At 48.7% G+C, this 57,671-nt stretch carries 54 protein-coding genes (2 of these 54 only partly in view); 31 read left to right on the top strand and 23 right to left on the bottom strand.

The genetic code is table 11. The features are described from left to right. Positions 1 to 1,072: the start of a TonB-dependent receptor gene (locus DS731_RS10430; RefSeq protein ID WP_119501267.1), read on the bottom strand. 1,844 nt of this gene lie to the left of the window's left edge; only the first 1,072 of its 2,916 coding nucleotides appear in the window; its start codon is at positions 1,070 to 1,072; the stop codon falls past the left edge of the window. 403 nt (positions 1,073 to 1,475) lie between these two features. Between DS731_RS10430 and DS731_RS10435 the strand changes: the two genes are divergently transcribed. Genes DS731_RS10435 through DS731_RS10445 form a run of 3 tightly spaced genes read left to right on the top strand, consistent with a single transcriptional unit; the run spans position 1,476 to position 6,500 of the window. Beyond that, positions 1,476 to 3,326, top strand: a complete 1,851-nt coding sequence (locus DS731_RS10435; protein ID WP_119501268.1) for a glycoside hydrolase family 13 protein — start codon at positions 1,476 to 1,478, stop codon at positions 3,324 to 3,326. Between the two features lie 16 nt (positions 3,327 to 3,342). Further along, positions 3,343 to 4,809, top strand: a complete 1,467-nt coding sequence (locus DS731_RS10440; RefSeq protein ID WP_119501269.1) for an MFS transporter — start codon at positions 3,343 to 3,345, stop codon at positions 4,807 to 4,809. Continuing rightward, the gene (locus DS731_RS10445) at positions 4,806 to 6,500 is read left to right on the top strand and encodes an alpha-amylase family glycosyl hydrolase (protein ID WP_119501270.1); all 1,695 of its coding nucleotides are present in this window, start codon (positions 4,806 to 4,808) and stop codon (positions 6,498 to 6,500) included. Before DS731_RS10440 ends, DS731_RS10445 begins: the two co-directional genes overlap by 4 nt. A 42-nt stretch (positions 6,501 to 6,542) precedes the next feature. On the opposite strand, the gene DS731_RS10450 is transcribed toward DS731_RS10445, so the two are convergent. After that, positions 6,543 to 7,574, bottom strand: coding sequence for a LacI family DNA-binding transcriptional regulator (locus DS731_RS10450; protein WP_119501271.1), 1,032 nt, complete (start codon positions 7,572 to 7,574; stop codon positions 6,543 to 6,545). 208 nt (positions 7,575 to 7,782) lie between these two features. Between DS731_RS10450 and glnS the strand changes: the two genes are divergently transcribed. Together glnS and DS731_RS10460 are read left to right on the top strand one after the other, a co-directional pair. Further along, positions 7,783 to 9,447 (top strand): glutamine--tRNA ligase, encoded by a 1,665-nt coding sequence (gene glnS, locus DS731_RS10455; RefSeq protein ID WP_119501272.1) that lies wholly within the window; start codon positions 7,783 to 7,785, stop codon positions 9,445 to 9,447. A gap of 121 nt (positions 9,448 to 9,568) precedes the next feature. Beyond that, positions 9,569 to 10,477: a sialate O-acetylesterase gene (locus DS731_RS10460; RefSeq protein ID WP_119501273.1), complete on the top strand. Its 909-nt coding sequence runs from the start codon at positions 9,569 to 9,571 to the stop codon at positions 10,475 to 10,477. 68 nt (positions 10,478 to 10,545) lie between these two features. Here the strand turns inward: DS731_RS10460 and DS731_RS10465 are convergent, their stop codons facing one another. Next, a complete protein-coding gene (locus DS731_RS10465; RefSeq protein ID WP_119501274.1) occupies positions 10,546 to 11,292 on the bottom strand; it encodes a YciK family oxidoreductase in 747 nt (248 codons plus the stop codon). A 304-nt stretch (positions 11,293 to 11,596) separates the two neighbouring features. Between DS731_RS10465 and DS731_RS10470 the strand changes: the two genes are divergently transcribed. Beyond that, complete coding sequence (locus DS731_RS10470; protein ID WP_119501275.1) at positions 11,597 to 14,194, top strand: VolA/Pla-1 family phospholipase; 2,598 nt, start codon at positions 11,597 to 11,599, stop codon at positions 14,192 to 14,194. A 97-nt stretch (positions 14,195 to 14,291) separates the two neighbouring features. Here DS731_RS10470 and DS731_RS10475 read toward each other — a convergent pair whose 3' ends face one another. The 3 genes from DS731_RS10475 to DS731_RS10485 form a co-directional block, all read right to left on the bottom strand. Next, positions 14,292 to 15,416, bottom strand: a complete 1,125-nt coding sequence (locus DS731_RS10475; protein ID WP_161599145.1) for a DUF3419 family protein — start codon at positions 15,414 to 15,416, stop codon at positions 14,292 to 14,294. A 202-nt stretch (positions 15,417 to 15,618) separates the two neighbouring features. Beyond that, a complete protein-coding gene (locus tag DS731_RS10480; protein WP_119501277.1) occupies positions 15,619 to 15,873 on the bottom strand; it encodes a hypothetical protein in 255 nt (84 codons plus the stop codon). Further along, positions 15,854 to 16,084, bottom strand: a complete 231-nt coding sequence (locus DS731_RS10485) for a bacteriocin, lactobin A family protein (protein WP_119501278.1) — start codon at positions 16,082 to 16,084, stop codon at positions 15,854 to 15,856. The genes DS731_RS10480 and DS731_RS10485 overlap by 20 nt, the downstream gene beginning before the upstream one ends. A 325-nt stretch (positions 16,085 to 16,409) precedes the next feature. On the opposite strand from DS731_RS10485, the gene sohB reads away from it, so the two are divergent. The 4 genes from sohB to DS731_RS10505 are packed head-to-tail and all read left to right on the top strand — an operon-like array spanning position 16,410 to position 19,651. Further along, positions 16,410 to 17,438 (top strand): protease SohB, encoded by a 1,029-nt coding sequence (gene sohB / locus DS731_RS10490; RefSeq protein WP_119503385.1) that lies wholly within the window; start codon positions 16,410 to 16,412, stop codon positions 17,436 to 17,438. A 14-nt stretch (positions 17,439 to 17,452) separates the two neighbouring features. Further along, the gene (locus DS731_RS10495; RefSeq protein WP_119501279.1) at positions 17,453 to 18,082 is read left to right on the top strand and encodes a TetR/AcrR family transcriptional regulator; all 630 of its coding nucleotides are present in this window, start codon (positions 17,453 to 17,455) and stop codon (positions 18,080 to 18,082) included. Between the two features lie 28 nt (positions 18,083 to 18,110). Then, positions 18,111 to 18,872: a Nif3-like dinuclear metal center hexameric protein gene (locus tag DS731_RS10500; protein ID WP_119501280.1), complete on the top strand. Its 762-nt coding sequence runs from the start codon at positions 18,111 to 18,113 to the stop codon at positions 18,870 to 18,872. Between the two features lie 23 nt (positions 18,873 to 18,895). Further along, positions 18,896 to 19,651, top strand: coding sequence for a methyltransferase domain-containing protein (locus DS731_RS10505; protein ID WP_119501281.1), 756 nt, complete (start codon positions 18,896 to 18,898; stop codon positions 19,649 to 19,651). On the opposite strand, the gene DS731_RS10510 is transcribed toward DS731_RS10505, so the two are convergent. Both DS731_RS10510 and DS731_RS10515 read right to left on the bottom strand, forming a co-directional pair. Beyond that, on the bottom strand, positions 19,635 to 20,642 hold the full coding sequence (locus tag DS731_RS10510; protein WP_119501282.1) for a 2-hydroxyacid dehydrogenase: 1,008 nt from the start codon (positions 20,640 to 20,642) through the stop codon (positions 19,635 to 19,637). The two genes, DS731_RS10505 and DS731_RS10510, sit on opposite strands and share 17 nt — an antisense overlap. Before the next feature lie 16 nt (positions 20,643 to 20,658). Beyond that, entirely contained in the window at positions 20,659 to 21,144 is a 486-nt protein-coding gene (locus DS731_RS10515) for a glutathione peroxidase (RefSeq protein WP_119501283.1), read from the bottom strand. Between the two features lie 178 nt (positions 21,145 to 21,322). Here DS731_RS10515 and DS731_RS10520 point away from each other — a divergent pair, with 178 nt between their 5' ends. Continuing rightward, positions 21,323 to 22,150, top strand: coding sequence for an NAD(P)-dependent oxidoreductase (locus DS731_RS10520; RefSeq protein WP_232373556.1), 828 nt, complete (start codon positions 21,323 to 21,325; stop codon positions 22,148 to 22,150). Between the two features lie 3 nt (positions 22,151 to 22,153). Here DS731_RS10520 and DS731_RS10525 read toward each other — a convergent pair whose 3' ends face one another. Beyond that, a complete protein-coding gene (locus DS731_RS10525; protein WP_119503386.1) occupies positions 22,154 to 23,812 on the bottom strand; it encodes a response regulator in 1,659 nt (552 codons plus the stop codon). A 273-nt stretch (positions 23,813 to 24,085) separates the two neighbouring features. Between DS731_RS10525 and DS731_RS10530 the strand changes: the two genes are divergently transcribed. From DS731_RS10530 to DS731_RS10550, 5 genes are all read left to right on the top strand, one after another. After that, entirely contained in the window at positions 24,086 to 25,576 is a 1,491-nt protein-coding gene (locus tag DS731_RS10530; protein WP_119501285.1) for a CoA-acylating methylmalonate-semialdehyde dehydrogenase, read from the top strand. A gap of 11 nt (positions 25,577 to 25,587) precedes the next feature. After that, on the top strand, positions 25,588 to 26,742 hold the full coding sequence (locus DS731_RS10535) for an acyl-CoA dehydrogenase family protein (protein ID WP_119501286.1): 1,155 nt from the start codon (positions 25,588 to 25,590) through the stop codon (positions 26,740 to 26,742). Between the two features lie 40 nt (positions 26,743 to 26,782). Further along, complete coding sequence (locus DS731_RS10540) at positions 26,783 to 27,928, top strand: enoyl-CoA hydratase/isomerase family protein (RefSeq protein WP_119501287.1); 1,146 nt, start codon at positions 26,783 to 26,785, stop codon at positions 27,926 to 27,928. After that, positions 27,925 to 28,818 carry a 3-hydroxyisobutyrate dehydrogenase gene (gene mmsB / locus DS731_RS10545; RefSeq protein WP_119501288.1) on the top strand — a complete coding sequence of 298 codons (894 nt, stop codon included), beginning with the start codon at positions 27,925 to 27,927 and terminating at the stop codon, positions 28,816 to 28,818. The genes DS731_RS10540 and mmsB overlap by 4 nt, the downstream gene beginning before the upstream one ends. A 157-nt stretch (positions 28,819 to 28,975) precedes the next feature. Beyond that, on the top strand, positions 28,976 to 29,803 hold the full coding sequence (locus DS731_RS10550; protein ID WP_119501289.1) for a putative RNA methyltransferase: 828 nt from the start codon (positions 28,976 to 28,978) through the stop codon (positions 29,801 to 29,803). Positions 29,804 to 29,895: 92 nt separating this feature from the next. Here the strand turns inward: DS731_RS10550 and DS731_RS10555 are convergent, their stop codons facing one another. After that, on the bottom strand, positions 29,896 to 31,413 hold the full coding sequence (locus DS731_RS10555) for a DUF3413 domain-containing protein (RefSeq protein WP_119501290.1): 1,518 nt from the start codon (positions 31,411 to 31,413) through the stop codon (positions 29,896 to 29,898). A 12-nt stretch (positions 31,414 to 31,425) separates the two neighbouring features. Next, positions 31,426 to 31,638, bottom strand: coding sequence for a DUF1414 domain-containing protein (locus DS731_RS10560; RefSeq protein WP_119501291.1), 213 nt, complete (start codon positions 31,636 to 31,638; stop codon positions 31,426 to 31,428). Positions 31,639 to 31,790: 152 nt separating this feature from the next. Between DS731_RS10560 and yejK the strand changes: the two genes are divergently transcribed. The 3 genes from yejK to DS731_RS10575 all read left to right on the top strand — a co-directional run bounded on the left by yejK (position 31,791) and on the right by DS731_RS10575 (position 34,690). Then, entirely contained in the window at positions 31,791 to 32,846 is a 1,056-nt protein-coding gene (gene yejK / locus DS731_RS10565) for a nucleoid-associated protein YejK (RefSeq protein WP_119501292.1), read from the top strand. Between the two features lie 135 nt (positions 32,847 to 32,981). Next, positions 32,982 to 33,857: a 6-carboxytetrahydropterin synthase gene (locus DS731_RS10570; protein WP_119501293.1), complete on the top strand. Its 876-nt coding sequence runs from the start codon at positions 32,982 to 32,984 to the stop codon at positions 33,855 to 33,857. A 23-nt stretch (positions 33,858 to 33,880) separates the two neighbouring features. Further along, positions 33,881 to 34,690, top strand: a complete 810-nt coding sequence (locus tag DS731_RS10575; protein ID WP_119503387.1) for a M23 family metallopeptidase — start codon at positions 33,881 to 33,883, stop codon at positions 34,688 to 34,690. Between the two features lie 59 nt (positions 34,691 to 34,749). On the opposite strand, the gene DS731_RS10580 is transcribed toward DS731_RS10575, so the two are convergent. Next, the gene (locus DS731_RS10580; RefSeq protein WP_119501294.1) at positions 34,750 to 36,525 is read right to left on the bottom strand and encodes a M61 family metallopeptidase; all 1,776 of its coding nucleotides are present in this window, start codon (positions 36,523 to 36,525) and stop codon (positions 34,750 to 34,752) included. A gap of 117 nt (positions 36,526 to 36,642) precedes the next feature. On the opposite strand from DS731_RS10580, the gene DS731_RS10585 reads away from it, so the two are divergent. From DS731_RS10585 to DS731_RS10600, 4 genes are all read left to right on the top strand, one after another. Beyond that, positions 36,643 to 37,320, top strand: a complete 678-nt coding sequence (locus DS731_RS10585) for a flagellar brake protein (RefSeq protein WP_119501295.1) — start codon at positions 36,643 to 36,645, stop codon at positions 37,318 to 37,320. 59 nt (positions 37,321 to 37,379) lie between these two features. Next, complete coding sequence (locus tag DS731_RS10590) at positions 37,380 to 37,841, top strand: Mpo1 family 2-hydroxy fatty acid dioxygenase (protein WP_119501296.1); 462 nt, start codon at positions 37,380 to 37,382, stop codon at positions 37,839 to 37,841. A gap of 105 nt (positions 37,842 to 37,946) precedes the next feature. Next, positions 37,947 to 39,011: a sensor histidine kinase gene (locus DS731_RS10595; protein ID WP_119501297.1), complete on the top strand. Its 1,065-nt coding sequence runs from the start codon at positions 37,947 to 37,949 to the stop codon at positions 39,009 to 39,011. Between the two features lie 10 nt (positions 39,012 to 39,021). Further along, complete coding sequence (locus tag DS731_RS10600) at positions 39,022 to 39,849, top strand: LytR/AlgR family response regulator transcription factor (RefSeq protein WP_119501298.1); 828 nt, start codon at positions 39,022 to 39,024, stop codon at positions 39,847 to 39,849. A 50-nt stretch (positions 39,850 to 39,899) separates the two neighbouring features. Here the strand turns inward: DS731_RS10600 and DS731_RS10605 are convergent, their stop codons facing one another. Then, the gene (locus DS731_RS10605; protein ID WP_119501299.1) at positions 39,900 to 40,898 is read right to left on the bottom strand and encodes a 6-phosphofructokinase; all 999 of its coding nucleotides are present in this window, start codon (positions 40,896 to 40,898) and stop codon (positions 39,900 to 39,902) included. Between the two features lie 212 nt (positions 40,899 to 41,110). Between DS731_RS10605 and DS731_RS10610 the strand changes: the two genes are divergently transcribed. Then, the gene (locus DS731_RS10610) at positions 41,111 to 41,956 is read left to right on the top strand and encodes a DUF6279 family lipoprotein (RefSeq protein WP_119501300.1); all 846 of its coding nucleotides are present in this window, start codon (positions 41,111 to 41,113) and stop codon (positions 41,954 to 41,956) included. Positions 41,957 to 41,960: 4 nt separating this feature from the next. Continuing rightward, entirely contained in the window at positions 41,961 to 42,914 is a 954-nt protein-coding gene (locus DS731_RS10615) for a DMT family transporter (protein WP_119501301.1), read from the top strand. On the opposite strand, the gene DS731_RS10620 is transcribed toward DS731_RS10615, so the two are convergent. Beyond that, positions 42,888 to 44,528 carry a response regulator gene (locus DS731_RS10620; protein ID WP_119501302.1) on the bottom strand — a complete coding sequence of 547 codons (1,641 nt, stop codon included), beginning with the start codon at positions 44,526 to 44,528 and terminating at the stop codon, positions 42,888 to 42,890. The genes DS731_RS10615 and DS731_RS10620 overlap by 27 nt on opposite strands. 121 nt (positions 44,529 to 44,649) lie before the next feature. On the opposite strand from DS731_RS10620, the gene DS731_RS10625 reads away from it, so the two are divergent. From DS731_RS10625 to DS731_RS10635, 3 genes are all read left to right on the top strand, one after another. Next, positions 44,650 to 45,156: a VC2046/SO_2500 family protein gene (locus tag DS731_RS10625; RefSeq protein WP_119501303.1), complete on the top strand. Its 507-nt coding sequence runs from the start codon at positions 44,650 to 44,652 to the stop codon at positions 45,154 to 45,156. Positions 45,157 to 45,273: 117 nt separating this feature from the next. Continuing rightward, positions 45,274 to 46,272, top strand: a complete 999-nt coding sequence (gene trhO / locus DS731_RS10630; protein ID WP_119501304.1) for an oxygen-dependent tRNA uridine(34) hydroxylase TrhO — start codon at positions 45,274 to 45,276, stop codon at positions 46,270 to 46,272. A gap of 59 nt (positions 46,273 to 46,331) precedes the next feature. Beyond that, the gene (locus DS731_RS10635; protein ID WP_119501305.1) at positions 46,332 to 46,574 is read left to right on the top strand and encodes an EF-hand domain-containing protein; all 243 of its coding nucleotides are present in this window, start codon (positions 46,332 to 46,334) and stop codon (positions 46,572 to 46,574) included. Positions 46,575 to 46,623: 49 nt separating this feature from the next. Here the strand turns inward: DS731_RS10635 and DS731_RS10640 are convergent, their stop codons facing one another. The 3 genes from DS731_RS10640 to DS731_RS10650 form a co-directional block, all read right to left on the bottom strand. Further along, a complete protein-coding gene (locus DS731_RS10640; protein WP_119503388.1) occupies positions 46,624 to 47,958 on the bottom strand; it encodes a DEAD/DEAH box helicase in 1,335 nt (444 codons plus the stop codon). 122 nt (positions 47,959 to 48,080) lie between these two features. Continuing rightward, entirely contained in the window at positions 48,081 to 48,737 is a 657-nt protein-coding gene (locus DS731_RS10645) for a CoA transferase subunit B (RefSeq protein ID WP_119501306.1), read from the bottom strand. A gap of 2 nt (positions 48,738 to 48,739) precedes the next feature. Beyond that, positions 48,740 to 49,447, bottom strand: coding sequence for a CoA transferase subunit A (locus DS731_RS10650; RefSeq protein ID WP_119501307.1), 708 nt, complete (start codon positions 49,445 to 49,447; stop codon positions 48,740 to 48,742). Between the two features lie 104 nt (positions 49,448 to 49,551). Here DS731_RS10650 and DS731_RS10655 point away from each other — a divergent pair, with 104 nt between their 5' ends. Further along, positions 49,552 to 50,457 (top strand): LysR family transcriptional regulator, encoded by a 906-nt coding sequence (locus DS731_RS10655; RefSeq protein ID WP_119501308.1) that lies wholly within the window; start codon positions 49,552 to 49,554, stop codon positions 50,455 to 50,457. Positions 50,458 to 50,470: 13 nt separating this feature from the next. Here DS731_RS10655 and DS731_RS10660 read toward each other — a convergent pair whose 3' ends face one another. The 3 genes from DS731_RS10660 to DS731_RS10670 all read right to left on the bottom strand — a co-directional run bounded on the left by DS731_RS10660 (position 50,471) and on the right by DS731_RS10670 (position 52,459). Further along, positions 50,471 to 50,893: a DUF4124 domain-containing protein gene (locus tag DS731_RS10660; protein ID WP_119501309.1), complete on the bottom strand. Its 423-nt coding sequence runs from the start codon at positions 50,891 to 50,893 to the stop codon at positions 50,471 to 50,473. Between the two features lie 24 nt (positions 50,894 to 50,917). Next, complete coding sequence (locus DS731_RS10665) at positions 50,918 to 51,682, bottom strand: hypothetical protein (RefSeq protein WP_119501310.1); 765 nt, start codon at positions 51,680 to 51,682, stop codon at positions 50,918 to 50,920. Positions 51,683 to 51,760: 78 nt separating this feature from the next. Then, positions 51,761 to 52,459, bottom strand: coding sequence for a sensor histidine kinase (locus DS731_RS10670; RefSeq protein WP_119501311.1), 699 nt, complete (start codon positions 52,457 to 52,459; stop codon positions 51,761 to 51,763). 267 nt (positions 52,460 to 52,726) lie between these two features. On the opposite strand from DS731_RS10670, the gene cysB reads away from it, so the two are divergent. After that, positions 52,727 to 53,701, top strand: a complete 975-nt coding sequence (gene cysB, locus DS731_RS10675) for an HTH-type transcriptional regulator CysB (RefSeq protein ID WP_119501312.1) — start codon at positions 52,727 to 52,729, stop codon at positions 53,699 to 53,701. Positions 53,702 to 53,748: 47 nt separating this feature from the next. On the opposite strand, the gene DS731_RS10680 is transcribed toward cysB, so the two are convergent. The 3 genes from DS731_RS10680 to pabB form a co-directional block, all read right to left on the bottom strand. Continuing rightward, positions 53,749 to 55,122 carry an L-serine ammonia-lyase gene (locus tag DS731_RS10680; RefSeq protein WP_119501313.1) on the bottom strand — a complete coding sequence of 458 codons (1,374 nt, stop codon included), beginning with the start codon at positions 55,120 to 55,122 and terminating at the stop codon, positions 53,749 to 53,751. A gap of 127 nt (positions 55,123 to 55,249) precedes the next feature. Then, complete coding sequence (locus tag DS731_RS10685) at positions 55,250 to 55,825, bottom strand: CoA pyrophosphatase (RefSeq protein ID WP_119501314.1); 576 nt, start codon at positions 55,823 to 55,825, stop codon at positions 55,250 to 55,252. Further along, positions 55,812 to 57,239, bottom strand: coding sequence for an aminodeoxychorismate synthase component I (gene pabB / locus DS731_RS10690; RefSeq protein ID WP_119501315.1), 1,428 nt, complete (start codon positions 57,237 to 57,239; stop codon positions 55,812 to 55,814). The genes DS731_RS10685 and pabB overlap by 14 nt, the downstream gene beginning before the upstream one ends. 150 nt (positions 57,240 to 57,389) lie before the next feature. On the opposite strand from pabB, the gene DS731_RS10695 reads away from it, so the two are divergent. Next, on the top strand, positions 57,390 to 57,671 hold the 5' portion of the coding sequence (locus tag DS731_RS10695) for a fumarate hydratase (protein WP_119501316.1). The gene runs 1,248 nt beyond the window's last position; 282 of the gene's 1,530 nt are visible here — the first part of the coding sequence; its start codon is at positions 57,390 to 57,392; its stop codon lies beyond the right edge, outside the window.

The raw sequence follows: 57,671 nt of genomic DNA on the forward strand, positions 1-57,671 counted from the left end.
CAGCCACATCCAGTTTCACCGACCATTCATCATTCAACTGATAATCGATGTTCAGGCCCACTGTCGTCAGTTCACCGTCTTTCTGTGCAGGGTCAGTACGCAAAACCGGATTCGCGTTTGTCTGGGTACCGGTAGAATTTGCACCACTGCCGTTTAAAGAGCTGGCATCCAGTTCGAAGGGTTCGATGAAACCGCGGATCACACCGGAGTCAGAGTAATCGATACTAAGTACGTCTACCACAATGTCCAGATTGTCTGTGGGGCGCCACTGGAAGATTGCAGAAACGGTATCACGTTCCAGCACGCGGCTGATTGCCTGACTGTCAAGACCGAAGGGCAGGGAAGCACCGTTGTTATCTCCGTAACCCCATACGCCGTATTTTCTCTCGTTACGGGGAGACTCCGTGGTGGCCAGAGCGACAGCGATACCGACCGTGTCATCGGCAAATTTTTCTACAAAAGACAAGGCATAGCGTTTGCCCGTATTGTCGAATTCAGGGTTATCAGAGTCATTGCCACCCATTTCATATACACCGGTGAAGGTGAGTGTTTCCTGTGCGGCCAGCGGTCTGACTGTTTGTAAATCAACAGTACCACCAATACCCTGAACCAGAAGGGATGCATCGGTGGTTTTATAAATGGTGGCACCGGTCATGATTTCAGAAGGGTATAAATCGTATTCCACACCACGGTTGTCACCGATACCAATTAACTCGCGGCCATTTAGCGACGTACCGACGAAATCTTCTTTAAAGCCCCGTACGGAAATACCGGACGTACGGCCACCTACACGCTCACCGGCCATACCGGGTAACCTTGCCAACGATTCAGCAATGGATGAATCCGGCAGCTTACCAATGTCTTCAGCAGAAATAGCTTCCACAATAGACGAGTTGTCCATTTTGATGGCCTGCGCCCGCATCAGAGAGCCGCGAATACCTTTTACCGCGATAACCTCAACATCCTTAGCTTCTTCGTTATCTGTTTGTTGTGCCTGGATGACACCGGGGAAAAGTGCAGAGCTGACTGCGAGGGTCAGAAGTGCAGGTTTAAATAACTGTTTTTTGGTCATTTTTGTGTGCCCTTTCTCATTAACATGAATGTGCGTATGTGCAACATTAAATTAACAATAGTTTGGTTTTTACAGAACATCAAGTGAAAAACACAAAAATACTTAATCAATTAAGATTAGTGGGGCTTAAGAAATATCTGCAATCCTGTCCGGAAGTTAAAACCCGCTTAATTGATTCAGCGAAGCGCCGGATGCTGATATCTCAACCATGTCGCTGCCTGCAAGCACAACACAGCGTTCTGACATTCTGAAAGTTAGCAGCACTTTAAAAAGCATAGACGCTTTTTGGTGAAATGCGCTGAATACGTATGCAGAACATTGGCGCAGTCCGGGCATCCGGTTACTATCCCGAAAAGTTTAACGAAACATTAACAGCGCTTGTTAAAAAGCCGGAAGTATTACAATGAAAAAAGCAGCAACGGTGTACGGAGCCGTACTGGCAACAAACTTACTCTGTGTACCTGCTTACGGTGTATCAGTGTCACCACCGGACTGGTGGGTGAACATGGCCGACTCCCGTTTACAACTGATGATCCGGGATAAAGATCTGGGCAAAGCAAATGTAAAAACCAGTTACCCGGGCGTTCACGTCGATGGCGTCCACCGGCCTTCAAATGCAGATTATATTTTTGTCGATCTCACGTTGTCAGAAAACGTAAAACCGGGCGTCATTCCGTTTGAAATCACCAAAGAAAACGGCGGGCGTGTGTCTTTCTCCTATGTGTTGCATGAACGTAAAAAAGGTTCAGCACAACGACAGGGCTATTCCGGAAAAGACACGATTTATCTGCTCACTCCTGACCGGTTCGCTAACGGCGACGAATCCAATGATTCTCTTGAAAACTACACAGATAAACTAAACCGTGAAGAAGCCGGTGGCAGGCACGGTGGAGATATTCAGGGGATCATTGACCACCTCGATTATCTGTCAGATATGGGGTTTACGCAGATATGGAGTATGCCATTGCTGGAAAATGCCATGGACAGTTATTCTTATCATGGCTATGCCATCACTGACTACTATCAGATTGATCCGCGATACGGTTCAAATGACCTTTATAAGACACTGAGCGAACGTGCAGCAGAGCAGGGGATCGGTGTGATCATGGATATGGTGTTGAATCATATCGGCAGCGGGCACCCATGGACAACCTCGCCCCCTGATAAAGACTGGATCCACCACGACGGCAATTTTTCTGCCACCACGCATATCCGTGAAACTCTGCATGATCCTCACGGTGCAGAAGCCGACAAACTGGCATTCAGTGACGGCTGGTTCGTTCCGTCAATGCCGGACTTAAATCAGCAGAATCCCTTTCTCGCCAATTATCTGATTCAAAATGCTGTCTGGTGGGTGGAGTATGCCGGTTTAAGCGGTATTCGCGTGGACACTTATTCCTATTCCGATAAGGACTTCCTGTCTGCATGGACAGCGAGGCTCATGAAGGAATATCCGTCACTGAATATTGTCGGGGAAGAATGGTCGGTGAATCCGGTAATTACTTCTTACTGGCAGTCCGGCACCCTGAGACAGGACGGTTATGAATCTTCGCTACCGTCAGTGATGGATTTTCCTCTGCAACACACCCTTGTCTCTGCCCTGAAAGAAGAAGAGTCGTGGGGAAGCGGGCTCAAAAAACTGTACGAGTTACTCGCCGGGGATTTCATCTACGGTGATGCCGGTAACCTGGTGGTATTTGCAGATAACCACGATATGAGCCGGATCTACACGCAACTGGATCAGGATATGGCGCTGTGGAAAATGGCCATGACAGTGGTGCTGACAACGCGGGGTATTCCGCAGGTATTCTACGGCACTGAAATTCTGATGGATAATGCGGGCACCGAAGACCATGGCATTATTCGCAGTGATTTCCCGGGCGGCTGGCCGGGAGATGAGTCAGCGGCATTTTCTTATGAAAGCGACAGTGCCCGCTCTGTGGAAGCACAGCAATTTATCCGTCAGCTTTTACACATCAGAAAACAGTATCCGTTACTTTTCGAAGGACAGCTCACGCAGTACGTACCGGAAGACGGCACTTACGTTTATTTCCGGCATAACAGGAAAACGGATACGCAAATTATGGTGGTAATTAACAAAAACGGTAAAAAGGACGTAAACTTACAGCGTTTCAGTGAGCGCATGGCTGGTGTAAAAACGTTACAGCAGGCCGGTGACGATGAAATAATGGCAGCCGGAAACTCCTTGTCAGTGCCTGAGCACAGTGCAACGGTGTGGATCCTGAATCAATAATAATAACGGACAGAATATGAATAACAAACAGCCTGTATTACCGTTCTGGCAAGTCTGGAATGTCAGCTTTGGCTTTCTCGGCGTACAGTTTGGTTTCGCTTTGCAAAATGCCAACGTCAGCCGCATTTTATCTGATCTCGGTGCAGACCTTCATTCGCTGGCATTGTTCTGGCTGGTGGCGCCGGTGATGGGGTTGATCATTCAGCCCGTGGTCGGCAGTGCGTCTGACCGCACATGGAATCGCCTTGGCCGCCGCCGTCCATATATTCTCGCCGGTGCCTTTGCCGCCGGCCTGGGTATGATCCTGATGCCGAATGCTCCCTTATTTGTCACCATCATGGCGCCCATGTTGTTCGGTGCATTGATGCTGGCATTGATGGATGCCTCCTTTAATGTTTGCTTTCAGCCATTCCGTTCTCTGGTATCGGATATGGTGCCGGCCAGCCAGCGCAACCTGGGTTATTCGGTGCAGTCATTACTGATCAACATTGGCGCAGTTATCGGCTCAATTCTTCCTTTTGTTCTGACTAATGTAGCGGGTCTCAATAATACCGCATCGCCCGGACAGGTGGCTCCGTCGGTAATTTGGGCATTCTATATTGGTGCTACCGTATTGCTTGGCTCAGTACTCTGGACGGTGTTTCGCACTAAAGAATACGCGCCGTCAGATTACGCCCGTTATAAAGGATTGCAGACAGATTCTGAAGACAAAACAGAAAAAACCGGATTCTTCAAACTTGTGGCAACCATGCCCGCCACGATGAAACAACTTGCAGTGGTGCAGTTTTTCTCCTGGTTTGCGTTGTACATCATGTGGGTTTACACCATGCCGGCTATCACCCAGCACATCTGGGGAGTGGATAAACAGTGGTTTGATCCTGCATTTATTGCTGCTGCGGGTAGTGTGCCTGCTGATGTGATTGCAGCGAAAGGTGCTGCCGGTGACTGGGTAGGTATTCTTTTTGCCGCATACAGTGTGTTTGCCGCCGTATTTTCCGTGTTTCTTGCCCGCCTGGCAGATACATTTGGCCGCAAAACCGTTTATGCCTCTTCACTGGTATTAGGGGGACTGGGTTATATCAGTTTCCTGATATCCGGAGACATCAGTCCGGTACACGTGAATTTATTTATTACAGACGTCACGGTACCACAGGGCGCTGTCAATCTGGTGTTTCCCATGATCGGAGTAGGAATCGCCTGGGCTGCTATTCTGGCTATGCCTTATGCCATGCTGGCCGGCGCACTTCCTGCAGATAAAACCGGTGTGTATATGGGCATATTTAACTTCACAGTAGCCATTCCGCAGATCGTTGCAGGACTCACTGCAGGCTGGATACTGAGCAGGGTATTTGAAAACACCGCCATCAATATCATTGTGGTGGCCGGTGTTTCCATGCTTTGCGCAGCAGTGGCGGTATTTTTTGTTAAAGAAAAAGAAATCCATGCCGTCGCCTCACAGAATACGGCAGGAGAATTACAATGAGAATAAGTCACACAATGTATGCGATTGCCAGCGTATTAACCCTGAGCGGGTGTGAAAATACGCCAGACTCTTCCCTGTCAGAAGGGATGCCGGAAAGTACAAACACATCCTTTATAAGAGGTACTGCAGAGCCTTTCAGTGCTGAAGCCGTTTACTTCATTATGACTGACCGCTTTGTCGACGGCGATAAACAAAACAATTACGAAACTCAGGGCGGTGATCACCCCAGCTGGAATTTGCCTCTTAATGGTCCCGACGGCGCAACAGCTAACGTAGGCTACATGGGCGGTGACTTGCAGGGTGTGGTCAACAATATTGATTTCATCAAAGATATGGGCTTTACCGCGGTGTGGTTAACACCGGTAGTCGATAACCCTGATCAGGCATTTACCGGCAGTGAACCTATTACGTTTGGCGGCCAGTTTAAAGATGGGGGTAAAACCGGTTACCACGGTTATTGGGCGACAAATTTCTATCAGCCCGACGAACATCTGATCAGTGCCAGCTTGTCGGTCAAAGACTATACCACTGCCATGCATGATGCCGGCCTCAAAACCGTGTTTGATATTGTCGCCAATCACGGCTCTCCCAGTTTTTCAATGCCGCAGGATCAACCGGGTTTCGGTGAAATTTATGATGCACAGGGAAAGCTGGTTGCCGATCATAGTAATACGCTGCCTTCTGAACTGGATACCACTCAGCCTTTGCAGGCATTTTTCCACGACTACCCGGACCTGGTGGAGCTGTCTAATCTCGATGAGTCAAATCCGGACGTTCAGGATTACCTGATTAATTCTTATCTTTACTGGATAGAGCAGGGCGCTGATGCATTCCGGATCGATACTATCCGGCATGTGCCTCATCATTTCTGGCGCACGATGTCTGACCGTATACGTGCAGAACATCCCGGTTTCTTTATGTTCGGGGAGAGTTTTCAGTATGATGCGAACTTTATTGCCCAGCATACGCTGCCTAAAAACGGCAATATCAGCGTGTTGGATTTCCCTATGCAAAAGGCCATGGTCAGTGTGTTCGGGACTGAAAATGCAGGATTCGAAACGTTAAGCAGTGCACTGCATCTTACCCACGGGCCTTATCATAATCCCTATGATCTGACCACTTTTTACGATAATCACGATATGCCCCGGATGAATGCTACGGATGACGGCTTTATCGATGCCCATAACTGGCTGTTCACTTCACGGGGTATACCGGTGGTTTATCAGGGCTCAGAGACCGGCTTTATGCGCGGCACAGCAGAGCACAGCGGAAACCGTAACTATTACGGACAAGATAATGTGGATAAGGCGCCGCAGCACCGTATCTATCAGTCTCTGTCTGCTATTGCTCATGTTCGAAAAGCCACACCGGCATTACAGCGTGGCTTACAAACCATGCTCGAACTGAATGGTGAAAAAGCCGCCTTCTACCGTGTTGTAATGGATGACAGCGCACAACAGACAGCCCTTGTATTGTTGAATAAAGGTGATACACCAGTTTCTTTTGAGATAGCAGAGTACATGCAAAACGGACGCTGGAGCGAACAATTGAGTGGCAGTGAAAAGGAAGTGAACAACCGCGTTTTAACCAGTGAAGTCAGCCCTCATAGCGTACAGGTCTGGTTGCGTGACGGTCCGCTTAGTGATGACCATTTTATTCAGCATCTGCATGAGCAGATAGCGAATCTGTAATGACACAGGGGTTGCAAAAGCAACCCCTTTTCTTTTTGATTTTCAGTATTTTTTTCCGCCACAGGACTCGCGTATGATGAGCTCTGCAGACATCAGAAAATCACTGACGATTTGTTTATTAATTGCCTTAAGCAGGCTGGTAACCAGCAATTCGCCGGCCAGCCGGGTATCCTGTTGCACGGTGGTCAGGGCCGGCGTAGTAAAAGCGGAGATACTGATGTTGTCGTAGCCGGTGACGGCGATGTCCTGTGGTACCCGGTATGGCGTTTCTTTCAACGCCTGTAACACACCGGTGGCAATCAGGTCAGATGCACACACCACGGCTTCAGGCTTTTGTTCAGAATGAAGAATTTTACGGATAGCCTGCGCTCCGGCCTCTTCAGTAGAATTCGCATCAATACGGATAAAGTCACCGGCATCAATGCCTGCGTCTTTTAATGCCTGTGTGTAACCCTGATAGCGGGCCAGAAATTCCGGCGCATGCCCGCCGGCATCACCGATAAACGCAAACCGCCGGTGTCCATTTTTCACCAGGTGGGTGGTGAGATCATAACCGCCCTGAAAGTTATCACAGCCGATGCTGATACCGGGATGATCTGCATCTTTAGCCCCCCAGCGCACAAAATGGGTGCCCTGATTTTCCAGTTGGGCCAGTTTGTCCCGCCAGGCGGTGTAGTCTCCGTAACCGAGCAGAATGATACCGTCAGCTTTTTTAGAGTCTTCAAACTCAGCGTGCCAGTCATCGTCCAGATTCTGAAAAGACACCAGCAAATCGTAACCGGCGGCTGAACTCGCCCTGGTTATGCTTCCCAGCATGTTAAGGAAAAACGGGTTTATCATTGAGTCGTCGGACGTGGGATCTTCAAACAGCAGTAAAGCAATAGTATTGCTTTTCTGTTTTCGCAGGTTACTGGCGTTTTTGTCTACTTTGTAGTTCAGTTCTTTGGCAATACGCTGCACCCGCTCGCGGGTTTCTTTATTTACCAGCGGGCTGTTACTGAGCGCCCTTGAGACCGTGGACTGCGATACGCCGGCCAGGTGAGCAATATCAAAAGACGTGGCTTTTTCTTTCATGCCTGTTACTGAAAGGGTTTAAAGTGGCTTATGTTACCATACTTAACGCTGATAAGTGTCTGAGTTAATTGCCCGGACAGCGGTTTTCGTTGTAAATTTAGCCGTTCGGGCAGGGCGATTTCAATTAATCATAGTGACCCGCCGGGCAACCGGTTATACTCGGCGATTATTATGTCAGAACAGATTTTCATTTAAGGGGAAAGGGCGAATGGCGGAAACGGAACATCATCCGACCAATTTTATCCGGCAGATTATTGAAAAAGATCTTGCTGCAGGTGTTCATGATTCTATAAAAACACGTTTCCCACCGGAACCGAACGGTTTTTTACACATTGGACATGCGAAGTCTATTTGTCTGAATTTTGGTGTAGCCAGTGATTACAACGGTACATGTAATCTGCGCTTTGATGACACCAACCCTGCTAAAGAAGATATCGCTTACGTCAATTCCATCAAGGAGGACGTAAACTGGTTGGGTTTCCAGTGGAATGGTGATGCCCGTTATTCTTCGGATTACTTCGATTTGCTGCATGGCTATGCGACGGAGCTTATTGATAAAGGTCTGGCTTATGTGGATTTCTCCAGCCAGGAAACCATGCGTGAACTGCGCGGGACACTGACAGAACCCGGTAAAAACAGTCCTTACCGTGATACCGATCCTGCGACCAACCGTGCAGAATTTGAGAAAATGACTGCCGGAGAGTATGCGGAAGGTCAGTGTTCACTACGTGCAAAAATTGATATGACATCGCCGTTCATGTGTATGCGGGATCCGGTGATCTACCGGGTGAAATTCGCCCACCATCACCAGACAGGTGAGAAATGGTGCGTTTATCCTATGTACGATTTCACCCACTGTATTTCAGACGCCATCGAGGGGATCACCCACTCTCTGTGTACACTGGAATTCCAGGATAACCGCAGACTCTATGACTGGGTGATTGAGAATATCTCAATCGAATGCACACCCCGTCAGTATGAATTCTCCCGGTTGAACCTGGAATACACGGTGTTGAGTAAACGCCGTCTTATTCAACTGGTTGAAGAAAATCACGTGAGCGGCTGGGATGATCCCAGAATGCCTACCATCGCCGGTTTGCGCCGCAGAGGCTATACGCCTGCGTCTGTGCGTGAATTTTGTAAGCGTATCGGCGTAACCAAAATGGATAACATGGTGGAAATGGGCATGCTGGAAGCCTGTATCCGCGATGATCTGAACGTTAACGCTCCCCGTGCAATGGCCGTTCTTGACCCGGTTAAACTGGTTATTGAAAATTACCCTGAGGGTGAGTCTGAATCATTGCAGGCACCTAATCATCCCAATGATGAATCCATGGGCAGCCGTACAATTCCTTTCAGCCGCGAAGTGTGGATTGAAGCGGAAGACTTCCGTGAAGAGGCGAATAAGAAGTTTAAGCGTCTGGTACTCGGCAAAGAAGTCCGTTTACGTAATGCTTATGTGGTAAAAGCTGAACGGGTCGAAAAAGATGCTGAGGGTAATATCACTACCATTTTCTGCACTTATGACGATGAAACCCTGGGTAAAGATCCTGCTGATGGCCGCAAGGTGAAGGGGGTAATCCACTGGGTTGATGCCAATGCAGGTGTGAAAGCAGAATTCCGCTTGTACGACCGTCTGTTTAACGTACCGAATCCGGCAGCGGAAGAGAATTTTACGGATGCCATAAATCCTGCTTCTCTAGAAGTGAAATCCGGTTTCGTTGAACCGGGATTAACGGAAAATCCGGTAGCCGGAGGCTGGCAGTTTGAGCGCACCGGTTACTTCTGTCTGGATAAAGATTCATCTGATAGCCTCAGTGTGTTTAACCGCACAGTGGGACTGCGGGATTCCTGGGCAAAGATTGCTGACTAGTCCTGTAAAAGTTTCTTATTTAAAACCGCAGTTTATCTGCGGTTTTTTTATGCGTATTTCTCATTGATGCTGGCCGTAGTGTTGCGTAATCTGTAAAAAACAGTTCATAACAGGGATCATCATGAAACGGGGAATTCTGGCACTCACTTCACTTTTGTCTTTCTCAGCCATGCCGGCAACCTTTCCGGTGTACTTTCTCGGCGGACAATCCAATATGCAGGGATACGGCGTCAGTAAAGATCTTGAACCTCTTTACAGTAAACCTGCTGACAATATTTATATGTTTGCCGGCAATGCGGTTTCAGATGATGATCTTACCGGTGGTAAAGGTGTATGGGCACCACTGCAGCCCGGTACGGGTAAGGGTTTTAAATCTAATGGCCGGGTGAGCCTGTACAGTGACAAGTTTGGTCCGGAAGTTTCATTTGGTCATCAACTCTATTCACTGAACAATAACCAGCCCTTTGCCATTATAAAGTACGCCAAAGGAGGCTCGGCGATTGCTGAAGGGATTGGCCACGGCAGCTGGTATCCTTTTTATCGGGAGAACACCGGTGTTAATCAATTCGACCACTTCCTCACGACTATCCGCAATGCATTTTTTCCTGTTGATATCGATCTTGACGGTGAAATCGACAACCTTGTGCCGGCTGGTATTGTGTGGATGCAGGGTGAGTCTGATGCGGCAGAAACGAAAGAGATTGCATTGGCGTATCAGGCAAATTTAAAAGAGCTGATGGCATTGATAAGAGCGGCCTTACGGGATGATGATTTACCTGTCGTGATTGGAAAAATTACCGATTCGGGGTTGGATGACGAAGACGGCATGCGCATGAATTATCATAAAATTGTTCAGCAGGGACAGAAGGCTTTTGTGGAAAATGATGTGTGTGCGGCGTATGTGACAACTCTGGATAACGAGACGCATCTGGATGACGGGTGGCACTATCAAAGTGAAGGATATGTGCATCTGGGCGAAGAATTTGCTGCTGCCATGCTTAAATTGCAGCAAACCTGTGGTCAGCGGTGAGCGATGAATGGCGCATGGAAAACGGGGAGCGTAACGCTCCCCCGTTTTGTATTTATAAGCAATAAACCTTATTTCGGCTGACAGTCAATTGACTGGCCATTCACATTCAGACTGTCATCACCCATCAGATACAGATACGCCGGCATCAAATCAGCCGGTGTTTTTAATGTGTCGGGATTTTCTGCTGGGTAAGCACTGGCGCGCATGGCAGTGCGGGTAGCGCCCGGGTTAATGCAATTAAATCGCAGACCACGGTTTTCAAATTCGGATGCCAGCACCTGCATCATACCTTCGGTGGCAAATTTAGAGACGGCATAGGTGCCCCAGAACGCCCGGCCTTTTTTCCCCACGCCTGAGCTGGTAAAAATAACCGAAGCAGAAGGCGCTTTACGCAGTACGGGGATCAGCGCCTGCGTCATCAGTGCAGCACTGTTTACATTAACCTGCATAACATCCATCCATTCCTGCTCAGGAATATCGCCGAAGGCACTTAAGTGGCCAAGCATTGATGCATTGTGCAGTACACCATCAAGTTTTCCGAACTGGTCAGTAATAGTTTGCGCCATGTCCTGATAATTTTTCAGTGTTGCACCCTTCAAATCAAGGGGGACAATGGCGGGCTGTGGTCCGCCATTTTCTACTATTCGGTCATAGACCTGTTCCAGCTTTGGGACGGTTTTACCTAATAAAATACAGGTAGCCCCGTAAGCCGCAAACGTCGTGGCAGCTTCTGCACCAATTCCGGCGCCGGCACCGGTGATGAGGATGGTTTTTTCTTCGAGAAGTCCGGCAGGTGCCTGGTAGAGATTCGGCATAGGGTCTAACCTTGATCTGTTAACTATGGGCAAAGAGAGGCTTGATGATACTCAGCTCCCGGTGGTTGTAAATATCTAGCCCTATAATTCTCAACAGATTTTAGTGGCGTAAAATTAATTTACGAAAAGTTAACAAACCTTTGCAAAATTCGGGTAATGACAATAATATTAAGCTACAACCAACTGGTCATACTTGTTTGAAATGTGTGTTACCACTTGTCATCAGGTGGATTGAAACAAGCATTTACATTGCCTTGACTGTAAAACAGACAATAACAACAAAGCCTTTTATTAGGGAGAAAAAATGAGAAAACTCTTTATCAGTACCAGTGTTGCTCTGGCACTGGGTTTAACGGGTTGCGGTGGCTCCAACGAAACGCTGGAGGACATTGAGTCCGGAACGCCCGTTCAGAAGCCTTTCTCTCGTGTCGTTTTTGATCCGTCTAACGGCGTGCTTAACATACCTAACGATCTGCTCATGCTGCCGGGTGATGACGGCTTCTTCGACTACACACTGAATATTCCGGTAGATGACCCGACAGATTTTACTGATCCGCAAAACGCACTCAACGTGCTGGACGGCTGGTCAACCCAACATCCTTTTGTTATCGACGTGACAACACCGTCGGGGGTTACACTGGATGAGTCAACATTATCTGCCGGTGTTATGCTGTACGAAGCGACGCTGGGACTTGACCAGAGTGATCCTGATTGTGCGGCGGCCGCAATACCATCCTCCGGTTGTAAAGTCGGTAACCAGTTACAGTACGGCACTGACTTTGTGCTTTCGCTGGTGGACGGCGATACCATTTCCGTTGTTCCCCTGAAGCCACTGAAACCGGCACACGGCTACATGCTGGTGATGACTACAGATTTGAAAGACAGTGAGGGGAACGGCGTAATGGGTTCCACATCATGGGAACTGGTTCGTCAGGACATCAATACATTACCGCTTTCTTCCGACGCTCAGTTGCAGTTGCAAACGCTGGTCAACTCGCTGGTCGATCCTCTGATTGATATGGGCTATGACCGGGAAGACATTTCCTATGTCTCTGCCTTCACAACCCAGAGCACAGACATCGCCCTGCAATCATTGAAAAAAGTGATGGTGGCTGAATTTGCTGCCCGTTTTGCCGCAGGTGATCCTACAGCGGCTACCGCGCTGCCGGTTATCACTGTAAACGACCCTGAAGGTGCCACCAATGCGATGGAAGCCTTGGATCTGGTCGATGATGCAACTCTTGCCGGTGCCGTTCAGCTGGGCATCAATGCCTTACCGGAGTCCGCCGCAGCATTCATTCCAACTATTGAAGCAACTTTGGATGCCGGAGGTTTCGCACCGTTACAAACCTGCGCCGGATTGCTGGGGACTGTGTCAGGTCAGCTGTCTGCTACCTGGGGCGGATTAAATGATTTCGCCGTAGGTGTCTCTACCGGCATTCTTGCTCAGGCAGGCCCGTTCTGCGCCGCGTCTCATTATGAAGGCTCTGTGTCATTGCCGTATTATCTGCCTGTGCCTTCGGCCGAAAACCCGCTGGCACCGACTACCGGTTTCTGGGAAGCGGCCTGTGACAGCGGTATAGTTCTGGCGGGTGCACCTGATGAGGTACTTGCTTCGGCTACGCCCGGTCCGAACTTCACGTTGTGTGATCAGCTAGGCCTTGCTGATTTACGCATCGGTGATGCGATGCTGGACTCAGCCCGCAACATCACAAAATTCAACCCTGTACCGCAAACTCAGGCCGTTCCTTCACTGGATGTGCAGGTAACCGTGCCCAATGCTACCGTAGCGGGAGCGTTAGGTTTCCCCATCGCTCAGCCTGAAGCCGGCTGGCCTGTGGCTATTCTGATGCACGGTATCACCAGTAAAAAAGAAGATATGCTGGCGATTACCGGGGCACTGTCACTGGCAGGGATAGCCACCGTCGCCATTGACCACCCGCTACACGGTAGTCGTGGTTTTGACGTGAATGGTGACGGTACCGACGACATCAACGCGACTACGGTCAGCGCGACTCATTACATGAACCTGCAGTCACTGCCAACTGCACGGGATAACGTCCGTCAGAGTGTTTCTGATATGCTGGGATTACGTCTTGGTCTGAACGCAGTGAACGATCAGACAACCGGCGGCGCAGCATCGTTTGACTTAAGCCGTGTTTACTTCATGGGTGTGTCTTTAGGTGCGATTACCGGGGCTGAGTTTGCCGCGGTAACTAACAGCACAATGGGTGACGAACTGGCAGCGCTGGACGGCATGTATAGCGTGCAGGCAGCATCTCTGGAGTCTCCGGGAGGCGGTCTGGCTCAGTTCCTGATTGAGTCGCCAACCTTTGGTCCTCTTATCCAGGGGCTGCTGTTATCTCAGTCTTCCGAAGAGTTTCAGGCGTTGTTAGTGCAATTGTACGAAACAACTGATGTCACTCAGGTGCAGCTTGTTGCCGCGGTGGATGTGTTCCTTGCGAACCTCACTGATGCACAGATGGCGGAAGTGCAGTCTGTACTGAATCAATTCGCGTTCGCCGCGCAGACGGTTCTGGATGCAGGTGATGCAAACAACTATGCCGCTACACTGGCGTCAAACACGCCGGTGCATATGATGACTGTGGTGGGTGACGGTGCGGATAATTTACCGGATCAGGTGATTCCGGTATCCACAGCGCTGCCACTGGCTGGCCAGCTGCCATTCTCAGCATTAGCCGGACTGGAGCAGATCAGCAGCACTGCCACCGGCGATCCGGTAAGCGGTATTGTACTGTTCACAGAAGGTGCTCATGCATCCAGCCTGAGCCCGGAAGCCAGTGCTGCGGCTACCACTGAAATGCAAAAAGAAGTGGCGGGTTACATGTCTACGGGTGCAACAGTGCTGCCCGTTACCGATACTTCAGTGGTGCAAAACTAACTTCACAGCGACGTAATAGTCGGCTGTCAGCAAAGACCCCCTGCGGACGAAGTTTCCTCAGGGGGGCTTTTATAATCAGAGTCAAAGATAAATGACTTTAAGCATATTCAGGTATCAGGGGTTGGTTCAGTAATTTGTTTTTAACGTCTTTCGGGCCTGTCTTGCGATAAATGTAGATGTCATAGAAGGGGGTTGAGTCACGCCTGATCACCGGAGCAAATTCTTCTGAAACGCTGATAAGTCTGCGAAGGGCGGAGTTGGACTGAGAGGTAATACTTCTGCGATAAACCAGAATCCCGTTCTCTGTGAGCGATTTTTCCAGACTTTTCATGAAATCCGGGCTGTCACTTTTTTTCAGATAATCCGGCACATTAGATAATGAGATAAAGTTATATTTGTTATGTGCTATCTCACAATGCTCAATGATATCGGACTTTATGTATGTAATTCTGCAAGCTTTCGCTGCCTTCTTACAAAGATTAAAATATTTACCGTCAATTTCAGCAGTAGGCGCGTGGTTGCTTTTGTAAGAACCTGTTAAAAGTGCGCTGTAGTAGAAATTGTTTTTGATCAGAAAGTTCTCAAAAGCATGACTTATTGACCGGGTAAAAAAGCGGTAAAAATGCCCGGGTGAGGACCATGAAAGATGAGTTCTTCTCAGCATGAGTTTCTTTAACAGCACCGTTAAAGTAACTGATAGGGTCAGAAAAAAAGCCATGAGTTTTAGTTTTCGTCTCAATGACAAATAGAGAAGCTTCTGGCTTTCAAGGGAGTCACAGTTAATCAGTTTTTTACTTAAGTCTGGACAACTGAGGCGGAACAAACGTGCAGAGTTTGCCAGTTTTAATTCCCAGACGCCTGAGAACAACAAACTTTGCCATCCTGTTCTGCGGAAAAATTCGCTTAAGCTTTTTTCTGTCTGAGTGGTAAGTGATAATTTCCCAAAAAGCTGTTTTCGTTCATCGGGCTGCGCATACTGATATCCCAAAAGCTTACAAAATTCAACGTATTCAAGTGATCTCAGGGCTTCTATCCTCAACTCAGTTAAGGCAAGCTGCTGTTGAGATGAATCTATGCAGGTAAGTTTTTCAGGCATTTTTGCGAACAATGGTATGACCCTTGAACCACTGCCGGCAATAGCTAATACGTGCTCAGATTGTTTGGGTAACAAACTTTGTTCAGTGTAACTATCTTCATTCGCAAAGGTATATTCAAACTTCACGGTTTTCTCCTGAAGAGACAGGGGCAGAGAAGCCCCCGTTTGTTTTATTCCTCTTTCTCCGGTTTGATTAATAACAAGGCTATTAACGACGCGCAGACGATAATTCCTTTAAGTGCCAATGGTATTGGCAATAACCCTGAAATCGCTGCAATGGCTCCGACGGCGCAAACCTGGAAAAAAGACTTATGAGTTTTCATATTCATCACATGGAAAGAACAAAAGCGGAGTAAGTTCCGGTAATTGTGCCTAACATGCCACCTATCAAACCACCTATGAGAATACCGGGGGGCCCGCCAACAGCACCAACAGTAGCACCTAACGACATTCCTCCTCCGAAACCGCTAAGACCACCAACGACTGCTGTTTCAGTGAGGCTCATTTCTCCACCGCCAACTAAATTAATTTCCCTTTGATTTAATTCGTTCATTGTTTTCTCCTCAAGCTGATAAATAGCCATATCCGGCACCAATTACTGCACCGGCAGCCAGTCCGATAAATCCGCCCCATCTCCCCCAACTCGCTCCTGTCAAAGCACCATTCATGACTGCTGCAAGAGTACCGGCACCTGAACCAATACCTGTACCTGCAGTTGCTCCGGTGATTGACCATGCAAGTGTATCGCTGCCTCCATTAACCAGTTGTAAATCTTCAGGTTTCAAAACTTTCATATACAATTTCCTTATCGTTAAAATTGAAAACTGGAAAATCCAGCTACGACAAAGTAACTAATATAAGAACGAAATAAAGCTGATCTGAAGACGGTAAATTATGCTAAACCCGGGCCGGTACAGGTATAGCATATTGATATTTTTAAACAGTTTAATCAGTACAAATGCATTAATTTACATATCGCACGGGCCAGATGAATCCAGCTGTCGTCAGCGTGCGTAAACGCTGCTACACTATGCCGCTGTTTAACGGGCATTTTTTAATCATTTGTCCGGGTCTGGCATGACGATACTTGCCGCACAGAATAATAATCAGGAGAACATGTTGGAGTTTTTGTACGAATACGGATTATTTCTGGCTAAAGCCGTGACGCTGGTAGTAGCCATAGTGGTAGTACTTATTGCTATCGTCGCCAGTGCCAGCCGGCAGAAGCCCGGAAAAGGGCACCTTGAAATCGTGTCTCTGACAGAGCAACTGAACGATATTAAACATTACGCCCGTTCTGTTCTGCTGGATAAAGCCGCTATGAAAAAACTGGCGAAAGAACAGAAAAAAGAAGGTAAAAAGGCTAAATCAGATAAAGATAAAAAAGAGGATGAAGAAGCTTCACGTCTTTTTGTTATCGATTTTACCGGTTCCATGGATGCCCACGAAGTTGAGCGTCTTCGTGAGGAAGTGACTGCTGTACTGTGTGTGGCACAAAAGCAGGATGAAGTGCTGGTCAGGCTGGAAAGTGGCGGTGGCGTTGTTCATGGTTATGGTCTGGCAGCGTCACAATTGCAGCGCATTAAAGAGAAAGGGATCAAGCTGACGGTAGCAGTTGATAAAGTCGCTGCCAGTGGTGGCTACATGATGGCCTGTGTGGCAGATACTCTGCTGTCTGCCCGTTTCGCCTACATCGGTTCAATTGGTGTACTGGCGCAAATCCCTAATGTGAACAAACTGCTCAAAAAACATGATATTGAATTCGAGCAGCACACTGCCGGTGATTACAAACGTACGTTAACAGTGTTTGGCGAAAACACTGAAGAAGGCCGTGAAAAATTCAGAAAAGATCTGGAAAACATCCATGTTCAGTTTAAAGACTGGGTGAAGTCTCAACGTGAAACACTGGATATTGAAAAAGTGGCTACCGGCGAAGTATGGCTGGGCAGTGAAGCGAAGGAGATAGGACTGGTAGATGACATCATGACCTCTGATGACTACATTCTTTCTCACCATCCGGCCCGTGAAATCTTTGCAGTGAAATATGCGACAAAGAAAAGCATGGCAGAGAAATTAGGGATCTCAGTATCTGCAGCAGCAGAAAGCACTGTGATGCGCCTGTTGTCCAAATCCCGCCACTGGTTCTGATCTGCTGATTTCACATGGCGAAAGACACTAAAAAACGTATTCTGGATGCAGCTGAAACCCTGTTTGCTGAACAGGGTTATGCACAAACTTCCATGCGTGCAATTACCGCCCGCGCAGATGTGAATCTGGCGTCGGTAAATTATCATTTTGGCAGTAAAAAAAATCTTATTCAGGCAGTGCTGAAGCGCTATTTTGATGTATTGATGCCACAAATTGATGATGTCCTGAACAGCACCGGCACAGAGACCGGTGCGGACGGTGTGGAAAGTCTTTTGCTTTCCCTGGTTCCGCCCATGATGACCTTGTCGGATATCCGCCCAGAAGGTACTGCACTGTTTGTCCAGCTACTGGGCAGGGGCTACAACGAAACTCAGGGACATCTTCGCCGTTTCATCATGCATGACTATGGCAGTACGGTAGCTAAGCTGATGATGGCCTTACATGCTTGTTTACCCCACGTAGAAGATGATGAACTATTCTGGCGTCTGCATTTCGCCATCGGCAGCTTTGTTTTTTCCATGGCATCCAGCCGGGCACTGACAGAAATCGCGGAATCAGATTTTAACCAGAAAGTGGATATTAAAGCCGTGATCCTTCATCTTGTTCCCTTCGTTTCACAAGGTATCGCCGGCCGTCAGGTCTGAGTTACACCGCTTATTTCAGGAGAATGGTATGGCAATCAGCAGACATGAGCTGGTCTGTGCGCTGGACACATTATTACGCCCTCAGGATGTTCAGGATTATTGTCCTAATGGCTTGCAGGTTGAGGGTGCTGACCGGATCCGTAAAGTCATTACCGGTGTAACAGCCTCACAGGCACTGATTGATGAAGCCGTCCGGCGGGAAGCTGACGCTATTCTTGTGCATCACGGCTATTTCTGGAAAGGGGAAGACCCCGTAATCACCGGCATGAAGGGAAAGCGTATCCGTACATTGCTTGCCAACAACATCAATCTTATCGCCTATCATCTGCCGGTAGATATTCACGCCAGTTGCGGCAATAACGTACAACTTGGCAGTTTAATGGGACTCAGCAATCTGGCTCCTGCGAAAGGCGTGAAGCCCGAGGGGATCATCTATACCGGTGAGTGCAGCGAACCTGTTCTGGCTTCAGAATTTAAAGCCCGTCTTGAAAATAAACTCGGCAGGTCTGTACTGCATGAAGGAGACGCCGGTGACCGGCTGGAAACCTTCGCATGGTGCACGGGCGGCGGTCAGGGATATATAGAGAAGGCGGTTGCAATGGGCGCAGATGCGTTTATTACCGGTGAGGTCTCTGAACAGACCATACATGTTGCCCGTGAACTTGGTATTCATTTTTTTGCTGCCGGTCATCATGCTACTGAGCGCTACGGTATTAAAGCGGTGGGAGAGTGGTTGTCTTCCTCTTTCGACATTACCGTTGATTTCATCGATATTGATAACCCAGCCTGATTTCCGGCGCAAAGAAACGACTTATGAAATCCACTGACCAGTATTTTGATGGTATCGCAGATAAATTCGCGAGTAACATCTACGGCACGACCAAGGGCCGTCTGCGGCATCTTTTGTTACTTGATATCCTTAAACCTCTCCTTGAGAAGATGCCGGTCAGCAAGGTAATTGATCTGGGCGGCGGGACGGGCATCATGACCCGTGAAGTTGCACAGATGGGTCATGATGTCACGTTGGTGGATGCGTCTGCAGATGTACTTTTGCTGGCTCAGGAATATCTGGCCGGTTTGGAAAATGTGACGTTCAGAAAAGGCACTATTCAGTCTGAAACCGATCTTCAGCGCTATGATGTTGTTATCTGTCATGCTGTTCTTGAATGGCTCGCCAGTCCGCTAGAAACCCTGTCGGAAATCTGTCTTAACATGCGCCCGGGGGCGCTGCTGAGTCTGACCTTTTTTAACCGCGATGCGGCGTTATTTGGTAATGCTGTATATGGAAATTTTGATTACATTGCCAAAGGCATGAAAGTCAAAAATCAGGTCAGACTGAATCCGCAGAATCCGCTTGCCCCTGCAGACGTGATCCGCTGTGTTGAAGAAGCCGGCATGGAAATAAAGTCGTTAAGCGGTATCCGCTGTTTTCATGATTACATGAGAGAGAGACATCTCAGCGACAGTCAGTTTGAAGAGCTTGTTGCACTGGAAAGACAATATATGAATACCGAGCCGTTTTGCCGGCTCGGCAAGTACATGCATTTGCTGATCAGCAAGCCGGCTTAACCAGAAAGGTGGTGGTATCCATGGTGCCGTTTGCACAGGCTGCCACATTGCTCAGCGTGGTTTGTGCAATCTGTCCCAGTGCTTCCTGAGTAAAAAAGCCCTGATGGCCGGTGATCAGAACATTGTGAAACGTGGATAAACGCTCAAATACATCGTCCTGGATGATTTCACAGGAATGATCTTTGAAGAACAGCTCTGATTCCATTTCATAGACATCAAGTCCCAGATAACCGATCTTATGCGACTTTAACCCGTTAATTAACGCCTGCGTATCGGCAAGACCACCCCTTGAGGTGTTGATCAGCATCACACCATCACGCATTTTACTGATGCTTTCTTCATTGATCATATGATAACTGTGCTGATTCAGAGGACAATGCAAACTGATGATATGAGCGCGGGACAACAGCTCATCCAGGGGAACAAATCGTGCCCCGGCATCCTGCAACTGACGGTCAGGAGCGGGGTCGTAGCATAATACTTCACAGCCGAAACCCAATAGGATTCGTGCAGTGGCACGGCCTATATGACCGGTGCCGATAATACCTGTGGTTTTTCCGGCCATGTTGAAGCCCAGCAACCCGTTTAAATCAAAATTACCTTCTTTAACCCGGTTGTACGCTTTGTGCATACGCCGGTTTAATGTCAGCATCAGCGCTACTGCATGTTCTGCAACTGCTTCAGGTGCGTAAGCCGGCACGTGCGACACCGCAAGCCCCAAACGTTTCGCCGCCTCCAAATCCACATTGTTATATCCCGCACAGCGCAGAGCAATATGACTCACGCCTGACGCCTTTAATTTCTCCAATACAACGGCATTTACCGTGTCATTCACAAATACGCAAACCGCGTCGAGTCCGTCGCACAGTGGCACAGTGTTCTCATCCAGACGGGCAGGGAAGCAGTGCAGATGGACATCCCCGCCGGCCAGTTTGCTGATTGACGTTTCATCGTAGGGCTGGCAACTGAATATACCCATTTGTATGGTCATGAATATTATGCTCCGTCTATTCCCGTATGATCGGGTCAATAATTTTTTGCAGTGCGTCGGGTTTGGTTACCGGCGCATAGCGTCCACGAACCTTACCGTCACGATCAACAACAAACTTGGTAAAATTCCATTTAATTGCCTTAGAGCCAAGCACGCCCCTGGCTTCATTTTTAAGATAAGTAAACAAGGGATCTTCGTCCGGTCCGTTCACGTCTATCTTCGCCGAGATGGGAAAGGATACGCCGTAGTTGAGTTCGCAAAACTGTTTAATATCGTCATCACTGCCGGGTTCCTGACTACCGAACTGATTACAGGGAAAACCGATAATCATTAAATCGTGAGGCTCATACCGGAGAAAGAGCTTTTCGAGACCCTCATACTGAGGCGTAAATCCGCACCGGCTTGCCGTGTTAACAAAGACAATGACAAACCCTTTCAATTTACTGAGCGCCAGCGTTTCGCCGGTATTTAATGTGACGGTATAATCATAAATTGAAGACATAGAGTTAATCCTTTACGGCAAGTGAAACGCGGTCAGAAGCTACTTTTAGCATGAAATTTGTTATTATTCAGCCGGTTTCGGTACAGACGGTTTTTTTTAACCGGCCTGTTATCACTTTTGCAGACACACGGAGAATAGGTAACCGGTGAAAAAATTAACGTTTCTTGGACTTGGTGTCATGGGCTACCCCATGGCAGGGCATCTGCAAAAAGCAGGATTTGATGTAACAGTTTACAACCGCACTACTGCTAAGGCAGAAGCCTGGGTGAAGGAGTATTGCGGGTCTTTTGAGCCTGCTGTAGCGGCTGCAGTTCGTGGTGCTGAAATCGTATTTATGTGCGTCGGTAATGACAATGACGTTATGGACGTAGCCGGTCAGGCAACAGAGGCGATGGATGCCGGTGCCATTCTGGTAGACCATACAACGGCGTCAGCAGATGTGGCGCGCACCTTATGGGAAACCTGTAAAGGGAAACAACTGGGTTTTCTTGATGCCCCGGTATCCGGTGGTCAGGCCGGCGCTGAAAACGGCCAGCTTACTATTATGACCGGCGGCGATGAAGCTGTGTTTGATGTGGTAAAGCCTGTCATGGACAACTATGCAAGACACAGCCAGTTGCTGGGAAAGGCTGGCAGCGGACAGCTGGCCAAAATGATGAATCAGATTTGTATTGCCGGCATTGTTCAGGGGCTGGCTGAGGCGCTGCACTTTGGTCAGCAGGCAGGGCTCGATTGTGCAGCCGTGGTTGACGTTATTTCAATAGGTGCAGCACAGTCATGGCAAATGGAAAATCGTGCAGCGACCATGCTGGATGGCAAATATGACTATGGTTTCGCCGTAGACTGGATGCGTAAAGATCTCGCCATTGCACTGGATGAGGCGCGCAGGAACGGTTCTACGCTGGCACTGACTGCGCTGGTCGACCAATATTACGCTGATGTACAAAAATCCGGTGGTGGTCGCTGGGATACTTCCAGCCTGCTGACCCGTTTAGCCGCTAAATAACGGCTAGCCGGCAGAGGCTTGTGTGTCGTCTGCCGGTGTTACCGGTGTCGCTGTCAGAAAGTAAGCCGCGTCGGCTTCGGCAACTTTTCTCAACCTGAGCAAACGTTGTCTGTTGGCATTATTCAGCGCACCGGTATCAATTTTGTCCAGTAATGTGGCGACGGTGTAATTACGGTAACTGTGATGACGGGATTCCAGCATACACTGCAGCAGGTTGAGTCCGAATGCCTGCGTTGCCGGCATCATCTGAAAGGCCTGATAGAAGTAATACATTGCACGGACATAATCTTTACTAATAAACATCCGCATGCCCGTTTCATTCAGCTCCAGCGCTCTCTCACTGGCCAGCCCCATACTTTTTTCAGCCCGGGTCAGTACACTCTCGTTTAATGTTTGCGCAGACAAATCATCGTCCAGATGATTTCTCTCATGTGCCATAGCCAGTAAGTCTTTGGCTTTCTCTGTATTGCCTAGCGCATTATTGATTTTGGCGGCCACGATGAGGGTGGCGGGATCGGTGCGCACAAACATGTCCATGTGTTCGTGAGTCAGGTATTGCTCCGCTTTTGCCGGGTCATTTTCAAGCACCGCAGCGAAGGCAAGAAGATAGTCTTTCTTCTGTAATTGTTGCTGATCGTTCTGATTACGTCCTGCAATCCCTACCAGCCGGCGGGCCTGAGTCAGGCTTTCGTCCCGGTTAGATTTTGGCTGCTCTTCCGCGATAGAGAGATAAAACTCTGCCAGCTCAAAGGTGAATTCGTTAAACCTGTCCCGGGTACTGCGGTTGTAATCACGTTTCTTCTGCAGCAGTTCGATCCCTTCCAGTACTTTGTCCTGCTTTTGATAAGTTAACGACTTCAATCGTGTGGCCGGTACACTTAAGTCACTGGTTTTGATGTGGTTCAGATAGAACTCTGCCTGCGACCAGGCCTCCTGTTCAAAACACAGACAGGCGAGCCACTCAAATGCCTTATCCCGTGCCAGTGAATTGGTCATCAGATCGGACAATTCTTCTTTACAGTCTGCCCAGTTACCCGCCAGGTACTCGCATTTTATTTTTCCCCACTGGGCCCAGAGCACACGTTCTGAGCGCGCCAGCACAGACTCGTATAGTGCTTTAGCTGCCAGTAACTGACCATTCTGAAACAGGATCCTGGCGTGAAGTTTCAGCACATCGTTTTTGAGCTTTGCCGGCGTTTTCTGATTATTCAGTTTCGCGACACTTTGCAGCGCGCCGGCGGGATCGTTATTGTCCAGTGCATTGAGTGCCTGTTTGACATAATTCCGGTAACTGAGGTAGTGACTGAGACCACGTGAAAGGGTGGCAATGTTGTAGGGCTTGATGATCAGCAAATCCGGCTGTGCATCGATGATCTGGCCCACCGTTTGTGGCAGCCGGTCTGCCGTAATAAACACGATGCCGGTACTGGGCCGGATAAACTGGCTTTGCCGGAGTTGATGTACCCATTCCACACCGTTTTTACCTTGCCCGAGGTGAAAGTCCATCAGAATAATTTCAAAGTGTTGCCGGCGCAGGGCTGACTTGAGCTCTGCGCCGTTACTGAAACTGCTGATTTCGAATTCGCCCACAGGCAAAAGGTGGCTTCTTATTGCTGAACGCGCAGTGGCATTGTCTTCGATAATCGCCAGACGGTAAGGCATGAAGGGCACCAGTAATGTAATGAAAGTACGAACTTTGTCATACCGGAATTTAATAAATATATCAGCGCTTTGACGGTTCGTCATCTATACGAAAAGATAATAGTCCCGGGAGCAGGCATTATTTACCGGTATACCGGTAGTCTGGTTTGTCGCGCGGAACATCTGTCATGTCACAATATATTTACAAAATAGTTTTATTTGTTTTACGTTAACGTTTACGTAAACCTGTGTGATTGTTTAAGGTAACAGGGTATTCACTAACAAGAGAACCTTATGCAACAGGTGCTGATGCTGATAAACGGGGAATGGGTAAACGGACAGTCTGAAGACAGGATTGTCGTTACCAACCCCGCCACCAATGAACCCATTGCACAAATTTGCAGTGCATCACATAACGACATGGATGCAGCCGTTGCCACTGCTGCAAAAGCGTTTGAAAGCTGGCGTGATGTGCCGGTGACCGAACGGGCCCGTCTGATGATGCGTTACCAGGCGTTACTGAAAGCGCACCATGACGAACTGGCGACATTGCTTGCCAGCGAGACCGGCAAGACCTTTGACGATGCCAAAGGTGATGTATGGCGCGGTATTGAAGTGGTTGAACAGGCGATGAACGTGCCGTCCCTGATGATGGGCGAAACGGTTGAAAACGTTGCCCGTAACATAGATACCGCCAGCTATATTCAGCCGCTGGGAGTATGCGCCGGCATCACCCCGTTTAATTTTCCGGCTATGATCCCGCTGTGGATGTTTCCTCTGGCCATTGCCTGCGGCAATACCTTTGTACTGAAGCCTTCTGAGCAGGATCCGCTGACGCCTAACCGCCTGGCAGAGCTGTTTATGCAAGCCGGTGCGCCGGCAGGCGTGCTGAATGTGGTGCACGGCGGTAAAGAGCAGGTTGATGTTCTGCTTCATCATGGAGACATTAAAGCCGTGTCGTTTGTGGGTTCTGTTCCTGTTGGTCAGTACATTTACAAAACTGCCACCGCAAACCTAAAACGTGCCCAGTGCTTCGCCGGTGCGAAGAACCATACCGTGATCATGCCCGACGCGAACAAAGAACATGTTCTGAATAACCTCGTGGGTGCATCGGTCGGGGCAGCCGGGCAGCGTTGTATGGCAATTTCTGCCGCGGTGTTTGTGGGCGGGTCTGAAAAGTGGATCCCTGAGCTGGCTAAACGCATCAGTGAAATTAAACCGGGCCTGTGGAATGACCCCGAAGCCGGTTTTGGTCCGCTGATTTCTGCAGCAGCAAAACAACGTGTGTTATCCCTGATTAAAGCCGGTAAGGAAGAAGGGGCAGAATGTCTGGCTGACGGTTCTGACTTTACTGTCCCAGGATGTGAAAAGGGTAACTGGGTAGGCCCGGTGGTGTTTGACCGGGTAACACCGGAAATGACCATCTATAAAGAAGAGATTTTCGGCCCCGTCTTGTCCTGCATGCGGGCAGAGTCTCTGGAGGATGCACTGAAGCTGGTAAACAATAATCCTTATGGCAACGGTACCAGCATATTCACTAACAGCGGTGCAGCGGCCAGAAAGTATCAGCGTGAAGTTACCGTGGGTCAGGTGGGTATTAATGTGCCGATCCCTGTGCCGCTGCCATTCTTTTCGTTTACCGGCTGGAAAAATTCGTTTTACGGCGATTTACATGCTTACGGTAAACAGGCAATCCGCTTTTATACCGAAACTAAAACGGTAACCAGTCGCTGGCTGGATGATGATATTCCGGGTGGTCCGAACCTGACTATTTCGATGGATTAGAGGAGACGACGATGGATTTTTCATTAAATGAAGAGCAACTGGCATTCGCAGACACTGCACGACAGTTTGCCAGACAGGAATTTGCACCGTTTGCCGCGCAGTGGGACAGAGAGCATCACTTTCCGGTTGAGGCCATTAAAAAGGCCGGCGAACTCGGTTTCTGCGGGTTATACACCCCCGAAGACGCTGGTGGTCTGGGCTTATCCAGGCTCGACTCTTCGTTGATTTTTGAGCAACTGGCTATGGGATGCACCACCACCACGGCCATGCTGACAATCCACAATATGGCGACATGGATGATTGCATCCTATGGCACAGAGGAGATAAAAAGCCGCTGGTGCGAATCACTGGTGAGCGGAGAAAAACTGGCGTCGTATTGCCTTACCGAGCCGGGCGCCGGTTCTGATGCGGCTTCACTTAAAACCAAAGCGGAACGCACCCCTGACGGCTATCGTCTGAACGGGGCAAAGGTATTTATTTCCGGCGCCGGCGCGACAGATGTGCTGGTAGTCATGGCCCGAACCGGCGGGCCGGGTCCGTCGGGAATATCTGCCTTTGTGGTACCGGCGAACGCTGAAGGAGTGGTATACGGCAAAGCCGAAGAAAAAATGGGCTGGAATGCACAGCCCACCCGCATGATCACATTCGATAATGTGATGGTGGATGAAAGCAGTTTACTGGGCGCAGAAGGTGAAGGGTTTCGTCTGGCGATGCAGGGGCTGGATGGCGGCCGGGTAAACATTGCGACCTGTTCTGTGGGCACGGCACAGCAGGCACTGGAAACCGCGGCAACCTATATTCAGGAGCGTGAGCAGTTCGGTAAGCCGGTGGGGGCGTTTCAGGCTATCCAGTTCAAAATGGCCGATATGGCCACGGAGCTTGTGGCAGCCAGGCAACTGGTGAGGCTGGCGGCCTGGAAGCTTGACTGTAACGACAAAGACAAAACCACTTATTGCGCCATGGCCAAACGTTTTGCCACAGACACCGGCTTTATGGTGTGCAACGAGGCGCTGCAGGTACACGGCGGGTACGGCTATATTAAAGAATATCCGCTGGAGCGGCACGTAAGAGATGTGAGAGTGCATCAGATCCTGGAAGGCACTAATGAAATCATGCGTGTGATCATTGGCCGCCGTCTGATGGGTGAAATGAATGACATTCTCTGACACAGTAATGGGCATCATCAGCACTTTCAAAGGATAGGTCATGTCTGCAGAACAACGCATTATTATTAATGAACACCGTACCGGTTGTGGCCGGATCGCCGGCCACATTACATTGAATAAGCCGGCGTCGCTGAATGCGCTGGATCTTGATATGGCTTCAGCCATGTTAAAACAGCTGAATGTATGGGCACAGCGGGAAGATGTACTGTTCATCATTATCGACGGTGCCGGTGAGAAAGCCTTTTGTGCCGGCGGCGATATTGTTTCCATGTATCATGCGATGAAATCCGCGCCCGGTAAGATTCCGCCGTTTATCCGTGATTTCTTCACCGTGGAATACAAACTCGATTACACCCTGCATACTTACCCCAAACCTGTTGTGGTGTGGGGAGATGGCATTGTGATGGGTGGCGGTATGGGCTTGTTACAGGGGGCTTCTCACCGGGTGGTAACGGATAAAAGCCGCCTTGCCATGCCTGAAGTGACGATTGGCTTATTTCCTGATGTGGGAGGCAGTTACTTTCTTCCCCGCTTAACCGGACAACTCGGCCTGTTCCTCGGCCTGACTGCCGCGCAGGTAAATGGTGCTGAAGCCGTGAAGTATGGTCTGGCCGATCATTTGTGTACACACAGCGACCTGGCTGATCTCATTACACAATGGAAAAGTACTGAGTGGAAATCAGGCAGCCGTGAGGACGTTGCCGGTATGCTGGCAAAGAGCCTGAATGCCGGTACAGCAGATGCGTCAACTGAAAGCGGTCAGCCCGATGACCGGATTGCGCCATGGCTTGAACGTATCAATGCTGCCTGCTCATTACCGTCTGTACAGGACGTCGTTGCTGCCATTACAGCTATCGATGCCGGTGGTGATAAATGGATGTTAAAAGCTCAACAGGCGCTGGCATCCGGCTCATCACTCACGGCTGCGCTGTTTTACCGCCAGTTTCAGAAAGGTAAAACACAGTCTCTGGCAGATAGTTTCAGGATGGAACTGAATATGGCCTGCCATTGTGCACAATACGGTGAATTACAGGAAGGGATCCGGGCGTTGCTGATAGATAAAGACGGCAAACCGGGCTGGCGGTTTGACTCCGTGGCCGGGATCACTGATCCGGACATTGACCCGTTCTTCTCATCCCCCTGGCAGTCAGGTCACCCGCTGGCCGGACTGGGAGAATCAATATGAAAAACATTACTTTTATAGGTCTTGGCAATATGGGCTCGCCCATGGCGGCGAATCTGATTAAAGCCGGATATAACGTGACGGTTTTCGATCTGGTGGAAAGTGCAATGGATGCGCTGTGTGACACAGGAGCCCGTAAAGCGGCAAATGTGTCTGATGCCGTGTCGCAGGCAGAAGCGGTGATTACCATGCTGCCGGCTGCCGCCCACGTACGCAGCTTATATTGCGGTGAAGACGGTATTCTGGCTTCACTGAGCACATCCTGTTTGCTTATCGACTGCAGTACCATTGATGCAGACACTGCCAGAGAGACCGGCCATGCAGCAGAGCAGGCGGGTCATCGCTTTATCGATGCGCCGGTTTCCGGCGGCGTTGCCGGCGCCACAGCCGGTACCCTTACTTTCATTGCGGGAGGCAAAGCAGAAGTGGTGGAGCAGGCATCGCCTCTGCTGAATGTCATGGGGCAAAACCTGTTTCATGCAGGGGATACCGGTGCCGGTCAGGTTGCCAAAATTTGCAATAATATGTTGCTGGCTGTGCTGATGGCCGGCACTTCGGAAGCACTGCAACTTGCCATCGATAACGGGCTGGATCCGAAAGTCATGTCTGACATTATGTTACAGAGCTCCGGTTGTAACTGGACCCTGCAGAAATACAATCCGTGTCCCGGTGTGATGGAGTCTGTGCCGTCATCGAATGCTTATCAGGGAGGCTTTATGGTCAAACTGATGAATAAAGATCTTGGCCTGGCGATGGACACCGGCGCTAAAACAGGCAGTTCGCTGCCCATGGGGTCAGCGGCACAACAGCTTTACCGGATGCATCAGCGCAAAGGGAACAGTGAGCTGGATTTCTCCAGTATATTCACGCTTTTCAGTAAAGATAAACTCTGATCAAATCACATCCTTTACTGAGGTAAGCCGTCTTATCCCGTTAATGTTATTTCACAGGTAACATTAACGGGCAGTTGGCTTAATCTTTTTGAACCTTGCAGTTCGTCCTCATTCTGTTACATTCCCTGCGTTTTCACAGGCAGAACAGGTTTACTTTATGTGGCAATGCCCTCTTTGTCAGTCTCCGCTGGTGTGCGGTGACACATGGCGCTGTAACAACAATCATAGTTTTGATGTATCCAGACGTGGATACGTCAATTTATTGCCTGTACATAAAAAAAGCAGCAAAGATCCCGGCGACAATAAAGCCATGCTCGACGCCAGACAGACTTTCCATCAATACCGGGTTTATCAGCCGTTGATGGACAAGATGGCTGACGTGATAACAAAAAGCGATGTGATATCTGCGTCAGGAGCCGTTGTTCTTTATGATGCAGGGTGCGGTGAAGGCACGTATTTACATGTGATTAGCTCTGCGCTGGAAGCGGCCGAAAAGTCTGTGGTGGCCAGTGGCAGTGATATTTCCAAAAGCGCAGTGGATTTAGCCGCCAGACAGCACAGGGATGCCCAGTTTGTTGTGGCCAGCAGTTTTGATTTACCGGTTCAGGACAGCCAAATCGACCTGATGCTTCAGGTTTTTGCCCCGGGCAGTGACGACGAGTTTGCCCGCGTTCTCAAGCCTCAGGGTTTATTACTCCATGTTACACCGGGCCCGGCACATTTGATGGCACTGAAAAAAGCTGCTTATAAAACCCCCCGTGAACATGAATTGCCAGCAGATGAGAGACCAGGCTTTACCCTACTGAGCCGGCAGCGGATTCACTGGCAGGCCAGGCTTGAAAATGATTCGCAACGGAAGGCGCTGCTTCAGATGACACCGTTTGCCTGGCGTCTGGATGAAAGTACTCAGGCTTCGTTGTGCCGGTCGCTGACAGAGGTTGAAGCGGATTTTTATGTTTCCTTATGGCAGGCGAAGCAAAAATAGAAGGCGAAATAAAAACGCTGCCGTATAAGGCAGCGTTTCTGAATTTCCCATTCCCATCATTCAGGAGAGGTGAAATAAATACCGTAACGACTCTACCGTGAAAAATGGGTCAGGTGCTTGATGGCACGGCTGAGTAAATCCACATTTAACGGGTCGTTGCTTCGCTCACGGCTGTCAATATCCGATATTTCAAAGCTGCCGTTACTCAGCACTTCAATCATTTGCTGATTATGCAGCACTACCACTTTTTCACCGGACGTACTCACCAGCCAGTTACGTTGTGGTTGCAACAAATTTTGTCCGGTGGAGTAGAACTGGACCGGCGCTGCGCAGCCTAATGCATTGAGTACCGTAGGCGCTAAATCTTCGGTGCTGGCAATACTGCCTTTCACATCCAGCGTCGTAAGCAGTTTTCCACGGCGGGTACCGCCATCTTCAGAGAACCCGGTGGCAATGATCACGTCACTTTGCGCAAACACATCGTCGCTCAGCATATCTGCAATTTTGTCACCCGACAGGAAGGCAATGTGCAATCCGGCATGATTATTACTGACAGGCTGTCGGTAACCGTCAAGCATACTGGCAGGCAGTGCTTCATCGACGTGAATAGACACAGGCATACCCAGACCCACGGGTAAGGCCAGCAGAACCGGTCTTTTCTGTTCCAGTGTATCGCGGTAAATTTCCGGCACACCGAACAGGGTAGTCAGGATCAAGCCGTCCAGTGACGAAGCTGTAGAGAAATAGTTGTTCATTTCTCTGAGATCAAACTGTGGCATGTCCGGCAACGGTGTATCGTCTGTTTGCACGACCAGCGCCAGGGTACGGTCAGCTTCAATATTGCAGTAAACCGGTTCCGTGGGGTAGGTCACCTGATGAATTTGCGGATCAAACTGTAGCTGTTTGCGTTCCTTGTAGCGTTCCAGATCCAGCAGGCCATAGCGGGACATGGTGGTTTTTGCCGTAGCCGGATAGGACAACGGAAACATATTATCCTGCTTCACGATAGGCTGATATAACTCTGCATCAGCCCACACGTGAATCGCATGGCTGGCGACAAAACAGGTAAGGAAAAAGCCGGTTACCGGCGTACCGATTTTGTGATGCTGCAATCGCTCCACACGTTTCCACAACGCATTGGCCAGCACAAGCTGAAAACCGAGCCAGACCATAAACAGCAGTAATAAGTACATCCACTGTTGTAAACCAAACTGACTGATTTGATTTTGTGCTTCGTTGCGCAGTAGATCGGCAGAACTGAAGCTTAAATGAAAGCCGGTGCGGTTGAACAGCAGGGCGTCAAACGCCATCAATGCCAGCCCGGTAGCCGCGATGGCGGATGCGGCAAACTTGATTATTCTCGGGTTTGTCGCCAGGTAGCACAACGGCAGAATGAATATGACAAAACCGGAGAAGGTCATAAAACCAATATGACCGAACCAGTTAAATACCAGATACAAGGCACCCAAGGCCGTACCCGGTGAAGGAGAGGAAAATATAAATACTGAGGCGATGATCATGGCGATGGCTATATTAGCCAGCGCGAACCAGTGGCCCCAGTTTACCAGGCGTGTGACCCGCTGACGGCGAGGTGACTCCGCTAAAATCATTATTCAGCCCTGTTAGTTAACACTTTTCTGTAATACCGAAGCGAATTGTTCCGCCATGGCTTTGCGGTTAGCAGCGGGAACCTGTGTATTAAGAATGTGGGTGATGACATTGCCCAATACCATGAGCTGTAAATCACGACTGACCTCATTTTCCTCGAGTGTGAGGATGACTTTATTCATTAGCGCTTCAAAATCCGAATCGGAATAACGGCTTTGCTGGGGCATTGTGACGCCTCTTTTACTGTTTTCTTTACTAAAAAAGAATGGAATTTAATTTTAAATGATTATAATCGTTGTCTGAGTGATAACAATCATTCATTCGTAAATCCCGCGAATTCCACTGTAAATTCTCAACTAAACAGGATCCCAGATAGTCTATGAGTGCACTGATTCATCATTTTGTTGTTCACCGGTTAGTCGTCAGCGGCGAAGACAAGCTGTCCATCATTCCACGGGACAAGTGTCTTGCGGTGACGCCGGAAATCGAATCACTGGCTCATCAGATCAATCACAGCTTTAACAGCAAGCCCGGAAAAGGTGTGGGCCATTTCACTGAAGAAGCTGCAGGCGGTGAAGATACCATTCCTTTTAAAACGTCACTGGCTGAATTCATGCACGCGCAAAAAGAGCGCGTGGACAACCTGGAAGATATCTTCCATGCCTTTACGCTGACTTCCGGTGACAAGCTGATTAAAGCCCTGACCGATACCGGTACAGTGCAAACAGGTTTTCTGATTTTCTGCCAGTATGAGTTTCTGGCAACCCAGTATCTGATGATCACGTTACTGAATACCCGTTCCCACGTGGAAATCAATCAGGCACTGGAGCTGAATGCCCGCGAGCACCTTGATTTGGCGAAGATGCAACTGGCAGTACGCATTGACCTTACACAACTTGAGATCCAGCCGGAACAAAAGCGCTACGTAAGCTTTATTAAAGGACTCATGGGCCGCAAGGTGTCTGATTTCTTCATGGATTTTATCGGTTGCGAAGAGCTGGTGGACATTAAACAGCAGAACAAACAGCTGATTTCTTCGGTAGATGCTTATCTGGCCAGCGAGAATCTTGACCGTGAAGAACAGCAACAGCACCGTGATGAAGTAAAGTCTTATTTCAAAGAGAAGATAGACAGTGGTGAAAGTCTGTCGATTAAAGAGTTATCCGGACGGTTATCACCGGACAGTGACAGCGAACACAGTTTTGAGGCGTTCACACAAACGCTTGAGGCACCGCTGGAAGAGAATATTCAGCCGGATCCTGCTGCGCTGCGTCAGCTGGCTAAATTTACCGGACAGGGGGGCGGTATTTCCCTGAGCTTTGAACGTAAACTACTGGGTGACAAAATCATCTACGACCCGGTGTCAGACACACTGACCATTAAAGGTATTCCGCCAAATTTGAAAGACCAGTTGACCAGACAGTCAAAAAATTAGGTACAATAGCCGTTATTCACCCGTAACAGTAACGAAATGCGGGCCAACGTTCGTAAGCAGGCAGGTGAAACCTGCCTGCTTTGTTTAATTTATCGTATAATGCCGGCAGTTTAAGTTCCGGTAACAAGGTTTTACATGCAATTATTTGTCAACGACCTCACCGTCATGGATTTTTCTTACCTGTGCCCTGAGCGGGGAATGGTGGGAGAAAGCTGGATCGTGGATGTGATCCTGTCCGGCGATCTTAACGATGAGAGTATGATTCAGGACTTCGGTAAGGTGAAAAAAAACCTGAAGCGACTGATTGATGATTATGTCGACCATAAATTGCTGGTACCTGCTGACTACGCCAACGTGGCGATTGTGCATGAAGACAACAGTGAACATGTGGATGTACGGTTTACCTGCAACGACGGCAGGGTGATTCAGCTATATTGTCCGGCAGAGGCTTACGCTTTCATCTACGGTGAAACGGTTACTAAGGACTCCACCGGCAGCTATCTCCGCGAAGTGATTGCTACTCATCTGCCGGAAAACGTAGATAACCTTGAGCTTATTCTGCGCACCGAAGTGATCACCACGCCGTTCTATCACTACACTCATGGCCTGAAAAAACACGATGGCAATTGCCAGCGTATTGCTCATGGTCACCGTTCTAAAATCGACGTGTTTGTAAACGGTGAAAATAGTCTCGAGAGTCAGCAATACTGGGCATCACGCTGGGAAGATATTTATATTGCCTCGGAAGAAGACAGGCTGGCTTTTTCAGCCCGTCAGGCATCAGGCACTGTGCCGGCAGACAGAGAGTACTGCTGTTTTGCCTATGAATCATCGCAAGGCTACTTTGAAATATTGTTGCCTGAATCAGATTGTGAAGTCATAACTACTGATTCCACCGTGGAATGTCTGGCTCAGTTTATTTTTGATGAAGAAAAAGCCCGCCAGAACGGTGGCTCTGTGAAAGTGCTGGCTTATGAAGGCGTAGGAAAAGGAGCACTGGTGTGCGATTGATCCCGCTGGCTCTCACTGCGCTGATTTCTCTGTCTGTTTTTTCCTTGCAGCAAAGCCTTGCTGCCAGTGAAGCCTCTGAAGCCGGTGCGCTGGTTCTGAATGGTAAATTTACGCAGGGCAGTCTGTTTCGTGGGCAGTTGCCGCCCGGAAGTCAGGTTACATTGAATGGCGAAGCACTCAAGCTCAATGCGCAGGGCAAATTTGTATTTGGTTTCGCCCGTGAATCAGCACTTAATCATACTTTGTCCTGGACGCTGCCTGACGGCACAACAGGTTCAAGAGACATTGAACTGGAAAAGCGGCAGTACAACATACAGCGTATTGACGGTTTAAAATCTTCCATGGTTTCGCCGCCGGAAGAAACACTTAAACGTATTCGAAGAGACAGTACTGTAGTAGCTAATGCCCGCGGAAATATCTCTGATCTGGATGCTGTATTTACCGGTTTTATCTGGCCGGCAGAAGGCCCGGTAACCGGCGTATACGGTAGCCAGCGGGTGCTTAACGGTATTCCTAAAGCGCCGCATTATGGCGTTGACGTTGGTGCACCAACCGGTACGCCTGTTATCGCTCCCGCAGCGGGTGTGGTGAAATTATCAGATGATTTGTATTACAGCGGCAATACCGTGATTCTCGATCATGGTATGGGTGTGTTCTCTACGTTTCTGCACCTTGACTCTTCGAAGGTGAAAGCCGGGGATGTGGTCGCACAGGGCGACGCTATCGGCACCATCGGTGCGACCGGCAGAGCAACAGGTCCACATCTTGACTGGCGGCTTAACCTGGGTAAAACCAGGCTGGATCCAGCGTTACTGGTACCGCCCCGCCAGTAATCACTTATTTTTCAGTTAACCCTGTAAAAGTAATCAGCCCCTGCAAGGGGCTGAATCATTTATGCTGTAGCCAGCCATGCTGCCAGCTTTTCCTTATCTTCAATGGTGAAGTAACAGGCTTCCTGCCGCTCTTCAAGCACAGGCAGTGATAACGTCAGCAAACGGCCATCACGCAGTACTGTCAGCGGCAACGCAGATTCACCGGTTTGATTCAGCAAACGCTGTAGCAGAATGTCATTCACTACGTAGCCATCCAGTGCAATGATCCTGTCGTTTACCTGTAGTCCTGCCCGGCAAGCTGCACCATCTTCAAATACAACCTGAACCGTTACGCCGGTTTCTGCATTTTTAATGGCAGCCCCTAAATGGTGTTTCTGGTAAGCCGGTAAGGGCGGTACACCACCGCGGTCAGATGCTGAGTTTTTCGGTCTTGTATGCAGCGTTACGCCAATATCAGCCAGCCACTGATTCAGGGGCACGTCTTCTTTGCCGTAAACAACAGCCTGAAGATACTCTGATACATCAATATTAAAAGTTTCACGGCAAACTGTCTCAATCACATCATCAGGGGTGCCGGTCTCCTCTGCACCGAATTGCTGCCACAGTGCCTGCATTAAACTGTCCAGCGACACGTTACCCTGCGACTTTCTGCGTAACAGCAAATCAAGTCCAAAGGCAATGATGCCGCCTTTTACATAGTAACTCACAATATTGTTGGGAGCTGATGCATCCTGTTTGTAGAACTTGGTCCATGCATCAAAACTGGACTCTGCCACTGACTGTTTGAAACGTCCCGCTGTCAACTGTAAACGGGTGAGGTTCTGACCAACAATTTCCAGATATTTTTCAGGGCTGATAAGGCCCGTTCTTGCCAGCGTCACATCGTCATAAAAGCTGGTAAAGCCCTCATAAATCCAAAGCTGGGGGGTATAGACTTCTGCGCTTAAATCCGGTTTCAGGAAAACGGAAGGACGCAGGCGTTTAACATGCCAGGTGTGAAACAATTCATGACAGCAGAGGCTCAGAAAGGTGACGTACTGATCAGTTTTGCCGCCGCCTTCACGTTCCAGCGGTAAGTCAAACCGTGGGTAGAGCAGGGCCGTAGAACTGCGGTGCTCAAGGCCGCCAAAGCCACTTTCGCTCAGCAACGTCATGAACACATAGCGGTCCACGGGCGAGGGCTGACCGAATAAATTAAGGTGATGCTCACAAACCGGCACCATGTCTTCGCATATTCTTTTCGTGTTTACCGGCGTTTTGCCACTAAAAAGGAACACAAATTCCACGCCCTGAACCGTTACACTGTCGAGCACACACTCACCCATGAATACAGGGTGATCGATAAGCTCCGCGTAATCTTCGCAGATAAAATGTGTACCATTTGTGTCATCAGGCTGCATACTGGTTTCTACATGCCAGTGGCTTAAGGATTCAGGTAAAGATACCGTCACTTCACAGGATGCTGCGGGGAGGTCGTTGACCTGCAAGAAGACACTGGTGCCGTTGATAAAGCCGTATTCGTCGTTAAGGTAAGCTGCACGTACGGAGAGATCAAAGGCATAAACGGTGTATTCAACAGTGACTGGCTGTTTACCCGCTTTAATTTGCCAGGTCTGTTTATCTGTTTTTGTAACAGGTAAAACATTGCCTGCGTTGTCTGCAGCTGTCAGTGTGATGATGTGTCTGGCGAAATCCCGCACCATATAGCTGCCCGGGATCCACGCCGGTAAGCTCAACGTCAGTACATCAGTGTCGCAGGCGGGAATTGTGAGGGTTACTGCGAAAAGATGTTGAGAGCGGGAGCGGACGGAAAGATCGTATCGCAAAGAAGTCATGTAAATATCCGTGAAAAGTCATGCAGAGTGCTATCATGCATCACACCGGACTTTTTGTCAGCATCAGCGAAAAGGGAGTATGATAATGTCACTGACTGAAAAGGAGTACAGCCTGCTGTGAGTAAAGCCGAAACCACCTCTTTAAGTAAAGATGACATGACTGCATTGAAAAGCCTGGCGCCCGGCACCGTTGTCGATTTACAGATAGAGACACCTACTGCACCGCAACGCCTTAAAACGCACTATGTGGGTATGGATATTCCTAACGCATTTATCTTTCAGGTACCAAATACCCATAAATGGGCGAACATCCGTGATTATCTTGTTGCCGGCAATGAAGTGGTCGTGAGGTTTGTGATCGAAGGCGGGCTGGGGCAGGTTATTGCCTTCAAAACTACAATTTTAAAGTGTTTCAGCAAACCGGTGAGTATTCTTATCACCGGATTTCCGTCTAAGCTGCAAACCATGGGACTACGCAGTGACCGGCGTTCCCAGCCGGGCATTCCTGTCAGTGTTTATTTAGATCAGGAAGAGCAGGAAAGAGTCCGGGGCCTGATTATTGATGTATCGAAAACGGGCTGCAAACTGGCCATAAAAACGGGTTCAGAGGATAGCAAGCTTGAAGTTAACAAAAAAATAACATTGGGCTGTAAATTGGATGGTGAAACCATTAGGATAGACAGCAACGTGCGGAACGTTGCCGAAGTAAAAGGATACTATTATTACGGTATTCAGTTTACCAATGAGCAAAAGGCGGTCGAAACCTTAATTGAACGCTATATTCTGGCTCTATAGCAGAAAAAGCTCAGGCTTTCCGTTACCGCCGGCGGATCCATTTACGGAGCGTTATTGATATGCGACAGATTGACAAGTTGTTATTGCAATACTCGGAAAGCCACCAGAATAAAACGAATGTGTTAATCCACGCCGTTGCGGTGCCGTCTATTTACCTCGTTACCCTGGGTTTAATATGGAGTATTCCGCTCCCCGGCTTTCTGCAGCAAACCGATCTCACCTGGGCCCATTTGCTGGTGCTGCCTGTCCTGTACTACTATTTCCGCCTGTCCGGTCCGGTAGGCGCGGCTATGACGCTACTGACAATTATCAGTTTCGGTGTCATCAATCTGATTGATGGCAGTCCTGTGGCTGTGTGGGAATTTTGTCTTATCTTGTTTATTGTCATGTGGATCCTGCAGTTTGCCGGTCACAAAATCGAAGGCAGGAAGCCATCGTTTTTCGATGATATCCGTTTTTTACTCATTGGCCCGGCCTGGTGGTGGACTCACTGGTTTAAGCGCTTAAATATAAGTTATTAAGCAAAATCCACTGCGACAAGGTGCCGGGGAAGCACGACCAAGATTGCCATGAACCCGTTTAATATGCGTATAATTGAAATTACTATTTGATTTTACGGTAATAAAGTGAGTCGTTGGCAACAGTTATTCGAAAGTAACGAACGCTTATTCTGGACCTTGCACAGCGTGGGCTGGGCGGGTTTTGCGTTAATTTATTATATTGGTTCGTTTCTTCATGATGTCCGGCCTATCTGGGTCTTTATCATTTTGCTCAATGCTTATGCCGGCTGGTTACTGACCATTCCGTTACGGTATGTGTTTCGTTGGGCCAGAAAACTGTCTCCTTTGAAAATGATTACTACCGTCATTCTCGCCTGTTATGTGGTGGCGCTGGTATGGGCAGTGGTAAAGAACGTCAACTACTGGGAAATCTATAAGCACGGCTACCGGCCTGATGCCTGGTATCTGTACTTTACCAATACGATCAATTCTCTGATCATGGTGGGCTGCTGGACGGGTACCTATTTTGGTATCAAGAACTTCCAGATGCTGCAAAAAGAAAAGCAGAATGCATTAAAAGCCAGTACCATGGCGCATCAGGCGCATATTAAAATGTTGCGCTATCAGCTTAACCCGCACTTCCTGTTTAACACACTGAACGCCATTTCCACGCTGATCCTGCTGAAAGAAAATGATATTGCCGAAGCCATGGTGTCACGGTTATCGGACTTTTTACGCTATTCTCTGGATAATGATCCCATTAAGCGGGTTACTTTGGGTGAAGAAATCAAAGTACTGCGTTTGTATCTTGAAATAGAAAAAGTACGATTTGATGACAGATTAGATGTAGTATGGGATATTGAACCTGATTGTGAGTCAGCCCTGGTGCCGGGGATGATTTTGCAACCGCTTATTGAAAATGCAATTAAACACGCCATATCCACTATGGAGAACGGCGGTCAAATTTCTATTTCTGCACGTACCTTTGGCAACGACCTGTTAATGGATGTCGCTGATAACGGGCCCGGTGCGGAAATAAAGGATGGTCAGCTGCATCGTGAAAACGGTGTGGGGTTAGTGAATATAAAGGAACGTCTGCAGTCTTTATATCAGCGTAATTTTGCTTTTTCGGTTGAACATAATCAGCCGTCAGGCATACGTGTGAGACTGCGGATCCCTTACGAAGTATAAGACGTAAAGCATGAGTGATCGTAAAATAAAAACTGTCGTGGTAGACGACGAGCCGTTGGCAAGGAAAGGGTTACGCACACGTCTGGAACGTCACGCTGATGTAGAAGTGGTGGCGGAATGCCAGAATGGTCTGGATGCGGTAAGCGTAATTTCTAAAAACCGGCCTGATTTGGTTTTTCTGGATATCCAGATGCCGGGTCTGAACGGGTTTCAGGTCATTCACAAACTCCGTGAACTGAACCAGCCAATTCCCATGATTGTATTTGTCACCGCTTATGACAGCTATGCTATTAAAGCGTTTGATATTCATGCAGTTGATTATTTGCTGAAACCGGCTGATGATGCCAGATTGTCAGATGCGCTGGTGAAAGTAAGAGAGTATTTCACTACCCGTGACCAGGATGAGCAGTCCCGCAAGCTGGTAAATCTGGTGGCTGAGCTTACCGGTGATGATACCAACGAAATTCTCCGTAAACTTGCCAGCGGCGAGTCTATTGACACCAATCCTTATCCTGAAGTACTGGCCATTAAAGACGGCTCTGAAGTGACCCGTGTTGCCGTGCAGGACATCCAGTGGATTGACGCTGCCGGTGACTACATGTGTGTTCATGCGCTTGATGGTATGCATATCATGCGTAAAACCATGAAGGAACTGGAACAGGAACTGAACCCTCAGTGGTTCGTGAGAGTTCACCGTTCTGCCATCGCCAATATCCGCTTCGTCAAGAAACTGGTGAGTCATATCAGTGGCGAGTATCACCTTATTTTGCAGAATGACACCGAGCTGAAAGTCAGCCGCAGTCACCGCGATAAAGTCAAAGCCGCGATGAAGATGTAGACAAACGGAGCATAATGCTCCGTTTTTTAATTTATCTGCGTTGGAAAAGGTTACGCATAACGGTTGTTCATAAGCAGTGTCATGGTATCAACTGACAGGTCGTCCAGCGGTTTACGTTGCTTCCAGGTATCTTCCAGCGGTACCTGAACCGGTTTACCATGTTGCTCTCCAATCATTACGCCGGTTACAGCACTGCCCGTCAGTGTTGCCGCATAGGCGCCCAGTTTGAGTGCCAGCAACCTGTCCTGAGAGACCGGCGAGCCGCCCCGCTGCACATGCCCGAGAATAACAGGACGCACTTCCGTTTCAGTAAGCGATTCCAGTCGTGAGGCTAAATCAGCAATCCCGCCGGGCCAGAGATTTTCCGCCAGCACGATGATATAACTCACGTTACCGCGCTGTTCCCGGCGTTCATTGAGCTGAGTCAGGATGTCTTTTAATGTCTTTTCTTCGCTTTCAAACAGTTCCGGCAAAATGACATAGTCTGACGCTGAAGCAATTGCGCCGTTCAGACCGAGGAAACCGGCATGTCTGCCCATCACTTCTACCAGAAAAACACGCTCAAATGCATCAGCAGTATCCCGTACTTTATCCACGGACTGGACAGCGGTTTCAATTGCGGTGAAATAGCCGATAGTGGCGTCTGTGCCGTTAATGTCGTTATCAATGGTACCCGGTAAACCAATGATCTGACCCTGCCAGAACTTTCCGAGATGGGCCGCGCCGCGAAAAGAGCCGTCGCCCCCAATGACAAAGAGGGTATCTATACCGAGCGCAGTAAGATTGGCAGCAGCAAGCTTTCCGGACTCATCAGTCTTGAAAGGCTTGCAGCGGGCACTGTGTAAAATCGTGCCTCCGCGCTGGGCGAGGTTGTGTACCTGACGACTGTCCAGTGTCATGTATTCCTGTGACAGCAAACCGTTATAACCATGCAAATAACCGACGATGTCATGGCCGGCCCGTTCACAAACCAGCACGATGGCACGGATACAGGCATTCATGCCGGGAGCATCTCCTCCCGAGGTGAGTATGGCTACTTTACTGTTCACGTTCCGTCCTTATTGAATCAGAGCCGGCAAAGTATGCCAGCGGGTTGAACTGCAAGTGTTGATACGAATCATATAAGCCACAGAGAGACAGAATTGTTACTAAAAATTAAATAGTATTTACTGTGATTTTCAGGGCTTTATAGTGATAACACATCACCGTGAAGCATAGAGGTGAGCGTATCATTGTTCAATGGTTTCAGGCAGGAACAGTCATGAAAAAATGGGTAACGGTTATATTTGTCTTATTGCTGGGCGGATGCAGCAGTAAACTGGCATACAACAATCTGGACTGGCTGGTTTACTGGTATATGGATGATTACATCGAGCTGAATAATCGCCAGGAAGCCATGTTTGATAAGCAGCTGGACAAGTGGATTGACTGGCATCGCAGTAAAGAATTGCCCGCCTACATCAATCATCTGAAACTGGTGAAAGAGGATTTGGCAGAGAACCGGCTGACAGAACAGCGCCTGTTGTCTCATTACACCAAAGCCACGGAGCACTGGCAGCGTTTGCGGGAGGAAATCACTCCGCCTCTGGCATCAATGGCGGGCGAGCTGTCTGACGAGCAGGTGATCAGACTGTTTGCTGCACTGGAAAAGGACAACAAGGAAACAGAGGAAAAGATAGAAGAAACCAATGAGTGGTCAGAACAGGAACGCATGGAAGACCGTGTAGAAAGCCTGGAAGAGGATATGGAAGAAAGGATCGGCCGGCTTACAGAGGAACAAAAACAGTTAATTCAGGATATGGCGCCCGGCTTCATGCCGTCACGGGAATTGTGGCTGGCATACCGTCGTGATTTACAGCAGCGGGCGAGGGTGTTATTCGCCGGCCGTAAGAATAATCCTGATTTTACTGAGCAGCTGACTGCGCTGATGCTCAATCCTGAACAGTACCGGTCTGAAGCATTTCTTCAAGTCTGGCGAAACAATCGACAGCAACATGCCAGACTGGCGTCATCTGTCGCAAGTTCTCTGACAGCGAAACAAAAAAGCAAGCTGGAGGATGAGATCAACGATATGATTGCCAGCCTCGAAGATTTGCTGGACGAATAACTGCTTGGAATCCCAACTCAGACCGGTCTATGGTTTTTTACTTTCACTGCTGACCGCTTTTTTGTGGGGCGTGCTGCCCGTGGCGTTAACCCTTTGCCTCAAGGTAATGGACAGCCCGACAATTACTTTTTACCGGTTCCTGACGGCAGGGCTGGTGGTATTTTTTATTCTTAAAATACGTCGCAGCCTGCCTGTCGCTGCATCGCTGACCCGTAATGGCTGGTTGCTGGCGGCTCTCGCTACGGTGATGCTGGTAACCAATTATGTCACCAACGTTATGGGATTAAATTACCTCAGTGCGTCCAGTGCCCAGGTTCTCATGCAAATCGCGCCATTTGTGCTGATGACCGGCGGGGTGTTGTTGTATAAAGAGTCGTTTACCAAAGTGCAGTTTGCCGGTGCGGGACTTCTGATCCTCGGGTTGGGATTGTTTTTCAATCAGCGGTTGCCTCAAATATTTGCCTCAGAAACAGAAAGCATTGCCGGCCTGTTCATCATCGCCGGTTCAGCTGTCGCATGGGCTATTTATGCACTGGCGCAAAAACCATTGTTACGCACTTTATCAGCAAGACAACTCACACTCATTATGTATGCCGCAGGTGGCCTGTTACTTATTCCGCTGAGTACCCCGACAGAGCTGATGTCCATGGACGGTCTGCAAATGGCTGCACTGGTGTTTTGCTGCCTGAATACACTGGTTGCCTATGGAGCTTTCACCGAGGCGATGCGTGTCTGGTATGCGTCTAAGGTATCCGCCGTGCTGGCAGTACAACCGGTCTTTACTTTTATCAGTATGACGTTAGCTGAGAAAATTATGCCTGATACCTTTCACCAGCCGGAACTGGACACGGTTGCATATGGCGGGGCATTACTGGTGGTCACCGGCTCGATGATGGCCGCGCTGGGAAAGAAAAAGCCTGTCAAAGTGTTATCAGGCAGCCTTTCCGGTAAGCCCTGATAATTCTGCTCTCAGTTCCTCAAACTTTTGCAGGAACTGAGGCTTCATGAACATACCATCCAGCAGTTTCAGTAACCGCTTGCTGTCTGTTAATAAAGCCGGCTGCTCTTTAGTATCGGTGTTCAGCAGTTTAATCACGCATTGCAGCAGGTTGAGGGCAACCCCGGTATTCACCGGCGCAAACTGCAGGGCTTTGGTGAAAGACGTGCGTGCCGCTTTAAAATCGCCCTGCTGATAATGTTCAATGCCTTCTTTGTTATGCATAGAGTAAAGCTGTTGTTTTTCAGCAGCCTTTTGCTTGTCGGTATCCAGCATCTGTCTTACAGAATCGTGCACATTACCTGATCGAATTACATTCACCAGAGCGTCTGCTTCATCATATTCGCCGATGGCATACATCACTTTTAAACTGTCCGGCGCATAGGTTTGCGGATAAGACTCGTATTTTTGCTGTATCGCTTCCTGGCCACTGTTCAACGCCCGCTTGGCTTCAATGAGCTTTCCTTCAATACTGTGAAGCCTGGCTGTGAATATTTGTTCATAGATCACGAAATCGAATTCGTCGTTATTACGGCTGAGGTAATCGTCAAATTTACCCCGCTGCACGGCAAGATGAGCTTCCTGCTGATAGCGGTTACGGGTTTTCTTATCTTCAGCGTTTTCCGCTACTTCCAGAATACTGCGAATGTAGCTGCACCAGATATCCGCATGCTCTTTCACCGTTTTTCGGGACAACAACCAGATTGCCTGCGCACTTTCACTGGCCAGCACAAAATCTTTGTGTTGACGGGCGATATGACAGGCAATGTGATGACGCTCTGTGCAGTAAGGGGAAATTTTGATGGCATGACGTATGGTTTCTGCAGCCCGCTCAGTGTCGTTATTGAGTAACTGGCATTCTGCCACCACGTCATAAGCTTCGGCACTGAAACGGTTACGTTGCAGAACACTTTGTGCCATAGAAAGGGCCTTGTCCCGCTCATTCATTTTTAACCAGTTTTTAGCCAGTGCCAGTTGCAACCAGGGCACAGGTCTGTCTGTATCAAAATCGCTCAGTACATTCAGAGCACCGGCGAAATCTTTCTGTTGCCAGCAAATGCCGGTGAGCAGTTGTGCAACCGAACCACGGTAAGGCCGGTTAGTAGCAAGTAACTTTTCCGCCTGCTTTCGGGCAAGGGCAGTATCGCCTTCATGGAGCGCATGATAAACGGGCAGCAGGGCCTGGCGTTTTTTCCAGGCACGTTCAAGACGGGTTTTCAGCTGGTTCTGGGAAAAGGGTTTTATCAGGTAGTCGTCAGGTCCGCGATCAATAGAGCCCAGTACGAAGGGGCGGGTGCTGTCAGCACTGATCAACATCACAATGGCTGAGGGTTTTGCAAGTTTCTGACTACGCAGCTCTTCGATAAATTCAAAACCGTTCTTTTTGTCAGAGCCCAGATGAAGGTCGCTGATGATGATATCAAACTTGCGTTTCCGGCACAGGGATAACGCCTGCTCTGCGGAGGATTTCGTGACAACTTCGGTTGCACCCATAGAATGCAGCAGACCCCGCAAAACCAGCAGAAAAGGGCGCTGATCTTCTATAATCAGTACACGTTTATCTGCGTAATTCATCTACCTGTTACCCTGAAACCAGACTTTAGTATAATGATCGGACCATTACGCCTAAAGTTCAAGTATGTAAATTTGTACGGATCTGTCTTTAGTTATCCCGGTCAATGCCGATAAGCACAGTATGAGTACACCTGATTTACCCTTTGACTCTGGCCGGCTACCGGCACTGATCCCTGATCGTGAATGGAACGGGGAGCTTGCCCGTGCGGCAGGTAAAGGCGCGCAGTTCTCCCTTTTCCTTGCCATGCATTGTCAGCCCGGTGCTGAGCACTTTTCACTGTTACCCGCAGAGGCAGACGGGGTTACCGGCGATCCTCATTTTCCCGACCGTCTGAATCACTATAAACGGTCACCGCTTAAACCCTCTGATGCAGACTATCTGGCGCTCAATACTACGGCAAAGATGGCGAATTCCGGCTCAGCGGCGGCCTTTTCATTATGGCAGTCTATGCATCCTGATCCGTTAAGTGCCCATGACAATGCCACGCTCATTCCTCCCGAAGTTAAGGAAAATTGCAGTCTGGCAACCCGTATGCGGTTGCAGCATATTTCCCGCACGCCGGAACCAGTAGACGAAACTATGCTGGATGAGGTGATAAGTGGTTCTTCCTCATTGCTGACTGCCTGAAAAACGCTTATTTTTTGTTAGGTCCTGAGCTGATTTGGAAAATCGCAGACGTTCTGGTATATTTCGCGCCGCAATTTGCACTGGTCTTACGCTCCAATCAGCAAAGGTAAATATAAAATGACTCAATATATCGTTTGCGCGATGTACAAATTCGTTGCGCTTGAAAACTACGAAGCTATGCGCCAGCCGCTCCTCGAAAAGATGGAAGAGCAGGGTATCAAAGGCACATTATTGCTTGCCAGCGAAGGCATCAACGGCACAGTTTCCGGTCCCCGGGAAGGGATTGATAATTTACTCGCTTATCTGAACAGCGATCCGCGAATCAACCCTATCTCTTACAAAGAATCCCTGCATGACGAGCAGCCGTTCTACCGCACCAAGGTAAAACTGAAAAAAGAGATTGTGACAATGGGTGTGGAAGGTATTGATCCCCGCCATACGGTGGGTACATACGTGAAACCCAAAGACTGGAACGACCTTATCAGTGATCCTGACGTGCTGGTTATTGATACCCGCAACGATTACGAGATTGAAATCGGTACTTTCAAACATGCCGTCGATCCAAACACAAAGACCTTCCGTGAATTTCCTGACTATGTGAAAGATAACATGGACCCGGAAAAACATAAGAAGGTGGCCATGTTCTGTACCGGCGGTATCCGCTGTGAGAAATCCACGGCTTATCTGAAAGAGCAGGGATTTGACGAGGTTTATCACCTGGAAGGCGGTATTCTGCAATATCTGGAAGATGTACCGGCAGAAGAGTCTTTATGGGAAGGTGACTGTTTTGTATTTGATAACCGTGTTGCGGTGAATCATGATTTACAGAAAAGTCAGTATGATGCCTGCTATGCGTGTCGTTTACCGATTACTGAAGAAGACAAACAGTCTGATAAGTACGAGCCGGGTGTGAGTTGCCCTCATTGTCACGGTACACACAGTGACGACCAGATTGCCCGCTTCCGCGAGCGTGAAAAACAGGTTCAGCTGGCGAAAGCACGCAGCGAAGAGCACGTGGGTTCTGATGCAAGACTGGCAATGGAAAAACGTCGTCAGGAAAAAGCAGAAGAGCAGCGTCAACGTGCGCTGGCAGCAAAACAGGCACAGGTTAAGTAGACAGCCGGGAAGTTGGGTTGTACACTTTGTTCATAAGTCGTAATTAATCAGGACATTAAGTGAGCACCCAACTTACAGAAGAAAAAATCGCAGAAATCAAAAGTGATTTCAGCTTCTTTGATAAAGACGGTAACGGTCAAATCGATCTGCCTGAATTTATTGAACTGCTGACCGTATTGTCGCCGAAAACGAAAATGAGCCATGTGGAAGAAGGGTTCAAAATTATTGACGACAATGATGACGGCTACATCGATTTTGAAGAGTTTCTTGCCTGGTGGCAGGAAGGCTGGTGGGAATATTAATCCTGCATAGTTTTAAAAAAAACGGGCTTATTCAGCCCGTTTTTTTGTGTCATTCTTCTTCGTCATCGTCGATGACATCATTGCGTTTTTTCTTCATCACCGGCATGTGACCGGCTTCATCGCCCTTCATGGTATTCACCCGCCTTTTCACCGGCGGCTTTTGACCGGCAGAGCCGGTTTTACTGCGATTACGCTCATCCTGTCCTTTTGTATTCTTTGGCTTCATCTGCTTTTTACCGCTGAACTTCGCCGGTAACAGGGGATGCGTGGTGCAGTCAACATCATAGCTGACATGATCTTTAATCGTCAGGTAGCTTGCCCAGTCCCTCGGGCCCACAAATGAAATAGCAACACCCTTGTCTCCGGCCCGGCCTGTACGGCCAATCCGGTGGATATATTCATCAGACTGTTTCGGCAGGTCAAAGTTGACGACTAAGCCTACTTTGCGCAAATCCAGGCCCCGGGAAGCGAGATCCGTGGTAACCAGCACACTATTCTGACCACGACTGAAATTACTCATGATGGCAGCCCGCTGGTTTTGCGGCAAATCACCACGTAAAGCAACAGCTTCAAGATGCTGTTCGTTTAAAATGGCAGCAATGCGGTCTGTGTCTTCTCTGGTTGCTGTAAAGACTACCGCCTGATTGTAGTCCTGCTCTTTAAGTACCGTGAGCAGCAGGTTATCTTTGTGTCCCACGTCATCGGCAAAATACAAAGTCTGGTCGATATCCTGATGGGCAGCAGTAGACTCACCAACAGCTACGCGTACAGGGGCCTTCAATAAGTCGCGGGTTAAATGATTCAGGGCAATATTATCCAGCGTGGCAGAAAACAACATTGTCTGACGCTTACGGTGATCCGCGAAGCGGTTGATCAGGTTAAGCTGCTCCGCAAAGCCTAAATCCATCATACGGTCTGCTTCATCGAAAATAAGCAGTTCCAGCCCGTTAATAAAAAATGATTTGTCTTCAAGGTGGTCTGCAATCCGGCCAGCGGTGCCCACAATGACATGAGGGTTGCGGCGGAGCACTTTAGTTTGATCGTTATAATTTTCACCACCAACAATCAGCGCACTTTGCAGGCCGACGCCATTGGCAAGGCTGCGTAATTCCGAGAACACCTGTTTGGCCAGCTCGCGGGTAGGGGCAAGAATAAGTGCGCGGGGATCCTGCTTGCTTAGTGCTTTGCTGGTCATTAACCGGTGAACAAGAGGGATCAGAAAAGCAAAGGTTTTACCTGATCCGGTTTTTGACGATGCCATGATGTCCTTGCCCTGCAGAGCCGGCAGAATAGTTTGTTCCTGCACTTCAGTCAGGCTTTCCAGGCCTTTTTCCTGCAAACGTTTGACAATTTTATGGTGAACCGGAAGATCGGCAATTAACAAGCTCAAGTGAATACCCCGTATAAAACAATGGCGGTATTATCCACGAAAGGCTTTGTCAGATAAAGGCGGGAAGCAAAGTAAAAAGGTGCGGCAAGGCACCTCTTTACTTTATGTCAGGAAGATTAAAGTTGCATTTCCGGTACATCGTCAGCGGCAATCAGTTTGCCGGCGGTTTTTTCACGGATTTCGTCCACGGAAACACCGGGCGCCCGTTCACACAGATGAAAAGCACCGTCTGCGACTTCAAGTACGGCCAGATCTGTGATGATGCGTGTAATGCAATTCACGCCGGTAAGGGGCAGGGTGCAGGCCTCTAACAGTTTTGAATTACCGTGTTTGTCAGCGTGAGTCATGGTAACAATGATGTTCTTCGCACCGGCCACCAGGTCCATGGCACCGCCCATGCCCTTAATGAGTTTGCCGGGAATCATCCAGCTGGCGATATTACCGTTTACATCGACTTCAAATGCGCCCAGCACAGTGAAATCAACGTGCCCGCCACGGATCATGGCGAAGCTGTCGGCGGAACTGAAAATAGAAGCGCCGGTGATAGCCGTCACCGTTTCTTTACCGGCGTTGATCATGTCTGCGTCAATTTCGTCTTCATCAGGATAGCGGCCCATGCCTAAAAGACCATTTTCTGATTGCAGCATAACCTCTATGCCTTCTGGCACATAGTTAGCGGCCAGAGTAGGAATACCGATACCGAGGTTTACGTAACTGCCGTCCTGAAATTCCTGCGCCACACGCATTGCGATTTGATCTCTGGTTAATGCCATGATTACGCCTCCTTCTTCGCGGTAACGCGACGCTCAATACGTTTTTCGAATGTACCTTTAATCACGCGGTCTACGAAAATACCCGGGGTGTGAATTTGAGAGGGCTCAAGTTCACCGGGCTCTACAATTTCTTCAACTTCAACCACAGTGATTTTACCTGCGGTGGCTGCCATGGGATTAAAGTTCTGTGCGGTGTGACGGTAAACGCAATTTCCATAGCGGTCTGCTTTCCAGGCTTTGACAATAGCAAAGTCACCGGTAATAGACTCTTCAAGAATATAAGGACGGCCGTTAAACTCTTTCACTTCTTTGCCTTCACCGACAGGTGTGCCGTAGCCTGTTGCCGTGTAGAACGCGGGAATACCGGCGCCACCGGCGCGCAGCTTTTCAGCCAGTGTGCCTTGCGGGGTCAGTTCGACCTCAAGTTCGCCGTCGAGCAACTGTTTTTCAAACAGAGCATTTTCACCAACATAGGAAGACACCATTTTTTTGATCTGGCGGTCTTCAAGCAAAATACCGAGACCAAAGCCGTCGACACCGCAGTTATTTGATACCACAGTCAGGCCTTTTACACCTGCTGTTTTGATTTGTGCAATTAACCCTTCCGGAATACCACACAGTCCAAAGCCGCCGGCCACAACGGTCATGTTGTCAGACAGACCTTCCAGTGCTGCTTCATAACTGGTAACGACTTTATCGAAACCTGACATATGAATCTCCTGTTGATGAATAATGAATCAATTTAAGTATCCGTGACTGATAAAATTTTGTAAAATTGATTTTATATCAATATTAATAAAATATTTTTATCAATATGAGCATATCGTACCGTAACATGCTGGCGTTCATCCGTGTGGCTGAATCTGCCACTTTCGCTGAGGCAGCGGAAAAACTCCATCTGACGCAGCCTGCTTTGTCGTCTGCCATTAAAAAAATGGAAGAGCAACTGGGCGGCAAACTGTTCAGCCGCAGTACCAGACGTGTCTCACTGACCCCTGAAGGGCAAACCCTGCTACCCAATGCGAAGCGTCTGGTAAATGAATGGGATGAAACCTTCCATGACATGCAAAATCTGTTCGCCATGCAACAGGGTAAACTTACCATTGCTGCAATGCCGTCTTTTGCCGAGAGTAAACTTCCCGCGTTACTGAATGATTACCACCGCAAGTTTAATAATATCCGCCTTCGGGTGCTGGACGTGGTCATGGAAGCAACGATTGATAATGTTTTACAGGGTAACGCAGAAATTGGTTTTACTTTTGAGCCCGAAATAGCCGATGGTCTGATCTTCAAGCCATTGTTCACCGATGAATTTATTGCCGTGATGTATCCGGGTCATCCTCTGGCAATGCAGGATACTGTTCCCTGGCATGAATTGCTGTCCCATCCGTTTATCGCCATGAACCGGGGCTCTGCAGTGCGCCGCTGGACTGAGCAGGCAGCGCAGGGGCCCGGCCAGCTGAACATCATCGCGGAAACCGGTCAGCTTGGGTCAGTCGGCCAGTTTATCGCGCAGGGAATGGGCATTTCTGTGGTGCCGGCTATTTGCCGGCAACAAATGGAAAGTCGCGGGTTGTTGTGCTGTGCCATCAAAGATAATCCGCTTAAGAAACCCGTGGGTATGATCCGTAGTCAGCGGGGGGGCTTGTCGGTTGCGGCAGGCGAATTCTGGCAATTATGTGAGCGTGCCTATACCCGGTCAGAAAATAACTCACTATGAAACATCGGGGTTATTAATCGCATGTATTAAGTGTGGTGACAGCCAGTGAGTGATTTTCAGGAGGCTTATCTGACAGATGTACCATGCCGTTTTCGTCTTGCCAGCGATACAGTGTTTTGCCTCCTGTGATTTGACCTGAGCCGGTGCTGCCACAGATTTTGCTCGCTTTGAATTTGGTTGCCTGCCGGTTGCTGTTCTCATCGTCAGCAGAACCTGTCAGTGAAGGTAATTCAATGGATGTTAATTCAGGCAAGTCCGGAAGTTCCGGTAGCAGGATGCCGGGCATGTTAAGTGACGGCATCGCATTGGTGATGTTTTGAATGGCCGGATTGTCTTGCTGTGTAAGCAGTTCCGTCATTGGTTCGCGGACAAGCCAGAGCACGATGCATGCGTTAATGATAAACGCACAGAGTACGAAAAATACCTTTTTCTTCATCAGCCCGGAACAGCTATGTATTCACTACCATTTTTTCTTCGGTGCAAATAATTCATCCAGTTCGTCCCGTTCTGCTTCACGGCGACGCTCGCGGTCTTCAGCATTGGCGTTTTTAAGATCGTCCTGAATGGCTGTGAGCCATTCTTTCAACGTGGCAGTGCGGGATAAGATGTATTCATCCGGCTGGCTTTGACTTTCCAGGGCTTTGATGGCTTTTTCAAAATACTGTCTGGCAGAGCCCAGCATATTGGATTGCATGGCACCGCGGCCACGTTTAATTAAGGTTTCGATATTCACTTTTAACTGCAAACGTTCCAGGCTTTTATCTTCTTCAGCGAAAATACGGCTTTCAATTTTGCCTTTGGAATGCTCAGAACGGAGCAAAATACGGAGTTTTTTTACAGCCTGAATATACTGAATAATCAGTTTGTCGTTATCCGGCAGGGAAAAGTCTGCGGTTGCAGGAGAGTCCAGCGACATAGCACTGTTTTTAGAATTCTCAGCGTCTGCTATACGCTGTTTAATATCAGGTGTGCCTGCACCGAGTTCCGCCATGGCTTTTAATGCATTGTGCACGCGGGCATGAAGGATCCCCATTAAACGCTGGGATACCGGCATGTTTGAGCAGGCCATGATCACATTTTCAGTTTCATCAATAATTTTACGGTGCTTGGATGCCTCATTACGGCGGTCGGCTTCCTGTTTAGCACGGTGTTGTTGAAACGCATTGATCATAATGGCTGCAATGACCAGTACAACAATGAGTATTATTATTATTGTGAAAAACATGAGTATATATCCATTAAAAATGTCTCAATTGCCTGTGTCGCCGGGACTTCACTGCTCAACGTCCTATCCAGTTAAAGTTTAAGGCAATTTTACTTCAAAAACACTACCACCCAGACTACCACCGTTATTTAGTGAAATCTCCCCGCAATGGTTGTTATTTACATGGGCATTGGCAATCAGCCGCGCGAAAAAGAGGCCCAATCCCGTCCGGCCCTGACTCAAATCGAATCCGGCGAGGTCTGCTGTGCTTTTTTCCAGCATGGAAGAGGGATAGCCGGGCCCGTCATCTTCCACCGTAATCACAAGCGTTTCGTCACGGACCGCCGCATTCAAAATAATTTGTGATGTGCCATAGCGCATAGCGTTAATCAATACGTCGTTGATTAACATGAATATGAGTTCGCGGTCGAGATACCAGCTGATGTCATTTTCCACGTTTATGGTAACAAGCAGATTCTTTTGTTCCATATAAATGCGGACGGAAGACATGACATCTTCAAACAAATCGTCGATAAAGCATTCATCAATGGTTACAGGCAACTGATTGAGTTCGGCTCGGTATAAGGACAGGATCTGCACAAGATTGGTATTAAGCCGTGTTGCCTCATAATGCACGCTGGCAACTTTTTCATTTGCCTGACTGTTTTCAGGAGGCAGGTTCTCCGCCAGCGACTCGATGGACTGGATAAGCAGGCACAGTGAATTTTTCATATCGTGTACGGCTGCTGCCAGCACGGACGAAAAATCGATGGTCTGTAACGGAGATTTTTCCGACATAAATCCTCTGAATGTGCGCGTCTTGTGTTATGAAACAACGGTGTACAGCAATTGTAAAGGATGCCCCGGGCGCATTGAGTATAGCTTACTATTCGTTTATCGGTGATTTTCAGAGAAACTAAATACCTGAACACTAAGTGATTAACGATTATTTGCATTTATAGTACTTTCTTCGGTTATAACCAAATCGACTATAGCAATCGCATGCGGTTTTAGTTATAACGGTAATCAGAACCAATTCGTTCCAGCCGGTGAGGGACACACAACATGAAATTACAGCAGCTTCGCTACATAGTAGAAGTGCAGAACAACAATCTCAACGTATCCGCTACAGCAGAAAGTCTTTACACCTCACAACCCGGCATCAGTAAGCAAGTCAGGATGCTGGAAGATGAACTTGGTGTGCAAATCTTCGGTCGCAGCGGCAAACATCTTACTCATGTAACAGACGCGGGTAACGATGTGATTAACATTGCCAGAGAAATACTGGCCAAAGTTGAGAGTATTAAATCTGTAGCCCGGGAGCATACGCTGCCTGACCAGGGCAAGCTGAATATCGCCACCACTCATACTCAGGCCCGTTACGCGTTACCTGATGTGATTAAAGGCTTCATGAATAAATACCCTAAGGTGTCGTTACATATGCACCAGGGAACGCCGTCGCAAATATCTGACCTTGCCGCGAAAGGCGAAGCGGATTTTGCCATCGCTACCGAAGCGCTTCACCTGTACAACGATCTGGTGATGCTGCCTTGTTATCACTGGAACCGCAGCGTGATAGTGAATAAAGACCATCCGTTATCGAAAAAGGGTTCAATTGATATCGCTGATATCGCCAAGTATCCGCTGGTCACCTATGTGTTTGGTTTTACCGGCCGCTCGGAACTTGACCAGGCATTTGAACGTGCCGGTCTGACGCCGAAGATAGTGTTTACTGCCACCGATGCTGATGTCATTAAAACCTATGTGCGTTTAGGTGTGGGGATCGGTGTAATCGCTTCTATGGCGGTGAGTGAAGAGCTGGATGATGATCTCGTGAAAATCGATGCGTCTCATTTGTTCGATTACAGCACCACGAAAATCGGATTCCGTAAAGGCTCGTTCTTACGTACCTACATGTACGACTTCATTGAGCGTTTCGCGCCGCATCTGACCAAAGACAAAGTCGAAAAAGCCATGATGCTGAAAAATAATGATGAAGTAGAGAAGATGTTCAGAGGCATTACGCTGCCGGTGAAATAACACCTTCGTGAAACAAAACAGGCCGGATTATTCCGGCCTGTGTTACATCAGCATTCGATAATATTAACCGCAAGACCGCCTCTGGCGGTTTCTTTGTATTTGGTCTTCATGTCATTACCGGTATCACGCATGGTTTTTATCACCTTATCCAGTGATACTTTATGCTCACCGGAACCGCGAAGCGCCAGACGGCTGGCATTGATAGCCTTGATGGCGCCCATGGCATTACGCTCAATACACGGCACCTGAACTAGTCCGCCGACCGGATCGCAGGTCAGTCCCAGGTTATGTTCCATACCAATTTCTGCGGCATTTTCCACAGCAGCTACAGTGCCACCCATGATTTCAGCCAGTGCACCGGCTGCCATTGAACAGGCAACGCCCACTTCACCCTGACAACCGACTTCTGCGCCGGATATAGAAGCATTTTCTTTATATAAAATACCGATAGCACCGGCGGTAAGCAGGAACCGGGCAGCCGTTTCTTCATCAACAGGACGGATGAATTTATCAAAATACGCCAGTACAGCCGGAATAATGCCGGCTGCGCCATTGGTTGGTGCTGTGACGACACGGCCTCCGGCAGCATTTTCTTCGTTCACTGCCAGCGCAAACAGATTTACCCAGTCCATAGTTTGCATAGGATCGGCAGAGCGCTCAGATTGCAAACGGCGGTAGAGACCCGGTGCCCGGCGTACCACTTTCAAGCCACCCGGCAATATACCTTCATTATCAATACCACGGTCAATACAGGCTTTCATGACCAGCCAGATATCGAACAGCATGCGTTTTACTTCTGCGGCCGGGCGCAATACGCTTTCGTTTTTCAGCATCAGAGAACTGATGCGTAAACCGTTGGCGTTACACTGCTGGCACAGTTGTTCTGACGTTTTAAACGGGTAGGGCACTGACGCCTGCGTAGCAATAGCAAGGGTTTTGGCTGCGTCAAAGTCTTCATCTTTAATGATAAAGCCGCCGCCAATGCTGTAATAAGTCTGGCTTTTAACCAGTTCATCATTGTTATCGTAGGCAAAGAATGTGAGGGCGTTGGCATGCTTTGGCAGCGTTTTACGGCGATGAAAAATCACCGCGTTTTTATTCGGGAAGCTAACGCTGCGGGTACCGTTAAGCATCAGTTTACCGGCATGGTGAATGGTATCCAGCATGCTGTCGATCGCATCAACGTTAATTGACTCCGGCAACTCACCGAGTAACCCCAGGATTACCGCTTTACCGGTACCGTGGCCTTTGCCTGTTTGTCCCAGCGAACCGAATAATTCCACCCGCACAGACGCAACGGATTCCAGACGGTTTTCACCTGCAAGCTCTGAGGCGAACTCCGCACCCGCCCGCATCGGGCCGACAGTATGGGAACTGGATGGTCCGATACCGACACTGAACATGTCAAAAACACTGATCATACTTAACCGTTTCTCACTTTATTTTAATTATAGTTAATGATCATGCATCTGAACCGGATCAACTACAATACAGAAATCCTAATGCAGGAATAAGTAAACCTAATGGGATGTAAAGAAATGTTGATGGTCAGTCGTCACAAAGGTGGGAAGACAGGTTTCTGAGTATGGCGGCGGTTGCACCCCAGATAAGGCGGTTTTGCCACGGCATAAAGTACACCGGATAACGTTGTTGTTTACGTTCAATAAAGTGGGCGAAGTGATTCCGCCGGTCCATAAGAAATGCTAACGGTACTTCAAAAGCATCAGCAACTTCGTTACGGTCGATGGTCAAAACCGGGCCGGGCTTCACAAAACCGATAACCGGCGTCATGGCGTAACCACTGATTGTGCGGTATTCAGGCAGAGCGCCGATGATGTCCACTTCAGAACGGAGTAAGCCAACTTCTTCTTCGGCTTCCCTGAGGGCTGTATCTGCCAGTGTATTGTCCTGTGGTTCTGCGCCGCCGCCCGGGAAACTGATTTGACCGGGATGATGACGTAAGTGATGTGCACGTTCTGTCAGCAGTACCGTCAGGCCGTCAGGATGATCGATCAGCGGGATGAGCACACCCGCTGCGCGCCCGGTTTTGCGCAGCGGGTAATCGGCTTCATAATCAATTTGCCGTAAATGATGATATCGCTGTAAAAACTCACTGCGGTTCACGCTTTGTCTCCAGTACCGGTAATATCTTCGAGACCTTATCCAGCGTTTCCTGATATTCATCCCCGGCAACGGAGTCTGCCACGATGCCACCGCCTGCCCAGCAATGCAGCCGGCCGTTTTCAGCCAGCAGTGTGCGGATAAGAATACTCGAGTCCATATCTTGCCTGTGTCCGACATAAAAAATACTGCCGCAATACACATTACGCCGGTCGGGCTCTAATTCATCGATAATTTCCATGGCGCGGATTTTGGGTGCACCGGTGATAGAGCCGCCGGGAAAGGCACCAGCCAGTAAATCAAGAGGGCTTGCTCCTGTATTCAACTTTCCGGTAACCGTACTGACCATATGGTGCACAGCTTCATAACTTTCAAGGGCAAATAATGCCGGTACCTTCACAGAGCCGGGCTGGCAATGTTTACTGAGATCGTTACGTAGCAAATCCACGATCATCAAATTTTCAGCACGGTCTTTTTCAGCCGATAACAAATCTTCCGCACTGGCACGGTCTTTATCCTTATCGGCAAAGCGTGGCCGGGTGCCTTTAATGGGTTTCGTTTCCACACAACCGTCTTTCACTGATAAAAAACGCTCAGGAGAAATACTCAGGATGGCGGTATTGTCTAGGCGGATAAAAGCGGAAAACGGCGCTTTGTTTGCGGTGCGAAGGGTTTTGTAAGCGTCCCATTCGCTACCGTTAAATGTCGCGGTAAAGCGCTGGGCCATGTTGACCTGATAGCAGTCACCGGCGAGCAGATAATCATTAATAGTTTCAAGGGCGCTGATGTATTCCGGCTCTGTCAGGTTAGACTGCCAGGCGCCTGTTAATGAAAATGAACCGGCTTTTGCCAGTTTATCTTCCCGCGTTATGAAGTCAGGCTGTGAAGGTTTGTCATCCAGCCTGCAATAATATAATTTTCCGGTTTCGTTATCTTCAATCAGCGACTGCGAGTACAGTCCGGCAGCAAGATCGGGACAAAGGTAATCATTGCGGGCCTTTGAAGGTAAGGTTTCATAACTGCGCCCCAGATCATAACCTGCCAGCCCCACCGTACCTGTTTGAAAAGGTAACTGTTCAAGTATTTCTTGCGGTACATCACTCACTGTTTGTAACGCAGAAAAGTAATGGCGCTGAACGGTATCAAGAACTGCCAGAGGTTTACCGTTGGCTTCAACGGAGTCATCAGAACCCGGACGGGATATCGTAGTGATATTATTGCGGGTTATTACAGTGATATCCGGTTCCCACACCATAATATTGAACCGGCCAAAGCGTTTGTCGCTGCCGGCAGTATCCAGCAGCATGGCATAAGGCTGGTGCTGCACGCTTTCAAAAAGGCCGGTCAGAGGCGGATACCCACTTATCTCTGATATTAACAGGGTAGTCGACGGCGGGGTGTACAGATGTTCACTCATGGAAGAAACTAGCTTACTAACCTATATAAATAAAACGCATAACCGACACCAAAGTCGCACGTGTAAAGCGTGGTGCAGGTTGTCAAGATGCGCTAGTATACGCTTTTTCCTTTCCCTAACACCACAAAGGCTATAAGAAAAGAGGACGCCATGACCGTTATCCGTCAACAAGACTTCATCGATAGTATTGAAGATGCGCTTCAATTTATTTCCTACTATCACCCGCTGGATTATGTCAAAGCCGTAGAACAGGCCTACCTTAAAGAGCAAAGCCAGGCCGCGAAAGATGCCATGGCGCAAATTCTTATCAACTCCCGTATGTCTGCCGAAGGTAAACGTCCTCTGTGTCAGGATACCGGTATTGTTACGTGTTTCGTTAAAATTGGTATGGGTGTCACCTGGGATAAAACCGATCTGACTGTTCAGCAAATG

The sequence above is a fragment of the Alteromonas sp. RKMC-009 genome (assembly GCF_003584565.2).
GTDB lineage: Bacteria > Pseudomonadota > Gammaproteobacteria > Enterobacterales > Alteromonadaceae > Alteromonas.

Coding starts and splice junctions, on each gene's coding strand:
- DS731_RS10560 (WP_119501291.1), bottom strand. CDS start 31,638: ATGCCCCAGCAAAGCCGTTATTCCGATTCGGATTTTGAAGCGCTAATG.
- DS731_RS10550 (WP_119501289.1), top strand. CDS start 28,976: ATGTGGCAATGCCCTCTTTGTCAGTCTCCGCTGGTGTGCGGTGACACA.
- trhO (WP_119501304.1), top strand. CDS start 45,274: ATGACTCAATATATCGTTTGCGCGATGTACAAATTCGTTGCGCTTGAA.
- DS731_RS10610 (WP_119501300.1), top strand. CDS start 41,111: ATGAAAAAATGGGTAACGGTTATATTTGTCTTATTGCTGGGCGGATGC.
- mmsB (WP_119501288.1), top strand. CDS start 27,925: ATGAAAAACATTACTTTTATAGGTCTTGGCAATATGGGCTCGCCCATG.
- DS731_RS10520 (WP_232373556.1), top strand. CDS start 21,323: ATGGGCTACCCCATGGCAGGGCATCTGCAAAAAGCAGGATTTGATGTA.
- DS731_RS10650 (WP_119501307.1), bottom strand. CDS start 49,447: ATGTCAGGTTTCGATAAAGTCGTTACCAGTTATGAAGCAGCACTGGAA.
- DS731_RS10555 (WP_119501290.1), bottom strand. CDS start 31,413: ATGATTTTAGCGGAGTCACCTCGCCGTCAGCGGGTCACACGCCTGGTA.
- pabB (WP_119501315.1), bottom strand. CDS start 57,239: ATGAGTGAACATCTGTACACCCCGCCGTCGACTACCCTGTTAATATCA.
- DS731_RS10495 (WP_119501279.1), top strand. CDS start 17,453: ATGGCGAAAGACACTAAAAAACGTATTCTGGATGCAGCTGAAACCCTG.
- DS731_RS10590 (WP_119501296.1), top strand. CDS start 37,380: ATGCGACAGATTGACAAGTTGTTATTGCAATACTCGGAAAGCCACCAG.
- DS731_RS10440 (WP_119501269.1), top strand. CDS start 3,343: ATGAATAACAAACAGCCTGTATTACCGTTCTGGCAAGTCTGGAATGTC.
- DS731_RS10480 (WP_119501277.1), bottom strand. CDS start 15,873: ATGGCTATTTATCAGCTTGAGGAGAAAACAATGAACGAATTAAATCAA.
- DS731_RS10500 (WP_119501280.1), top strand. CDS start 18,111: ATGGCAATCAGCAGACATGAGCTGGTCTGTGCGCTGGACACATTATTA.
- DS731_RS10665 (WP_119501310.1), bottom strand. CDS start 51,682: ATGTTTTTCACAATAATAATAATACTCATTGTTGTACTGGTCATTGCA.
- DS731_RS10505 (WP_119501281.1), top strand. CDS start 18,896: ATGAAATCCACTGACCAGTATTTTGATGGTATCGCAGATAAATTCGCG.
- DS731_RS10580 (WP_119501294.1), bottom strand. CDS start 36,525: ATGACTTCTTTGCGATACGATCTTTCCGTCCGCTCCCGCTCTCAACAT.
- DS731_RS10645 (WP_119501306.1), bottom strand. CDS start 48,737: ATGGCATTAACCAGAGATCAAATCGCAATGCGTGTGGCGCAGGAATTT.
- DS731_RS10435 (WP_119501268.1), top strand. CDS start 1,476: ATGAAAAAAGCAGCAACGGTGTACGGAGCCGTACTGGCAACAAACTTA.
- DS731_RS10485 (WP_119501278.1), bottom strand. CDS start 16,084: ATGAAAGTTTTGAAACCTGAAGATTTACAACTGGTTAATGGAGGCAGC.
- DS731_RS10660 (WP_119501309.1), bottom strand. CDS start 50,893: ATGAAGAAAAAGGTATTTTTCGTACTCTGTGCGTTTATCATTAACGCA.
- DS731_RS10540 (WP_119501287.1), top strand. CDS start 26,783: ATGTCTGCAGAACAACGCATTATTATTAATGAACACCGTACCGGTTGT.
- DS731_RS10465 (WP_119501274.1), bottom strand. CDS start 11,292: ATGCCGAATCTCTACCAGGCACCTGCCGGACTTCTCGAAGAAAAAACC.
- DS731_RS10535 (WP_119501286.1), top strand. CDS start 25,588: ATGGATTTTTCATTAAATGAAGAGCAACTGGCATTCGCAGACACTGCA.
- DS731_RS10680 (WP_119501313.1), bottom strand. CDS start 55,122: ATGATCAGTGTTTTTGACATGTTCAGTGTCGGTATCGGACCATCCAGT.
- DS731_RS10510 (WP_119501282.1), bottom strand. CDS start 20,642: ATGACCATACAAATGGGTATATTCAGTTGCCAGCCCTACGATGAAACG.
- glnS (WP_119501272.1), top strand. CDS start 7,783: ATGGCGGAAACGGAACATCATCCGACCAATTTTATCCGGCAGATTATT.
- DS731_RS10515 (WP_119501283.1), bottom strand. CDS start 21,144: ATGTCTTCAATTTATGATTATACCGTCACATTAAATACCGGCGAAACG.
- DS731_RS10625 (WP_119501303.1), top strand. CDS start 44,650: ATGAGTACACCTGATTTACCCTTTGACTCTGGCCGGCTACCGGCACTG.
- DS731_RS10525 (WP_119503386.1), bottom strand. CDS start 23,812: ATGCCTTACCGTCTGGCGATTATCGAAGACAATGCCACTGCGCGTTCA.
- DS731_RS10450 (WP_119501271.1), bottom strand. CDS start 7,574: ATGAAAGAAAAAGCCACGTCTTTTGATATTGCTCACCTGGCCGGCGTA.
- DS731_RS10655 (WP_119501308.1), top strand. CDS start 49,552: ATGAGCATATCGTACCGTAACATGCTGGCGTTCATCCGTGTGGCTGAA.
- DS731_RS10530 (WP_119501285.1), top strand. CDS start 24,086: ATGCAACAGGTGCTGATGCTGATAAACGGGGAATGGGTAAACGGACAG.
- cysB (WP_119501312.1), top strand. CDS start 52,727: ATGAAATTACAGCAGCTTCGCTACATAGTAGAAGTGCAGAACAACAAT.
- DS731_RS10570 (WP_119501293.1), top strand. CDS start 32,982: ATGCAATTATTTGTCAACGACCTCACCGTCATGGATTTTTCTTACCTG.
- DS731_RS10600 (WP_119501298.1), top strand. CDS start 39,022: ATGAGTGATCGTAAAATAAAAACTGTCGTGGTAGACGACGAGCCGTTG.
- DS731_RS10620 (WP_119501302.1), bottom strand. CDS start 44,528: ATGAATTACGCAGATAAACGTGTACTGATTATAGAAGATCAGCGCCCT.
- DS731_RS10445 (WP_119501270.1), top strand. CDS start 4,806: ATGAGAATAAGTCACACAATGTATGCGATTGCCAGCGTATTAACCCTG.
- DS731_RS10460 (WP_119501273.1), top strand. CDS start 9,569: ATGAAACGGGGAATTCTGGCACTCACTTCACTTTTGTCTTTCTCAGCC.
- DS731_RS10670 (WP_119501311.1), bottom strand. CDS start 52,459: ATGTCGGAAAAATCTCCGTTACAGACCATCGATTTTTCGTCCGTGCTG.
- yejK (WP_119501292.1), top strand. CDS start 31,791: ATGAGTGCACTGATTCATCATTTTGTTGTTCACCGGTTAGTCGTCAGC.
- DS731_RS10470 (WP_119501275.1), top strand. CDS start 11,597: ATGAGAAAACTCTTTATCAGTACCAGTGTTGCTCTGGCACTGGGTTTA.